The following is a 54,797-nucleotide window of genomic DNA, read 5'->3' as shown; positions in this document are numbered from 1 at the left end:
GCCGTCATGAAATGGGGCACAGCACTGGCGGTAGTCCAGGCCGGAGTCGCAGGGGCAGGGGGTAACAAGTGGGGTGCGCGGTTTTTTTGACATGGCGGAAATGATGCTGCCGCCCCGAAGGGCGGCAGCATGGCAGACAGAACAGGGCGGCAGCTTACTTGATCTTGGCCACGGCGGCGTACATCTGGCCCGGCGACTGGCTGGGCGCGACGCTGGCGGAAGCACCCTGCTGGCCGAGGGAAACCTTGCTGGCCTCCTGGGTGGGGGCCTGTTTTTCCTGAGCCCGCTGGCGGCGCTTCTCCTCTTCGGCCTGACGGACGTCGGGGGCCTTCTGGGAAGACTGAACGTTGCTGCTCTGGCTGGATGCGTTACCGGAAACGGCATTGACCATAAGAACCTCCTCTCAGAACGATATCTTCATGTTAGCCCTTTTTTGGCCATCGGCCAGGTGTGATGGCCCGGCAGGCGGTGGTGCTTATGGCGCTGTCCCGGGCTGCACTTTGGTAGGCTCCGCTTCTAGCAGGGCCAGGGCCGACAAGGGCGCCAGGATGCGCAGGTCGCCCAGGCTGCCCCGGCGCCTGGCCATCTTCAGCACCAGCTTGTCCTTGGAAAGCAGCCAATCGGCCTGAGCGGTCACGGCCAGTTCGATGAACTTCTGGTCGTCCCGGTCCCGGCACTGGGGCAGGGGCGGTGCTTCCAGGCCATCGGCCTGACGTTCCACCAGGGCGGCGTAACGGGCGTGGATAACCGCCTGGCGCGCCTCATCCACCTTGAACTGGGGATAGGCCAGCACCCGGGCCAGTTCGTCCAGGGTGGCGCTGTTGGCCAGGGCCACGGCCCGGCCCTCGGCCAGCACCCGGGCCAGGGGCTGCAGGCTGGGCTCCTCGAACATGTAGAGGTCGAGGACCACATTGGTATCGAGTACCCAGCGGGGGCGGGAGGCAGGGCTAGGCGATGCGGGGGACATGGCGGCGTGTGAGTGTTTTCCGGAGCCGCGCATTGTACTCGGGCGCCCGGCGGGCGGGCTAAAGCCTGGCAGACTTAATCCCGCTGGGTTTTCGATGCTGGCATGGGCAGTACGGGAGGCGGAAAATCGCCGACCTCGCCTTCCAGATGGTCGAGCTGAGGTTGCCGGGGTTGGGTCTTGCGTGCGGCGCCCCATTCGATCAGTTCCATGCGGCCGTCCAGGTGTTCGATGATGGCTGTGCAGGAATCCACCCAGTCGCCGCAGTTGATGTAGGCGATGCCGTCCCGCTCCCGCAGGGCGGCCCAGTGGATGTGGCCGCAGATGACGCCGTCCAGGCCCCGTTCGCGCACGGCGCGGATCACCGAATCCTCAAAATCGAAAATGAAGTTGATGGCGGTTTTTACCTTGCGCTTGGCATAGCCAGCAAGGGACCAGTAGCCGCGCATGCCCAGGCGGCGGCGTACCCAGGAGAGGCTGGTATTGATGCGCACCAGGCCGTTGTAGGCCATGTCGCCGAGGATGGCCACCCAGCGGTGGTAGCGGGTCACCTGATCGAATTCGTCGCCGTGGATGAGCAGGTAGCGCCGGCCGTCGGCGGCGGTGTGCACGTGCTCGTTGCGCACCTGGATGCCGCCGAAGTCGGTGCCGTCATGTTCCCGCAGGGCTTCGTCATGGTTGCCGGGAATCAGCACCACCTTGTCGCCGTGGCGGGCCCGGCGCAGGATCTTCTGCACCACCGTGTTCTGGGTGGAGGTCCAGAACACGCCGCGGCTCATGGACCAGAAGTCCACGATGTCGCCGACCATGTAGAGATACTCGGAGGGATACTCCCGCAGCAGATCGAGGAGCTGATCCGCCTGGCAGGCCCGGGTGCCCAGATGGACATCGGAGATGAAGAGGGAACGTACTTGCGGCATGGTTGGCCGCCAGCTTAATCAGGGGATGTGACGCTGCCGTGACAGGGGGTCAGACGGCGGCCAGGCAGGCGGATTCTCGAGTCCGTTCTGCCAGCCAGCCCAGGCCCAGGGCGGGCAGGCTATGGCGCAACTGCTCGGGCCGGGCCGTGGCCTGGAGCAGCAGCCGGCCCTGGCCACCGGCGGCCCGGCCGGCCAGGCGCTGGGCCTGGCGGGCCACTGGGGCGGCCACATCCACCAGTTCGGCGCGGCCTTGCAGCAGCGGTGTCAGCAGGTGGGAGAGAAAACTGTAATGGGTGCAGCCAAGCACCAAACGGTCGGCTCCGGCGGCCAGCAGGCGTTCCACCTTTTCCGCCATTTCCTGGCGGAAGGCGGGGCTGTCGAAATCCCGGGTTTCCACCCGGGTGGCCCAGCCAGGGCAGGGCTCCACCAGTACCTGGACGCCTTCGGCATGGGTACGGATGAGGCGGGCAAGGCGTTCGGAGCGGGCGGTGGATTCGGTGGCCAGCACGGCGATGCGCCGGGTGCGGCTGCTCTGGGCGGCCGGTTTGACGCCGGGTTCCACCCCCACCACGGGAATCTGGGGCAGCTCGGCCCGCAGGGCCTGCACAGCGGCGGCGGTGGCCGTGTTGCAGGCAACGACGATAAGGCCGCAGCCCTGGGCGGCCAGGTGATGGCCGATGGCCAGTACCCGGCCCTGGATGAAGGCATCGCTGCGGGGGCCGTAGGGCACGTGGGCAGTATCCGCCAGGTAGGTGAGGTCTGCGCCGGGGAGGGTGCGGGCAATGGCGGCGAGCACCGAGAGGCCGCCGATACCGCTGTCGAAAACGCCGATCATGACGCTATTTTACCGGGCCGCCGTCACCACCAGTTCCACCTTGTAGCCCGGCTTGGCCAGACGGGCCTGGATACAGGCCCGGGAAGGGGCGCAGCCGGGAGGCAGCCAGGCATCCCAGACCTCGTTCATGGCGTCGTAATCCGCCATGTCGGCCAGGTAGATGGTGACCTGCAGCAGGCGGTCCTTGCCGCTGCCGGCGCGGGCCAGCAACTGCTCGATGCTGGCGAGGATTTCCCGGGTCTGGGTGGCCGCATCGGCCTCCAGGGTAGCGGCGACTTCCACCAGGTAAACGGTGTTGTCATGAACCACCACGTCGGAGTAACGGGGCGTGGTGCCAAAGCGTTCGATGGTCATGGACGAGACGATGAGAAGTGTTGAAGGAAGGGGGTTGCTACAGCCGCGAATAGGGGTGGCGGATCAGCGCCGCCAGCCGATTTCCCGGGCAGTGGTGAGGCCCACCAGGGTCTGCTCGAGGTCATCGGGAATCTCGGCCCGGCTGGCACTGACGGGAATGCGGCCCCCCATCAGCTCTGCCGCAGTCTGGGGCAACAGGGGTTCCAGATACGGGTCGGCGTAGCCGTCCGGATGGCGGGGCAGGCCGGTGGCGGGGTCGTACTTGTCGCTGGCGCCCAGGGTGTGGAGCAGCTCATGGGCTGCCACCACGTGGTTCTGGGTGGTCTGGCGGGTATCGGCGAAGAGATGGACGACGCCCAGCATGCCCTTCTCCAGACCGCTGGAATGGGGCAGGAGCGAGCGCAGGGCCGGGTCGTGGTAGAGCAGATAGAGGCGCACCTGGGGCTGGGGACGCATTTCCGGGGTGTTTTGCCAGGCCCAGTAACGCAGTTGCAGGCTCCACAGCATGGCGGCGGGCAGGGAGGCCTGCTGGGGGCGGGACGGTGGCAGACGGCCGATTTCCTGGCCCAGGGTGACAGAAATGGGGCGAGGTACGCCGACGCCGTGGCGGGCTGCCTCGGCGTTGAGATGATCGGCGATGGGGGTGAAACTGCTGTCGTTCAGCCGCTGGATATAACGGCGGGTGGCAGGGCTGTCATCCGCCGCGAGGGGGAAGACAGCCACCTGCAAGGTGCCTTTCCAGGCCGTGGCATTGGCTTTGCCATGCCAGGCCGAGAAAGCCACCGACGCCAGGATGAGCAGCAGGGCGAGGACGCGGATGCGGCGCCACATGGCGATCGGTGGTCTAACGCGAGGTGCTTAGGCCTTGACCGGAATCTTGCCGATCTTGATCTGCCATTCCTTCGGGCCGGTGTTGTGCACGCTGGTGCCGGAGGAATCCACCGCCACGGTGACGGGCATGTTCTGCACGTCGAACTCGTAGATGGCTTCCATACCCAGGTCGGCAAAGCCCACCACCTTGGCGCTCTTGATGGCCTTGGCCACTAGGTAGGCAGCTCCACCCACGGCCATCAGGTAAGCGGACTTGTTGTCCTTGATGGCTTCGATGGCGACAGGGCCGCGCTCGGACTTGCCGATCATGGAGATGAGACCGGTCTTCTCCAGCATCATGCGGGTGAACTTGTCCATGCGGGTGGCGGTGGTGGGGCCGGCAGGGCCGACCACTTCGTCACGCACCGGATCCACGGGGCCCACGTAGTAGATGACGCGGTTGGTGAAGTCCACCGGCAGCTTTTCGCCCTTTTCCAGCATGTCGGCAATGCGCTTGTGGGCGGCATCGCGGCCGGTCAGCATCTTGCCGTTGAGCAGCAGCTTCTGGCCCGGCTTCCAGGAGGCGACTTCTTCCTTGGTCAGGGTATCCAGATTGACCTGGGTGGCGGCCTTCAGGTCCGGGGTCCAGGTCACGGCGGGCCAGTCTTCCAGCTTGGGCGGCTCGATCTTGGCGGGGCCGGAACCATCCAGGTGGAAGTGGCAGTGACGGGTGGCGGCGCAGTTGGGCACCAGGGCCACGGGCAGGTTGGCGGCGTGGCAGGGGTAGTCCAGCACCTTCACGTCCAGCACAGTGGTGAGGCCGCCCAGGCCTTGGGCGCCGACGCCCAGGGCGTTCACCTTCTCGTACAGTTCCAGGCGCAGTTCTTCGGCCCGGGTCAGCTTGGCGCCAGTCTTGGCAAACTCGTTGGCCTTGGCCTTCAGCTCATGGATATCCACCGGGGCCATGATGGATTCCTTGGCCAGCAGCATGGCCTTCTCGGGCGTGCCGCCGATGCCGATGCCGATGATGCCGGGAGGACACCAGCCGGCGCCCATCTCGGGGATCTTCTTGAGGACCCAGTCCACCAGGTCGTCAGAGGGATTGAGCATGGCGAACTTGGACTTGGCTTCGGAGCCGCCGCCCTTGGCGGCGCAGATCACTTCCACGTGGTCGCCGGGGACGATCTCGAAGTGCACCACGGCCGGGGTGTTGTCCTTGGTGTTCTTGCGGGCACCGGCCGGGTCGGCCAGCACGGAGGCGCGTAGGGGATTGTCCGGGTTGGCGTAGGCACGGCGTACGCCTTCATTGACCATTTCCTGCAGGCTCATGGTGGCGTCGTCCCAGCGGACGTTCATGCCGACCTTGAGGAAGACCATGCCGATGCCGGTGTCCTGGCAAATGGGGCGGTGGCCTTCGGCGGCCATGCGGGAGTTGGTCAGAATCTGGGCAATGGCGTCCTTGGCGGCGGGGGATTCCTCACGCTCGTAGGCTTCGCCCAGGGCCTTGATGTAGTCCAGGGGGTGGTAGTAGCTGATGTACTGGAATGCGTCGGCGATGGACTGAATCAAGTCTTCCTGGCGGATGGCGCTCATGCTGGGTTCCTCAGTGCTTGGATTGGAGGTGGAGGGTCTGGTTCATGACTTTATCGGTGATGGCCATCATGAACGCGGAGAAAACGAAGACGATGTGGATGCCGACCTGCCAGGTGAGGACCCGGTCCTCCAGCTGGGCGGCATTGATGAAGCTCTTCAGCAGATGGATGGAGGAAATGCCGATCAGGGCCGTGGCCAGCTTGACCTTGAGCACCCCGGCATTGACGTGGGAAAGCCATTCCGGCTGGTCCGGGTGGCCTTCGATGTCGAGGCGGGAGACGAAGGTCTCGTAGCCGCCGATGATGACCATGATGAGCAGGTTGGCGATCATCACCACGTCGATCAGGCCAAGGACGATGAGCATGGTCTTGGCTTCGTCCAGGTGAGCGATATCGGCCACCAGGTGGGACAGTTCCATCATGAACTGCACCACGTAGATGCCCTGGGCAACGATCAGGCCGAGATAGAGCGGCGCCTGCAGCCAGCGGCTGGAGAAGATCAGGCGTTCCATATTGTTTTGAAATTTGGAATTCATCTTTGTGCGTTGCAAGGTTGTTGGAACCGTTGGGAGCGCGGATTTTAGCATGTCTAGGTGGCTGATTTTTGTGCTCTTTTATGTTGCGGCGCAGCGAAGGTGTGTAAGGGGTTTGTAAGAAAGGAGGGGTTTAATCGCGGCCATTCACGGGGCTTTCCGGGCGATCAACTTCCCGGGGCCGCGGAAAAACGGCGAGTCGCAAAATTACCTAATAAATGTGCGACTTTCGTCCGCCGACAAGGCCGACGTTTAGCTCTCGACGCATCAATTTTTGCAATTGCAGACAATGCAGAGGAGATGAGTATGTCCCAGATCGAATCCGTTCTCGTTGAAAACCGTGTCTTCCCCCCTTCCGAAGCTGTGGTGAAGCAGGCGACGATTTCCGGCATGGCCGCCTATGAGGCCCTGTGCAAGGAAGCGGAAACCGACTACACCGGTTACTGGGGCCGTCTGGCCAAGGAACACGTGGTGTGGCAGCAGCCCTTCACCACCGTGCTGGATGAATCCAATGCTCCTTTCTACAAGTGGTTCCCGGACGGCAAGCTGAACGTCTCCTACAACTGCCTCGACAAGAACGTCGAAGCCGGCTTGGGCGACAAGGTCGCCATCATCTTCGAAGCCGACGGCGGTGCCGTCTCCAAGGTGACCTACAAGGAACTGCTCTCCCGCGTGGCCAAGTTCGCCAACGCGCTGAAGGCCAAGGGCATCAAGAAGGGTGATCGCGTCATTATCTATCTGCCGATGTCCATCGAAGGCATCGTTGCCATGCAGGCCTGCGCCCGTATCGGCGCCATCCACTCCGTGGTCTTCGGCGGCTTCTCCGCCAAGTCCCTGGAAGAACGCATCCTGGATGCCGGCGCCGTCGCCGTCATCACCGCCGACGAGCAGACCCGTGGCGGCAAGAACATCCCCCTGAAGCCCGCCGTCGATGAAGCCCTGAACCTGCTCGGCGCCAATAGCCCGATCAAGACCGTCATCGTCGCCAAGCGCACCGGCGGTGCCTGCAACATGGTGGCTGGCCGCGACACCTGGTGGTCCGATGCCGAAGCCGGCCAGACCGACATCTGCGAACCCGAGTGGGTCGAAGCCGAACATCCCCTGTTCCTGCTCTACACCTCCGGTTCCACCGGCAAGCCCAAGGGCGTCCAGCATTCTTCCGGCGGCTACCTGCTGCATGCTGCCCTGACCATGAAGTGGACCTTCGACATCAAGCCTGACGATGTCTTCTGGTGCACCGCCGACATCGGCTGGGTCACCGGCCACACCTACATTACCTACGGCCCCCTGGCCTGTGGCGCCACTGAAATCGTCTTCGAAGGCGTGCCCACCTTCCCGGATGCCGGCCGTTTCTGGAAGATGATTCAGGACCACAAGGTCTCCATCTTCTACACCGCCCCCACCGCCATTCGTTCCCTGATCAAGGCCGGCGGCGACCTGCCGAAGAAGTACGACCTCACCTCCCTGCGCCTGCTGGGTTCCGTCGGCGAGCCGATCAACCCCGAAGCCTGGATGTGGTACTACAACGAAATCGGCGGCGGCCGTTGCCCCATCGTTGATACCTTCTGGCAGACCGAAACCGGCGGCCACATGATCACCCCGCTGCCCGGCGTCACCCCCCTGGTGCCCGGTTCCTGCACCCTGCCGTTCCCCGGCATCCAGGCCGCCATCGTCGATGAGACCGGCCACGAGCTGGAGTGGGGCAAGGGCGGTTTCCTGGTGGTGAAGAAGCCCTGGCCTTCCATGATCCGCACCATCTGGGGCGATCCGGAGCGCTTCAAGAAGTCCTACTACCCCGATGACCTGGGCGGCCGCCTGTACCTGGCTGGCGACGGTGCCGTGCGCAACGCCAAGACCGGCAACTTCACCATCACCGGCCGTATTGACGACGTGCTGAACGTGTCCGGTCACCGCATGGGCACCATGGAAATCGAATCCGCCCTGGTGGCCAACCCCCTGGTGGCCGAAGCCGCTGTGGTGGGCCGTCCCGACGACCTGACCGGCGAAGCCATCTGCGCCTTCGTGGTGCTGAAGGGCGCCCGTCCCAACGGCGACGATGCCAAGCGCGTCATCAAGGAACTGCAGGACTGGGTGGGCAAGGAAATCGGCCCCATCGCCAAGCCCAAGGACATCCGCTTCGGCGAGAACCTGCCGAAGACCCGTTCCGGCAAGATCATGCGCCGCCTGCTGCGCTCCCTGGCCAAGGGCGAGGAAGTCACCCAGGACGTTTCCACCCTGGAAAACCCCGCCATCCTGGAGCAGCTCAAGCAAGCCGGCGGTTAATGGCGCCGAAGCCGTCGGGGCAACCCGGCGGCATTCAACAAAAACTGAAATGCAGAGGGGCGTGGAGGAGACTAGCCCGTCGTCACACCGGCCTGATCCACTGGTAGATCGACATCTCTGTAAGCCAAGCGGCAAAATATAAAGACCGCTTTCAGGCCGGCGCGAAATTGTTCGCGCCGGCCTCTTCATTTGTTTCGTTGCGCAGGGAGAGAATTCCAAAAATGTCCACAAACGCAACCCAGATGCTGGTCTCCGCCACCATGGAGTTCCTGCGCCGTCATTCCCCCTTCGACCGCATGGAGACGCCGGCCCTGCGCTTTCTCGCCGAGCGCGCCAAGCTGGCCTACTACCACAAGGATGCGGCCATCCTGACGCCCGACATGGGCGTTGCCCGCACCTTCTACATCATGCAGCGGGGCAAGGTGGTGGCACGCCAGGCCGGCGAGGTGAATGTCACCGAATACAACGCCATGACCCTGGGGCCGGGGGAGTGTTTTCCCATCGGCGCCGTCACGGCCCAGCGCGCCTCCACCAATGGCTACACCGCCATTGAGGATGTCTTCTGTTATCAGCTTTCTGCCGACGACTTCTTTGAAGTCATGCGCATGAGCTCGGTCTTCAACCTGTTCTGTACCCAGTACATCGCCAGCCTGCTCAACCAGTCGCGGCAGCAGTTGCAGGTGCAGTTCGCCCAGCGGGCGGCGGAGCAGCAATCCCTCAACACCTCCCTCTCGGCCCTGGTCAAACGGGAGCCTGTCTCCGTGCGGCCCGAGACGCCCCTGCGCCAGGTGCTGGAAGCCATGGGCCAGCAACGCCTGGGCTCCATGATCGTCACCGACGAGGAAAACAAGCCGGTGGGCATCTTCACCCAGAGCGACGTGCTGCACCGGGTGGTGCTGGCCGGTATCGCCCTGGAGGAGCCCATCAGCAAGGTCATGTCGAAGGGCCCCCATACCCTCCATGACACGGTCTATGCCTACGATGCCGCCCTGGCCATGGCCATGCATGGCATCCGCCACGTGCTGGTGGTGGATGCGGAGGGTCGCCTCAAAGGGGTGATTTCCGAGCGGGACCTGTTCACCCTGCAGCGGGTCGGCCTGCGCCAGATCCGCCAGTCCGTGGAAACCGCGCCGGACCTGGAAACCCTCCTGCAGACCAGCCAGGACGTGCGCCAGCTGGCAGTGAACATGCTGGCCCAGGGGGTTGGTGCGGAGCAGGTGACCCAGTTCATCTCCGCCCTCAACGACACCATCACCCGCCGGGTGCTCGAACTGAACCTGGACAAGCACGACCTCTACGGCGTCGAATGGGCCTGGCTTTCCTTCGGTTCGGAAGGGCGGGAGGAGCAGACTTTCAGCACTGACCAGGACAACGGCATCATCTATCTGTGCCCCGACTTCATGGACAAGGAACAGCTGAAGATGCGGCTGCTGGAATTCGCCCAGGACATGAATTCCGACCTGGACAAGTGTGGCTTCCCCCTGTGCACCGGCAACATCATGGCCGGCAACCCGGAGCTGTGCCTGACCCTGGAAGAGTGGGAAGAGAAGTTCACCAACTGGGTGCGCCGGCCCGACCCCACCGCCCTGCTCAACGCCACCATCTTCTTCGACTTCCGCACCCTCTACGGCAACCCCAGCCTGGGGGAGCGCCTGCGCAAGTGGCTACTCAGCCTGACCGTGGCCAATCCCAGCTTCCTTAAGATGATGGCCCTCAACGCCTTGAGCGTGGAGCCGCCCCTGGGCAAGATCCGCGACTTCGTCACCGACCTGGACCCGGAACACCCGGGCACCATCGACCTGAAGAAATACGGCGCCCGCCTCTTCGTGGACGTGGCTCGCATCTACGCCCTGGCCGCCGGGCTGCACAACACCAACACCGTGCAGCGCCTGCGCCACTGCACCAAGCGCCTGGGCATGAGCAACGACGACATGTCCGCCCTCATTGATTCCTTCAACTTCATTCAGCTGCTGCGCCTGCGCCACCAGCACCTGGAATCTGAAGCGGGCCACGCCGGGGACAACCGCATCCACCCGGACAAGCTCAATGAGCTGGACCGTCGCATCCTCAAGGAATCCTTCCGCCAGGTCCGCAAGATCCAGACCCGGCTCAAGCTGGACTATCAGGTATGAGCTGGCTCTCCCGACTTTTCGGCAGCAAGGCCGCTCCCGTCGTTCTCTCCCCGGAGCGGCTGGAGCGCCTGGAACGCTGGCGCCAGCTCCCCGATGCCGACCTGGAACGCAGCCATTTCCAGACCCGCTACGTGGTGGTGGATGTGGAATCCTCCGGCCTCAACATGGTGAAGGACCGCCTCATCTCCATCGGTGCCGTGGCCGTGGTCAATGGCCTCATCGACACCCAGGATGCTTTCGAGGTGATTCTCAAGCAGGACGTGGTAAGCGATACGGAAAACATCCTGCTTCATGGCATCGGCGGGTCCGCCCAACGGGAAGGGATGGAGCCGGAAGATGCGCTGCTGCTCTTCCTCGACTACATCGGCAAGAGCCCCCTGGTGGCGTACCACGCCGTGTTCGACCACTCTATGATTGCCCGAGCCATGGAAAAGTATCTGGGCTACAAGTTCGAGCCCCAGTGGCTCGACCTGGCCTGGATCATGCCCGAGCTGTTCCAGGAGAAGATCGACACCAACGTGGCCCTGGATAGCTGGCTCAACCTCTTCGACATCGAAAACATCCAGCGCCACAATGCCGTTTCCGACTGCTATGCCACCGCCAAGCTGCTGCAGGTGGCCATTGCCCGGGCTGGCGACCGGGGGGCCGAATGCCCGGCCCGGGTGATGGAAATCGAGCGGGTGCGGCGCTGGCTGCGGCGCAGCAACTAGGACGAAATCCGCCATGTCGGCCTACCAGGTCTTCCGCGCCCAGCTCAAGCGCTACTACCTGACCTATACCGTCGGCTTTCTCGTCTTCATCCTGGTGCTGGCCCTGCTTGAGCATCAGGGACTCGGCCCCCGCTGGATCGGCTACGCCTTCCTGCTGTTCACCATCCTGATCTACGCCACCATCGGCATCATGAGCCGTACTTCGGATGTCTCCGAGTACTACGTGGCGGGGCGGCGGGTACCGGCCCTGTTCAACGGCATGGCCACGGGGGCGGACTGGATGTCCGCCGCCTCCTTCATCGGCATGGCCGGTACGCTGTACCTGACGGGCTACCAGGGGTTGGCCTTCATCATGGGCTGGACCGGCGGCTTCGTCCTGGTGGCCCTGTTCCTGGCGCCCTACCTGCGTAAGTTTGGCCAATTCACCATTCCCGACTTCCTCGCCGTGCGCTACGGCGGCAATGCTGCGCGGCTGGTGGGCGGGGCTGCCGCCATCCTTGCCTCCTTCGTCTATGTGGTGGCCCAGATCTACGGCGTCGGGCTGATCACCAGCCGCTTCGTCAATCTGCAATTCGAGATCGGCGTCTTCGTCGGCCTGGCGGGCATCCTGGTGTGTTCCTTCCTCGGTGGCATGCGGGCGGTGACCTGGACCCAGGTGGCCCAGTACGTCATCCTCATCATCGCCTACGTGGTGCCGGTGACCCTGCTTTCCTACCAGCTCACCCGTGTCCCCATTCCCCAGCTGGTCTATGGCGAAATGCTGCAGGAAGTGGGCAAGCTGGAAGACCGGCTGTTCGAGACCCCGGCGGAGCAGCAGGCCCGGGCCCTGTACCGGCAGCGGGCTGATACCTACTACGAGAAGATCGTCCGCCTGCCCCAGTCTCTGGCTGACGAGCGTCAGCGCCTGACGGTGCGCATCAACGAACTGAAGGCCGAGGATGCCCCCATGCGTGACGTGGCAGCCCTGGAAAAGCAGCGCAGGGAGCTGCCGCCCACCCCCGAGGCGGCGCGGGAGCGCTGGGATGCGGCCATGCGTACCGCTGCCGGCAAGGGCTCCGTACCCATCCACCATGCCGAAGCCTTCCCCGGCCGCAACGAAGCGGAATCCTCGGCGGCCCGCCTGAATTTTCTCAGCCTCATGTTCTGTCTCATGGTGGGCACGGCAGCCTTGCCCCACATTCTCATGCGCTACTACACCACGCCGACGGTGAAGGAAGCGCGGCAGTCGGTGACCTGGTCGCTCTTCTTCATCCTGCTGCTCTACCTCACGGCGCCGGCCTACGCGGTGTTTGCCAAGTACGAGGTTTACGCCACCCTCATCAACACCCCCATCGCCCATCTGCCCTCCTGGGTCGCGGCCTGGGGCAAGGTGGGCCTGGTGGCCATCGAAGACATCAACGGCGACGGTCTCCTGCAACTGGCGGAGCTATCCCTCAATCCGGATGTGATCGTGCTGGCGACGCCGGAAATCGCCGGCCTGCCCTATGTGGTGTCCGGTCTGGTGGCGGCTGGTGGGCTGGCGGCCGCCCTGTCTACGGCCGACGGTCTGCTGCTCACCATCACCAGCTCCCTCTCCCACGATTTCTACTACAAGATCGTGCGCCCCCAGGCCTCCACCCAGTGGCGGCTGGTCATCTCCAAATCCCTGCTGCTGGTGGTGGCCGTGCTGGCGGCCACCGTAGCCGCCCAGCGCCCGGCCACCATCCTCTACATGGTGGCCTGGGCCTTCTCCCTGGCGGCGGCGGCCCTGTTCCCGGCCCTGGTGATGGGCATTTTCTGGAAACGGGCCAATAAGGCCGGGGCTGTTTCCGGTATGGTAGTGGGCCTGCTCATCACCCTTTACTACATGGTGCGGGTGCATTTCGATTCCGTGCCCTGGCTCGGTTTGCAAGGCATCGGCATGGAGCCCTGGTTCGGTATCCAGTCCACCGCTGCCGGTATCTGGGGTGTGCCCGCCGGTTTCCTCACCATCGTCGTCGTCAGCCTGCTCACGCCACCACCGGCCCAGCAGGTGCAGGACTTCGTCGAGCAGGTCCGCTACCCGCGCAGCTAGGGCCGGGAGACTGCCGCCATGGATAGCGCCCAACGCCACCGGGAATACTGGAGGAAAAACCTGCGCATGACCGGGCTGCTGCTCCTGCTCTGGTTTGCCGTCAGCTACGGGGTCAGCTTCTACGCCCGGGAGCTCAATGAAATGACCTTCCTCGGCTTTCCCCTGGGCTTTTACATGGGGGCCCAGGGCAGCCTGCTCGTCTATGTCTTCATCGTCTGGTTCTACGCCCGCTACATGAACCGGCTCGACCGGGAGTACGGCATGAGTGATGGCGAGGATGACTGAGGGGGCGGGTTGCCGGGTGGTTTAACGATTGATTTCGGCCCCGGGACGGCGCCTTCGGTAGAATAGGGCCTCCCCTTCGGTAGAATACCGGCCTCCCTTTTTCCCCTGAACGGCACTATGGCAAGACTGGCGCTGGCCCCCATGCAGGGCCTGGCAGACGACGTGATGCGCGAGGTGCTGACCGCCATCGGCGGTTATGACTGGTGTGTCACCGAGTTCATCCGCATCACCGATGCCCTGCTGCCGAACCGGGCCTTCCACCGCATGTCCCCCGAACTGGCCCAAGGTGGCCGCACCGAGGCTGGCACGCCGATTGTCGTGCAGTTGCTGGGCTCCGACCCCGAGTGTCTGGCAGACAATGCCGCCCGGGCTGCCGGCCTGGGGCCCCAGGCGGTGGATCTCAATTTCGGCTGCCCTGCCCCCATGGTCAATCGCCATGGCGGCGGCGCCATCCTGCTCAACGATCCCGAACTACTGCATCGCATCGTCGCCACGGTACGCAGGGCCATGCCGGTGGATGTGCCGTTGACAGCGAAAATGCGTCTGGGAGTGAAGGATACGGCCCTGACCCTGGACTGCGCCCGGGCCCTGGCAGAAGGCGGTGCGGCGGAACTGGTGGTGCATGCCCGCACCAAGGAGGAAGGCTACACGCCGCCCGCCCACTGGCACTGGATCGCCCGCATCGCCGAAAGCGTGGCGGTGCCGGTGGTGGCCAACGGCGAGGTGTGGACCCTGGAAGACTGGCAGGCCATCCGGGAGGTTTCCGGCTGCGCCGACGTGATGCTGGGCCGGGGGGCCGTGGCTGATCCGCTGCTGGCAAGGCGCATCAAGGGCGAAGCCATTGCCGGTACCGACGCCTGGGCGCTGGTGGTGCCGGCGGTGGCCGATTTCTGGCTGCGGGTGCAGGCCAAACTGAATCCTCGCCATCGTTCCGGCCGGCTCAAGCTTTGGCTGGGCTTGCTGCGGCGGACCTGGCCCGAGGCCGAAGCCCTGTTCCAGCAGGTGCGCCCGGCCCGGGATTGTGAAGCGGTGACGGCAGTGCTGGCAGCCACCGGCGTGCTGACGCCGGCCCAGGTGGCCCTGTGGCGCAGCCGGGAAGCGGCCGGGGAAGGCGCTGCGGAAGGTGCAGAGAACCCCTCGGAACAAGGGGCCGGCAAGGCTGGAGCAGCGCTGGGGTAAAGCAGCGGAAGTAAGGGAACTAGGGCAATTCCGGCTAACGCCAGCCCCTGCTGGCGCTGCAGAAAACGAAAGTGTTCCGCCGGGGCGGCGCAAAACAGCGCCGGATGTTAGCCGGCGGAGCGTACCTTGGTGACGCGACGGGGCGCTTCCGTCGCCGCCGGTGCTTCGCCGGGGAGGGCAGTGCAGTGCATCTGGCCGCTCACCGTGGCGCCTTCGGCAATGCTCACCTCGCCATAGCGGATATGGCCGCCGCGCACCCGGGCGGAAGGCCCCAGGGTGAGGCTGGCCCGGGCCTCGATGCCGCCGCTGACGGTGCCGTGCACGATGATGTGGTCGGCAATCAGATGGCCCTTGATCGAGGCGTCGTGATTGATCACCAGCACCGGGTCCTGGCCTTCACGGCCCCGCAGGTCGCCCCGCACATGGCCGTCGACCCACAGGCCGCCGGAGAATTCCAGGTCGCCGTGGAGGGTGGCGCTGGCCGGAATGACGCCCTGCATGGGCGGTAGGCCGCCGCTGCCAAAACGGGATCCCTTGATGTTTTTCATGATGGTCGTCCTATCCGTGTCTGTTTGCTCAGGCGAACCCCTTCGGGTTCCAGGAGATCTACCGTGGCTGCCCGGGGGACAAAGCCAGACGGTAGGGCGATGACCCCTTCGGTCTTGAGGAAACGGCTCACTTCCACTTGCAACTTCGGATCAGGCATCGCCCCGTTGGCGGGGTAACGCCACTGTTCGGCCTTGCCTTCCCGCTCCCCCGTGAAGGTAAAGCGCAGGCTGCCGTTGAATCTGCGGCCGGTATTGGCCAGGGTCAGGCGATAGCGCAGCTGCTCACCGTTGGCCGGGTCCAGGGAGAGCCGGGTACCTTTCAGCTCCAGGCCGTCCCGGTTGGTTTCCTGGGCTGCCGCATCCAGGCCGGGCGTCGTGGCCTGGTCGGCAGAGGGGGCGGTGGGCAGGCTTGGGCCCGGCGCCGTGGCCGGGCTGACGGCATTCGCCGCCACCGGTTTGTTCTGGGGGACTGCGGCTTCGGCGACCGGAGCGGCCGGGGCCGGTTGGGGTGCCTCGGCCGTTGCCGTGAGCGGGTAATGCTGGCCGATGCGGAATGTCGCCGCGCACAGCAGCAGCACACCGCCCACCACGGCAGCCCGGCGCAGCAGGCGCAGCCACAGCGGCTCATGCAGGCGCACCTGGATGGTCGGGGTGCGCAAGTTATCTACCCCGGGCGGCGGGAGTAAGCGACTTGGGGGTGTCGTTCATGACGGCTCCTGTTTTGCGAGTGGTTTGCCTTTGGCGGGGCCACTTCTTCAAGTTGTTTCTCACTATATCGGCACGATATACATGAAATTAAATGATTTTTAAAAAAAATTCACCTGGGGCAACTCCTAGGTTCTTCCTAGGTTTGGGGCTTTGGCGGAAAATGGCGCCCGTACGGTCCGCTTTGGCCGCCGATTCTTGCGCGGCTTGGCCGCTCCCGCCGGCGCATTTTTCTCCCGGGTTTTTTACGATGATTTGCCAGTCCTGTGGCGCCTGCTGCGCCGCCTATCGCGTCGATTTCCACCCTGCCGAACTGGAAGGGGGCGCCTTTGCCTGGGAGGGCGGCATACCGGCGGCCCTGACGGTGCCGGTGACAGCCCAGCTGGTGCGGATGCAGGGGACGGATACCGGCTCACCCCGCTGCATTGCCCTGGCGGGGGAAATCGGCGTGGCAGTGCATTGCACCCGCTACGCCCAGCGGCCCTCGCCCTGCCGGGAATTCAATCCCCTGGCGGAACTGGGCATTGCCGACGGGGCCTGCGCCCGAGCCCGCCAGCGCCATGGCCTGGCCCCCCTGCCACAGACGGAATAGGGCGGGACAAGTTCCCCGGCATCGCCATTCCAGCAGCCATTCCCACGGTCATTTCAGCAACTATTTCGGTCGCCATTTCGGCAACAACTCCCGGCAGGCTCGCTTGTGGGTGCTCCTGCCCGGCCTTTTGAATTTCCGCTAAAAATGGATTGCCCGCAGAGGCAATAGGGACGCCATTCTTCCTCCCCCATGCCGGGAGATGCAGCAGGGGCGCGGAGTTTCAGTGATGCCCGCGCCCAGCCTGCCTCTCCGGCCGATTGTGGCAGTGCTTGTCTCGGCTTCAGTCCAGGGTACGGCGGAAAGTCTTCAGGCCCAGGGCCAGCACCGCCGCCATGAAGGCCAGGATGGGCCAGACCTGGGGCCACAGCATGTCCAGGCCGTTACCCTTGAGCAGGATGCCCCGCACCAGGATGAGGAAGTGGGTGAGGGGCAGCACATTGCCCACCACCTGGGCCCATTCCGGCATGCCGCGGAAGGGGAACATGAAGCCCGAGAGCAGCATGGAGGGCAGGAAGAAAAAGAAGGTCATCTGCATGGCCTGCAGCTGATTGCGGGCGATGGAGCTGAAGGTGATGCCGAGGGTGAGGTTGGCGCAGATGAAGAGCAGCACCACGGCGTAAAGCAGGATCAGGCTGCCGTGCATGGGCACGTCGAAAATGAAGCGGGCTGCCAGCAGGATCAGGGTTACCTGGATCAGGCCGATGAGGATGTAGGGCACGATCTTGCCCGTCATCACCTCCAGGGGCGTGGCCGGAGTGGCCAGCAGGTTCTCGAAGGTGCCCCGCTCCCGCTCCCGGGTCATGGCCAGGCCGGTCATCAGCACCATGGTCATGGTCAGGATGACGCCTAGGAGGCCCGGCACCACGTTGTAGGAGGTGAGCCCCTCGGCGTTGTAGCGGCGGTGCACCCGCAGCTCCACCGGCGGCGCAACGGGCTTTTCCAGCCCCGGCAGGTCGGGGGCGAAGACTTCCATGCCCAGCTTGTTGAGCACCGAAATGGCGCCGCCGGCGGCCATGGGGTCGGTGGCGTCCGCCTCCACCAGCAGTGTCGGTGCCTTGCCCCGCACCAGGTCGCGGTGGAAGCCTGGCGGGAAGGTGACGACGAATTGCACCTGGCTGCGATCCAGCAGGTCGCTGGCCTCTTTTTCGTCCACGCTGCCGACGATGCGGAAGTAATCGCTGTTCTGCATCGCCGCCACGTAGGCTCGGGCGAAGGGGCCTGGGTCGGCCATGACCACGGCGGTGGGCAGGTGCTTGGGGTCGGAGTTGATGGCGAAGCCGAAGAGCAGCAGCTGGATGATGGGGATGCCGACGATCATGCCGAAGGTCAGCCGGTCCCGCTTCAGCTGAATGAATTCCTTGATGAGAATGCCGAGCCAGCGGGAGAGGGAGAAGGTCTTGGGGAAAAACGGGCGGGCCATGGTCTAGTTCCCCAAAGGGTCGTCGCTGTGCTGCATGAGGTGGATGAAGGCATCTTCCAGGGAGGCAGGCACGGCGGTGATCTTCACCTTGTTATCCCGGAGTTTGGCTTCCAGACTGGCTTGCAGCAGGGGGCCATCGCGCCCGCTGACGTGCAGGGCGGCACCGAAACTGGCCACCAGATCCACTCCGGGCAACTGGCGCAGGCGCTCGGCCAGGGGACCCAGATGATTGTGGCCGTCGCCGCTGATTTCCCAGGTGTGCAGGCCCTGGCCGGCCACTACTTCATCCGCCGTGCCCGAGGCCAGCAGGTTGCCGTAGGCGATGTAGGCCAGGCGGTGGCAGCGCTCGGCTTCGTCCATGTAGTGGGTGGAGACCAGCACCGTGATGCCGGCGGCGGAGAGGTGGTGGATTTCTTCCCAGAAATCGCGCCGGGCCTTGGGGTCCACCCCGGCGGTAGGCTCGTCCAGGAGCAATAGCCGGGGCCGGTGCAGCAGGCAGGAGGCCAGGGCCAGGCGCTGCTTCCAGCCGCCGGATAGGGTGCCGGCCAGCTGGTGGCGGCGTCCGGTCAGGCCCAGCTCCTCTAGCGCCTGATCCACTGCGGCGCGGCGATTGTCCATGCCGAACATGCGGGCGACGAAATCCAGGTTTTCAGCGATGGTGAGGTCGTCCCACAGGGAAAACTTCTGGGTCATGTAGCCCACCTGGCGCTTGATGGCGGCGCTCTCGGTCAGCACGTCCAGGCCCAGGCAGGTGCCCTGGCCGCTGTCCGGCGTCAGCAGGCCGCACAGCATGCGGATGGAAGTGGTCTTGCCGCTGCCGTTGGGGCCGAGGAAACCGAAAATTTCCCCCTGTCGCACCTGTAACGCCAGGTCCTTCACCACATGCTTGTCGCCGAAGTGCTTGTTGATGCCGGTGACGTCGATGACCAGAGGGGCGGCCTCCATCTCAGTGCTCCGCCAGACGCACGTCTACCGGCAGACCGGGGCGCAGGCGGGCGGCCTGTTCCGGGACCGGGGCGGCTTCGACGCGGAAGACCAGCTTTTCCCGGCTGCCCCGGCTGTAGATCACCGGCGGCGTGTATTCGGCCTGGGGGGCGATGAAGTCGATGGTGGCGCGGATGGGCGTGGTGCAGCCGTCACAGCCAGCCTCCACCTCCTGCCCGGGCTGCAGGCCGGCCAGAGCCGTCTCCGGCACATAGAAGCGCAGCCGGCGCCGGTTGTCGGGCAGCAGGCTGGCCACTGGCGCACCGGCGGGCACCCATTCGCCGGGGCGGTAGTAGGTGTCAGCCACTTCGCCGGCGGCGGGGGCAGTGACGGCCTTTCTTTCCACTACCCAGCGCTTCTGCGCGGCCAGGGCGGCGGCGGCCTGCAAGTCGGCCTCGGCGCCCTTCACTTCGGCCTGGCGGCCCAGGGTACTGCGGTAGCTGAGCAGTTGCTGGCGGGCCGCTTCCTCCTGGGCCACAGCCTGGTCGTAGGCGCTCTGGGCTTCGTCCAGGCGGGCCTGGGCGACAAAGTTCTGCCGGGCGAGGGCCTGCTGCTGTTGCAGGCGGGTGTGGGCCAGGCGGCGATTGGCCTGGGCGGCTTGCAGATTGGCTTGCAGGGCGGCGACCTCCGGTGCCCGGCGCGGTTCCTTGAGGTTCTCTGCCTTTTCCTTGGCTGAATCCGCCCGGGCTTCCGCCTCGGCCAGGGCCTGGGCATCGGGATCGGCGGCCACGGCGAAGATGGCCTGGCCCGCCGTTACCCGGCGGCCCCGGGGGGCATCCAGGCTTTTCAGGTAGCCGGCCTGGGGGGCGGCGAGGTAGACGAATTCCCCTTCCACGTAGCCGGCGTAGGTGGCTGGGGTGCCCTGGCCGCAAGCGCTCAGCAGCAAGGCGGCGAGGAGGCCGGAGAGCAGGGCGGGGAAGGTGTGGGAAGCAGGGGGGAAAGTGGGGTGGGGCGTGGTGGTTTTCATGGGGTGTTTCTCCCGTCGGGGTGGGGCAGCAGGGCCAGCAGCTGTTGCAGGCCCTTTTCCAGTTCGGCTTCGGAGACGGCGCTCTGGCGCCCCAGGTGCATCACCGCCAGGCCCACCACGGCGGCGTGGAAGACCAGCACCTGGGTCTGGTCCAGGCGGTAGTTCAGGTGGGTAAGCAGCAGGGCGATGGATTGGCGCACGTGATCCACCAGCCGGCCCACCGCTTCCCGCAGGGCCGGCTCCTGGTCTGCGGCGGAGATGAGGCCCAGCAGCATGCGCACCCGGGGCAGAAAGCGCATGGCGCCGGCCAGGGCCTGCACCGGGTCGCCGCCCGCAGCGCCGAGCTGGCGGCTGAGGGCCTGGTCCACGGAGTGCTCGGCGATGGCCAGCAACAGTTCATCCCGGGTGGGGAAGTAGTAGGTGAGGTGGCTCTGGCTGACGCCGGCGGCTTTGGCGATGCGGGGCTGGGTGAGGGCGGCCAGGCCCTGCTCGTGCAGCAGGGTGAGGCCGGCATCCAGCAGGCGTTCCTTGACGCTCATGGAGGCGTTCCCATCAGGAGGGAAGAAGTGATTTTGGTAAATCTACCAATATTTTGGTAGTAGTACCAAATTATTTTTTCCCCATGGTCTGGAGGGGCCGGGCCGAGTCTGGGAAAATGGCGTCCTTCGTTTCCGACAGCGGCTTGCGCTGCCGGGCGTCCTATTTTCTGAAGGAATTTCCATGGCCATGGTCTTTGCCGTACGCGGCGACTACATCCAGCTCGATCAACTGCTCAAGGCCGCCAGCCTGGTGTCTTCCGGGGGCGAGGCCCACATCCTGGTGGATCAGGGCCAGGTCAAGGTGGATGGCCAGGTGGAGAGCCGCAAACGGGCGAAGCTGCGGCCGGGCCAGCGGGTCGAGTGCGGTGGCGAAACCATCACCCTGACCGCCGAGGAATGACTCTTCTCGACCACCGGGGCCGGCGTAGGGCCGGGCTGCCAGGCCGGTACGAAGGTATGCCGGGGAAGCGATAAAACAAAAGGGCCGGAAGTTTCCGGCCCTTTTTGCTGGGTGATGGTGACGGTGGTTTAGAGGTCGGCGGTGGAATTGCCCAGGGCTTCTTCGGCCCAGGCCAGGGCCATCAGGCTGGTCGGGGTGAGGCTGGCCGGGTCGATGCCCAGGCTCAGGGCCAGGTCGGCGGCCTGTTCGGCGCGGCCCCGCTCCACCGCCAGGGCCAGTTGCAGGAAGCGGGCGTAGGGGCCTTCGCTGCGCAGCAGGACGGTATTCACGTCTTCCGCCAGGTTGATTAGTTCGAGTACCTTGCTCAGGGGCATGTTGAGCAGTACGTCGAAGAGGGAGAGCAGGCCTACCAGGAACAGCTCGTCGCATTCTTTTTTCTCCAGTACGCCGTCGGCCACCGTCTCCATGAAGCGAGCCCGGGTCATGGCGACTTCCAACAGCGCTTCGTCCCGGTCCCGGGGCGTGCCCACCCGGAACATGGCTACGGTCAGCCAGCGGTAGAGCCGCTGCCGGCCCAGTACCATGATGGCCTGCTCCAGGCTGGCGACGGGGGCGGCCAGGCCGGCGGCCGGGGAGTTGGCCAGGGCCAGCACCTTGAGGGCGATGCCCGGGTCTTTCTTGGCGACGTTGCCCAGGTCCGCCAGATCGGCTTCGGCCCGGATGAGGTTGAGCATTTCCATCAGCACGACGCGGGAATTATCCAGCTGGCCTTCCGGCTCTTCGCTGTCGGCCAGGGTGGAGAAGGGGCCCAGGCAATAATCGAAGTTCCAGGAGCCGCACATGCGGCGCTCCGGCCAGGTGGGTACGTCGTCGGCAGCCAGCAGCAGCTGGGGGGAGGCCTGTTTGAGGGTGCGGGCGAGGCGCTGGAACTGGGGCAGCTCGTAATCGTTGAGACTGAGGATGGCCAAGTCGGCGAGGCCGAGCAGGGCGGCGTGCTCCGGTGCGGCGGTAAGACCCCGCAGGCCGGTGCGGGCACCAGCGGCGCGTATCTTTTCCAGCAGGGGGCGCCACTCGGCGGGTGACAGCTGTTCCTGGTTGAGGTCTACCAGAAAGATGCTGCCAGGAGCGGCCAGGGGCACGTGGGCATTGGCCATCAAGGCGCGGGCGCTGATGGGCACCAGGGCCTGGCGGCGGCGGGCGAAGTCCGCCACGTCCACATCCGCCAGGGCTTGGAGAAAGGCCGCTTCATCGGCACCGGCACTGCGAGTGAAACGGTAGCCGGAGAGGCGGTTGCGGGCGTCGAGCATTTCTTCCCGACGCAACAGGCTCTCGGCAGCCTGGCGCAAGCGTTCGGCGGTGGAGGGCGTGTTCTGGGGCGCGGTGGCGACCAGAGCTTCCAGGGGCAGGGGTTGCAGCGAGGGAGTATTGCCGCCGCGCAGGCGGTTGAATAGTTTGCCGAAGACCATGGGGCTGGGGAGGATCGGGGGATCGGGTTGTTTTTGGAGTTGGGTCAATTTTACGCCGGTCGCTATTTCTCGTCCGTGAGAAAGATTGTGTTTGGGATTAATTGGATTTATCCACCATCAGCGGGGAAAGCTCTGTGGAGAGCCTGGGGATAAGCGTGGCAAGCCTTTGCTGGCGCGGGGTTTTTTGCTGTTGCTGAAAAAATGGGCAATCCCTCGTCAGAAGGTTGGCCAGGGGGAGGAAGGCGTGAAGTCATGTGAATAAATGAGGTTTATCCACCATCGACGGGCACAAGTCTGTGGAAAAGCAGTGGGTAAAGCGCCTAACTGACCGGCCCGGCAGGGCTTTTCCGGCTTGCTGAAAAAATGGGCGCCGGCTCAGCAGGAGGCTTGGGCAGCGGTGCTGTCGAGCAGCAGGCGAGCGGCGTTCTGGCCGCTGCGCACAGCGCCTTCCAGGGTGGCGGGATAGTCGCCTGCCGTGTAGTCCCCCGCGAGCCACAGGCCGGGCAGGGCGGTGGCGTTGGCCGGACGATCCAGATGGGGCAGGCAGGCGAAGGTGGCCCGGGCCTCCCGCACCATGCGTTGCCAGCGGGGTGGCGGCAGGGGCTGGCCCAGGGCGGCTTCCAGCTCCCCGTGCAGGGCCTGGGCCAGGGCTTCGGGCGTCAGGGCTTCCCAGGGGCCGTGGGCGCTGAGGACACAGGCCAGAAGGCCCGGGTGGCCATCCAGCGGGCCCCGGTCGAAGACCCATTGGCCCACCGGGCCGGCCAGGCCGAGCAGGGGGAAAGGCAGGGCCACCTCCGGCGGGTAGGCAAGATAGACCGTGGCGATGGGCTCGTAGGCGAAGGCCCCCAACTGTCGTTGTAGGGAGGCCAGGGCCGGCACGTCGGGCAGCAGCGCAGCGGCATGCTGGGGGCCGGTGGCCAGTATTACCTGGTCGAACGTTTCGTGCCGGGGCCCCTCCGGCCCTTCCCAATGCACGTGCCAGCCAGGGCCGGCGGGAAGCAGGGTGCGAATCCGGGTGGACAGGTGAAGTGTCTGCTCCCGGCCAGCCAGCCAGGCGAGCGCGGGCTCGGGGACCAGGTCGCCCAGATGGCAGGTCGGCAGCAGCATGTCGGTGGCGCTGCGGGGGCCGCCCAGGCTGTCCCGCAGCACATTGGCGAAGACCTGGGCAGAGGCGGCGCTGGCCGGGGTGTTGAGGGCCGCCAGGCAGAGGGGTTCCCAGAGCAGGCGAATCAGGCCGGGGCCCTGGCGATGGTGTTGCAGCAGCTGGCTTACCGTGCAGTCCTCGGGAAGCCGGTAGGCACGGGCCTTCAGGGCTTCCATGAAGCGGACGGCGGCCAGCTTTTCCATGAGGCCGATCCCCCGGGCCGTCAGCAGCCCCCAGGCCAGGTGCAGGGGCGCGGGCAGGCGCGGCAGGCGGAGGCTGAAGTGGGGCGGGGTGAGCAGGGAGAGGGGCGCGCGCCGCAGGCGATCCTGGCTGCCGATGCGGGCCATCAGGGCCTGGGTGGCGCTGTAGGCACCGATCAGCAGGTGGGGGCCGTTATCCAGGGTGAGGCCCTGGAGGTCGATGCAGCGGGCCCGGCCGCCGGGCTGGCGGGCGGATTCGAAGAGGCTGACCCGGGCACCGCCGACGGTCAGATCCACTGCGGCGGCCAGGCCGGCCCAGCCGGCGCCGACCACCGCCACCCGGGGCCGGCTCAGCCCTTCAGCCATGCCTTGAGGGCCAGCCAGAGCTTACGTCCCGGGGGTAGGGAAATGCGGTGGGTGAGCACCAGGCCCGGGTCTTCGGCGATTTCCTCGAGCAGGCTGCGGTAGATGGCGGCCATCACCAGACCGGGTTTCTGGGTCTTGCGGTCGGCTGCCGGCAGGGCGGCGAAGGCCTGGTCGTAGAAGTGGCGGGCCCGCTCGATCTGGAACTGCATGAGGGCGGCGAAGGCCTCGCTCGGGCGGCTGTTGAGGATGTCCGCAGCCGGCACGTTGAAACGCTGCAGCTCTTCCATGGGCAGGTAGATGCGGCCCCGGCGGGCGTCTTCGCCCACGTCGCGGATGATGTTGGTGAGCTGGAAGGCCATGCCCAGGTCGTGGGCGTATTTGCGGGTGCTCCGCTCCGTCATGCCGAAAATTTCGGCGGAGAGCAGCCCCACCACGCTGGCCACCCGGTAGCAGTAGAGCTGCAGGGATTTGAAGTCGGCGTAGCGGGCCTGGGTCAGGTCCATCTCCATGCCGTCGATGATTTCCAGCAACAGTTCCTGGTCCAGGGGTATGGTCTTGATTACGTCGGCCAGAGCCTGGGCCACCGGGTGCTGCGGCGTGCCGGTGAAAATCCGCTCCACTTCCTGGCGCCACCAGGCCAGCTTGATGGCGGCTACCTGAGGGTCTTCCACCTCGTCCACAATGTCATCCACTTCCCGGCAGAAGGCGTAGAGCGCCGTCATGGCCCGCTTTTTTGGCGCCGGCAGGAAGGTGAAGCTGATGGTAAAGGAGGAGCCGCTGGCGGCGGCCTTTTGCTGGCAGTAGTCGTGGGGATTCATGGGCTCGGATTCTAGCGGGAGGCCGGGCGGCGGAACAGGGCGGCACGCAGCAGCAGCAGGGGCCAGTCGGGGCCGCCGAGTCGTGGGCGGTGGCGGAAGATGTCGCCCTGGGCCTGGTCGATCTTTTCCAGGATGCGCAAGCCGCCCTGGACGGTGAGGCGGATTTCCCAGCCGAAGCGGCCCGGCAGGTCCAGGGCCAGATCGGCACCGGCCTGCATGAGGGCTCGGGTGCGTTCTACCTGGAAGGCCATCAGGGAGCGCCAGGCGTCGTTGCATTCTGCGCCGGCAATGGTGCTTTCGCTGACACCGAAGCGTTGCAGGTCTTCCTGGGGCAGGTAGACCCGCTGCTTTTCCCAGTCGATGGCCACGTCCTGCCAGAAATTGATCAGCTGCAGGGCAGTGCAGATGGCGTCGGAGCGGGCCAGGTTGGCCGGGCTGGCGACTTCGAAGAGGTGCAGCATGATGCGCCCCACGGGGTTGGCGGAGCGGGCGCAGTAATCCAGCAGGCTGGGGTAGTCGGCGTAGCGCTTTACCGTGACGTCCTGGGCGAAGGCGGAGAGCAGGTCCCGGAAGGGCTGCAAGGGCAGGTCGTGGGCGACGATGAGGGGCGCCAGATCCTGGAAGAGCGGGGTTTCCGGTGTGGTGCCGTCGGCAATGTGATCCAGTTCCTGCTGGTAGGCCGCCAGGCCGGCGAGGCGGGTGGCGTCATTGGCATCGCCTTCGTCGGCGATGTCGTCGGCGCTACGGGCGAAACGGTAGATGACCTCCACCGGCCGGCGCAGATGGGCGGGCAGGAGCAGGGAGGCCACCGGGAAGTTTTCGTAATGATCGACGGGCATGGCAGAGAGCCGGCGAGTCCGGCCTGCTTGTTGTTCTGGGTCGGCAGGGCGGGGCCGACTGGCCGCCGCAGCGAGGCTGACAGTATAGGGGTAAGTCGGTTAGAATTGCGGCCCGCGCGAGAGTGGCGGAATTGGTAGACGCACTGGATTTAGGTTCCAGCGCCGCAAGGCGTGGGGGTTCGAGTCCCTTCTCTCGCACCATTGCCGGCTTGCAGCATGGCGCTGCAAGCAACGGCAAGTGGGTTGGTCAGTTGGACTGCTGGGATTGCTTCAGGAAGGCCGCGATATTCGCCCTTGGGCGTATCGCGGCTTTTCTTTTTCTACGTCCGGAAAATTTTGTCGTTGCCTATTTCGGACGCTGATGGGGAGCCGGCTTGCCGCCGGGTTGTCGGCAGATTGCCGGACTGCTTGCTGGCCCGGTGTTCTTGTCAGGCGTTGAAAAAACGCTGGGCGGCAGCCGGCGGCAGGTCCATGCCAGTGGCCTGGGCCCGTTGCAGCAGCTCCCAGTAGTAGCGATAGGAGGCCCGGTCATGGAGTCGGCCGGCATGCTGGATGGGGCCCCAGTCCTTATCCTGGGCGGCGGTGAGGATATCAGCGGCTTCCTGCACCTCGGAGAAGTCGGGGCGCATGGCCTCGACAATGGGCATGATCTGGTTGGGGTGGATGCTCCACATGCGCAGGTAGCCGAATTCCCGGCGGGCCCGCTGGGCATCGCCGGCGGCCACAGCGGTGTCTTTGATTTCGGTGGTGACGTTGTGGGCGGGTACCACGCCGTTGGCCAGGGCGGCGGCGGCGATGTCGGCCTTGGCCCGGGCCACCAGGGGGTGGTCGAACTGGCCGGGGCTCTTCATGGCGCTACCGGGGATGGCACCGTGGTGGCCGGAGACGAAGTCCATGAGGCCAAAGTCCAGGCTCTCCACCCCGGGCAGGGCGGCGATTTCCCAGGCTTCCTTGAGGGCGCCGTGGGTCTCAATCAGCACGTGGACCGGAATGGGTTTGCTGATGCGGCACTGGGCTTCGATTTCGCGCAGGGCCTCGATCTGGCTGCGGGCATCGTCGGCGGAGCGAACCTTGGGGATGGTCAGGAAGGCCAGGCGCTGGCCGGCGTGATAAACCAGGATTTCCAGATCCTTGCGCCAGTGGGGGTGGGTGATGTCATGGATACGGGCGCCGACCCGGCCAAAGCGGTTTTCCGGACTGTTGATGATGGCTGCGGCCATCTCTGCGTGTTCTGCTTCTGCCCCGGCATGGGCGCCATCTTCGCAGTCGCAGGTGACATCAAAGACCGCCTGACCGTTGTGGGCCAGTTCGTCTTGCAGTTGCAGGGCCTTTTTCATCAGCTTTTCCGAACCGGCATAGTGATCCACCACGGGCAGGACGGGAAAGGGCTTTTCGCCGGCGAAGAGGACGTCGTTGGGATGACGCAGGGTCATGGCAAAGCTCCAAAGAAAAAGGCCGCGGCATTTTACCGCGGCCTTTCCAGCAAGTGGCTTGCTGTTGCTTACAGCATGGAAGCGACGGCAGCGCGCTCTTCTTCCAGTTCGGCCAGGGTGGCGTTCATCTTGCCACGGCTGTACTCGTCGATCTCCAGACCCTGGATGATCTTGTAGCCGCCGTTCTTGCACTCGCAGGGGAAGCCGTACACGACGCCTTCGGGGATGCCGTAGGAACCGTCGGAGGGCACGCCCATGGTGACCCATTCGTCGGAACCCAGGACCCAGTCACGCACGTGGTCGATGGCAGCGTTGGCAGCGGAAGCGGCGGAGGACAGGCCGCGGGCTTCGATGATGGCGGCGCCGCGCTTGCCCACGGTGGGCAGGAATACGTCGTTGTTCCACACAGCGTCGTTCACCAGAGCCTTGACGTTGTCGCCGTTGGAGGTGGCGAAACGGTAGTCGGCGTACATGGTGGGGGAGTGGTTGCCCCACACGACCAGCTGCTTCAGGGAAGACACGGGACGGCCGGTCTTGGCAGCCAGCTGGGACAGGGCGCGGTTGTGGTCCAGACGCAGCATGCCGTGGTAGTTGTTGGGATTGGTGCGGCCAACCTTCTTGGCGGCGGAAGCGGCGATGTAGGCGTTGGTGTTGCAGGGGTTGCCCACCACCAGAACCTTGACGTCTTCCTTGGCGTTTTCAGCGATGGCCTTGCCCTGAACGGTGAAGATGGCACCGTTGGCGGTCAGCAGGTCAGCACGTTCCATACCCTTGGTGCGGGGACGGGCGCCCACCAGCAGGCAGACGTCGGCGTCCTTGAAGGCCACGTTGGGATCGTCGGTGGCCACCATGCCGGCCAGCAGCGGGAAGGCACAGTCTTCCAGTTCCATCATGACGCCCTTGACGGCCTGCTGGGCTTGCGGCAGATCGAGCAGCTGCAGAATGACGGGCTGGTCTTTGCCGAGCATTTCGCCGGAGGCGATGCGGAAGAGCAGGCTGTAGCCGATCTGGCCGGCGGCGCCGGTAACGGCTACGCGCATGGGGGCTTTGGACATGGTGCGACTCCTGTGAGTACAGTCGTTGAACAAAATTCGTGAAAACGTAGCTGGCGCAGGCTCTTCGCGCCAAGCTTCGGAATAGTATGCCCTCGTTTCCAGGGTGTCAATGTTGCAACTTATGTCTTATATAAGATGTAAGTATTAGAATAGACTATTCAATGTTTTTATGCTGAAATAACCAAATCATGACGCGTCAAGCCACGTCCTCATCCCCGACCTTCAGTCCCCTGTATCGCCAGATCAAGGAACTGATGATGCGTAGTCTTGAGGCCTCCGAGTGGGGGCCGGGGGACGCGATTCCCAGTGAATCCGAGTTGGCGTTGCGCTTTGGCGTCAGCCAGGGCACGGTGCGCAAGGCCATCGACGAGATGGCGGCCGAGAATCTGCTGGTGCGCCGCCAGGGCAAGGGGACCTTTGTCGCCACCCATGACGATCCCCGTTCCTTCTATCGTTTCCTCCGTCTCGTGCCCAACGAGGGCGGTCTGCAGCATTCCCATAGCGAACCCATCGAATGCTGGCGCGCCAAGGCCGGGCAGGATGTGGCGCGTACCCTTGGCCTTGAGCCCGGTGCGCCGATTACCATCGTGCGCCGTCTGCTGGGCTTTGATGCTGAGCCGGTCGTGCTGGACGAAATTTATCTGCCCAGCGACCTCTTTCCCGACCTGTCCATGGAAATCCTCAAGGGCAGCGACCAGTCCCTCTACAGCATGTTCGAGTCGCGCTATGGCGTGCGCATGATCCGCGCCGAAGAGCGCATTCGCGCCGTTGCCGCGGACAAGAGTAATGCCGATCTGCTGCGGGTTCCTGAGGGGAGTCCGTTGCTGCTGGTGGAGCGGGTGGCTTTTACCTACGGCAATAAGCCGGTGGAATGGCGACGCGGTTTTTATTCCACCCAGAAACACCACTATCTGAACGAACTTGGTTAATAGAGAAGGGGAGGGGAACGGCGGAAAATCCGAAACAAAGGCAGGTTGAAAACAACTATAATCTATGACTTTTATAAGGGTGCGGTGACTTTTTTGTCGCCGTTTCGCAACAAGCAAGAGGGATGATGTTCATGGCAGAACTCAGCATCAAGAAGAAGCGTCCGAAAAATCTGGACCTCACTACGATTCGACTGCCCCTACCGGGTATTCTTTCCATCCTCCACCGAGTCAGCGGCGCCGGTCTTTTCCTGTGCCTGCCCCTGCTGCTGTGGCTGTTCCAAAGCAGTCTGGCTACGCCCGAGTCGTTTGCCACCTTCAAGGCTGTCGCAGCCCATCCTCTGGTCAAGATTCTCCTGCTGGGTCTGCTGTGGGCTTTCTGTCACCACTTCTGTGCCGGTATCCGTTACCTGTTCCTGGATGTGCACATGGGCGTTGATCTCGAATCCGCTCGTCTGACCAGCAAGATCGTCTTTGCCGTCAGCATTGCGCTGACCGTCATCCTGGGAGTTGCCCTGCTATGGTAAATCGCATCGTTGTCGGCGCCCATTACGGCCTCAAGGACTGGATTGCCCAGCGCGCCACGGCCGTCATCATGGCCGTCTATTCCGTCATTCTGTTGGCAGCTGTTGGTGCCCTCGGTCCCAACACTTTCGAAGCCTGGCGCGGCCTGTTTGCCAACGGCTTCATGAAGTTCATTACCTTCCTGTTTTTCATCTCCCTGTTCTACCACGCCTGGATCGGCGTGCGTGACATCTGGATGGACTACGTCAAGCCCACCGGCATTCGCCTGGTGCTGCATGTCCTGACCATTTTCGTGCTCGTCGGCTACGCCGGCTGGGCCGCTCAGATTCTGTGGAGACTGTAAGTAATGACTATCCCCGTGCATAAATATGATGTGGTGATCGTGGGCGCCGGCGGTGCCGGTCTGCGCGCTGCTCTGCAGGTTGCTGAAGCCGGTCTGAAGACCGCCGTGCTGTCCAAGGTTTTCCCCACCCGTTCCCATACCGTTGCTGCCCAGGGCGGCGTGGCCGCCTCCCTTGGCAACGTCACCGAGGACAACTGGCATTGGCACATGTACGACACCGTCAAGGGTTCCGACTGGCTCGGCGACCAGGACGCCATCGAATTCATGGTCAAGAAGGCCAACGAAGTGGTCGTGGAACTGGAACACTTCGGCATGCCCTTCGATCGTCTGGACAGCGGCAAGATCTACCAGCGCCCCTTCGGCGGCCACTCCCAGAACTACGGCGAGAAGCCGGTGAACCGTTCCTGTGCCGCAGCTGACCGTACCGGTCACGCCATGCTGCACGCCATGTACCAGCGCAACGTCAAGGCCAACACTCAGTTCTTCGTGGAATGGATGGCTCTGGACCTGATCCGTGACGAAGACGGCGACGTACTGGGCGTGACCGCCATGGAAATGGAAACCGGCGAAGTCCACATCTTCCACGCCAAGGCCACCATTTTCGCCACCGGCGGTGCCGGCCGTATTTACTACTCTTCCACCAACGCCTTCATCAACACCGGTGACGGCGTGGGTATGGCTGCTCGTGCCGGCATCCCCCTGGAAGACATGGAGTTCTGGCAATTCCACCCCACCGGCGTGGCCGGTGCCGGCGTGCTGATCACTGAAGGCGTGCGCGGCGAAGGCGGCATTCTGCGTAACGCTTCCGGCGAGCGTTTCATGGAACGTTACGCACCCAACCTGAAGGATCTGGCCTCCCGCGACGTGGTGTCCCGTTCCATGGTGACCGAAATCAACGAAGGTCGCGGTTGCGGTCCCGACAAGGATCACGTGCTGCTGGACATCACCCACCTGTCCCCCGAGACCATCATGAAGCGCCTGCCCGGCATTCGTGAAATCTCGATCCAGTTCGCCGGTGTGGACCCCATCAAGGCCCCGATCCCCGTGGTGCCGACCTGCCACTACCAGATGGGCGGTATTCCGACCAACTACAAGGGTCAGGTCATCGTGCCGAAGGGCGACGAGAAGTCCGTTCCCGTGGGTGGCTTCTACGCCGCCGGCGAATGTGCCTGCGCTTCCGTGCATGGCGCCAACCGCCTGGGCACCAACTCCCTGCTGGATTTGCTGGTCTTCGGCAAGTCCTCCGGCGAGACCGTGGTCGAGGATCTGAAGAATAATCCCCGCGCCCACAAGCCCCTGCCTGCCAACGCCGCCGACGTTTCCCTGGCCCGTATCGCCCGTCTGGACAACCAGAAGGGTGGCGAGAACGTCCATGAAGTCCGTCTGGCCATGCAGCGCACCATGCAGAAGCATGCCGGCGTGTTCCGCTTCAATGACCTGCTCAAGGCTGGCGTCGAAGAGATCAAGAAGGTCGCCGAGCGTGCCAAGACCACCGAGATCAACGACAAGTCCAAGGTCTGGAACACGGCTCGTACCGAAGCCCTGGAACTGGACAACCTGATCGAAGTGGCCAAGGCCACCATGATCTCCGCCGAAGCCCGCAAGGAATCCCGCGGTGCCCACGTGCGCGACGACGCTCTGGATACCGCCGAGACCCCGGCCGGCCGCGACGACAAGAACTGGCTCAAGCACACCCTGTGGTACTCCGAAGGCAACCGCCTGGACTACAAGCCTGTGAATCTGCAGCCCATGTCTGCCGATGTCGAGTCCATCGCCCTCGCCAAGCGGACCTACTAAGGCCAGGAAGGAATTACGCAAATGAGCGCCAATACCAAACGTACCGTTCAATTCAAGATCTATCGCTACGATCCGGATAAGGACAACGCACCGTACATGCAGGACATCTCCGTCGAACTGGAACAGTCCGACAAGAAGCTGCTGGATGCCTTGGTGCGCCTCAAGGTCAAGGATGATTCCCTGGCTTTCCGCCGTTCCTGCCGCGAAGGCGTGTGCGGTTCCGACGCCATGAACGTCAATGGCAAGAACCGTCTGGCCTGCCTGACCGAAGTCGATGAGCTGCCCCAGCCCATCGTGCTGCGTCCGCTGCCCGGCCTGCCCGTGATCCGCGACCTGATCGTGGACATGACCCAGTTCTTCAAGCAGTACCACTCCATCAAGCCGTACCTGATCAACAATGATCCGGCACCCGAGCGCGAGCGCCTCCAGTCTCCTGAAGAGCGCGAAGAGCTGAACGGCTTGTACGAGTGCATCCTCTGCGCCTGCTGCTCCACCTCCTGCCCGTCCTTCTGGTGGAACCCCGACAAGTTCGTCGGCCCCGCAGGCCTGCTGGCTGCTTACCGTTTCATCGCCGATACGCGTGACCAGGCTACCAATGAGCGTCTGGACAACCTGGAAGACCCGTATCGTCTGTTCCGCTGCCATACCATCATGAATTGCGTTGATGTCTGTCCGAAGGGCCTGAATCCCACCAAGGCTATCGGCAAGATCAAGGAAATGATGGTCCGGCGTGCGGTTTAATGGAACGCGCTGAATATGAGCGCCTTCGCTGGCGCTGCATCCGCCGCGGCCTCCTTGAGCTGGACCTGAAGCTGACCCGGTTCCTGGATCAGGAATTCGAGAAGCTGACGGATGAGGAGGTTGAAGCTTTCAAGCGAATGGCGGATATGGACGACCTGGAATGCTGGAAGCTGATTGTCAGCGACCAGGTCCCGTCCGACCCGCACGAGGCTGCTGTACTGGCCAAAGTGCGTAAGTGCTGAGTAAGGAAGGGGCGCCACCATGGCGCCTCGTCCTGCGCTGATAAAAGTAGTGATGACAACCACCACCACAGGGGCTGCAAAATGAGCGAACGCAAGGCTACTCTCAATATCGAAGGCCAAGGGCCGGTCGATTTTCCGATCATGTCTCCCACCCACGGCAACGACTGTATTGACATTCGTACCCTGGGCGGCAAAACCGGGCTCTTCACCTACGATTCCGGCTTCCTGTCCACTGCCAGCTGCAAATCCAAGATCACCTTCATCGATGGCGACAAGGGCGAACTGCTGTACCGCGGCTTCCCCATCGAGCAACTGGCCGAGAACTGCAACTTCCTTGAGGTTGCCTATCTGCTGAAGAACGGCGAACTGCCCAACGCTTCCCAGAAGACCGCTTTCGAAGACACCATCAAGAATCACACCATGGTGCACGAACAGCTGGCCAAGTTCTTTAGCGGCTTCCGCCGCGACGCTCACCCCATGGCCGTGATGGTTGGCGTGGTGGGTGCCCTGTCCGCCTTCTACCATGAAGCCATGGACTTCTCCGATGCGGAGCACCGCAACATCAGCTTCAACCGCATCATCGCCAAGATGCCCACCATCGTTGCCATGGCCTACAAGTACACGACCGGCCAGCCGTTCATGTACCCGCGCAACGACCTCGATTACACCGCCAACTTCATGCACATGATGTTCGGCACCCCCTGCGAGACCTACAAGCCGAACCCCGTGCTGGTCCGCGCCCTGGACATCATCTTCACCCTGCACGCCGACCACGAGCAGAACGCCTCCACCTCCACCGTGCGTCTGGCCGGCTCCTCCGGTGCCAACCCCTTCGCCTGCATCTCCGCCGGTATCGCCTGCCTGTGGGGTCCTGCCCACGGTGGTGCAAATGAAGCCTGCCTGCAGATGCTGGAAGAAATCGGTGACGTCTCCCGCGTTGGCGAATACATCGCCCGTGCCAAGGACAAGAACGATTCCTTCAAGCTGATGGGCTTCGGCCACCGCGTGTACAAGAACTTCGACCCCCGCGCCAAGCTGATGCGCAAGGTGTGCAACGACGTTCTGAAGGAACTGGGCCTGGAAAACGATCGCCTGTTCAAGCTGGCCATGGAACTGGAAAAGATCGCCCTGGAAGATCCGTACTTCGTCGAGAAGAAGCTCTACCCGAACGTGGACTTCTACTCCGGCATCGTGCAGAAGGCCCTGGGTATCCCCACCTCCATGTTCACCTGCATCTTCGCCCTGGCCCGTACCGTGGGCTGGATGACCCAGTGGGAAGAGATGATCACCGATCCCGAGTACAAGATCGGCCGTCCCCGCCAGCTCTACATCGGTGCCGCCAAGCGCGACGTCGTGCCGCTGGCCAATCGGAAGTAAGACGGGAAAAGGGGCGGCTTGGCCGCCCTTTTTTCCATGGTCGACGGCAAGGCGGCGACTAGCGTTAGAGACAAACGTTCCAACAATAAAACCACACCACAGGTGATTGCCATGATGATGCAAAACTTCGGCACCTCCTACCTCTTCGGCGGCAATGCCCCGTTCGTGGAGGAGCTGTACGAAAACTATCTCGATAACCCGGCCTCCGTCCCTGACGAATGGCGCGAATACTTCGACAAGCTGGCCCAGCAGCCCGGTGCTGCCGCCCGTGATGTCCCCCACTTCCCGGTCATCGCCGCCTTTGCCGAACAGGGCAAGCGCGGTCCGGTGCGTACCGTGGTGGCTGCCGGCGACGACAAGAAGCAGGTCGCCGTACTGCAGCTGATCAACGCCTACCGCTTCCTGGGCAACCGCTGGGCCAACCTGGATCCGCTGAAGCGCCAGGAACGTCCGGAAATCCATGAGCTGGAGCCGTCCTTCTACGGTTTCACGCCCGCCGACATGAACGAGCCCTTCAATACCGGCTCTTTCCAAATGGGTTCCGAGCGCGCGCCCCTGGGGCAGATTGTTGAAGCCCTGAAGGAAACCTACTGCGGTTCCATCGGCGTCGAATACATGTACATGAGCGACATCGCTCAGAAGCGCTGGCTGCAGGAACGCCTGGAGCCCACCCGCGGCAACGGCAACTACACCCCCGAGCGCAAGAAGCGCCTGCTGGATCGCCTGACCGTAGCCGAGACCCTGGAACGTTACCTGCACACCCGCTATGTGGGTCAGAAGCGCTTCTCCCTGGAAGGCGGCGAGTCCCTCATCGTTTCCATGGACGAAGTGATTCGCACCGGTGCTGCCACCGGCGTTCAGGAAATCGTCATCGGTATGGCCCACCGCGGCCGTCTGAATGTGCTGGTGAACACCCTGGGCAAGGCGCCCAAGATGCTGTTCGACGAGTTCGAAGGCAAGAAGGCCCAAGACCTGTCCTCCGGCGACGTGAAGTACCACATGGGCTTCTCCTCCGACGTGGCCACCGAAAACGGTCCGGTGCACCTGACCCTGGCTTTCAACCCCTCTCACCTGGAAATCGTGAATCCGGTGGTGGAAGGCTCCGTCTATGCCCGCCAGGCCCGTCGTGGCGGTGATGCTGCCGCCAAGGCCCAGATCCTGCCCGTCCTGATCCACGGCGATGCCGCCGTTGCCGGTCAGGGTGTGAACCAGGAAATGCTGAACTTCTCCCAGACCCGTGGCTACGGTACCGGCGGTACGGTGCACATCGTGGTGAACAACCAGATCGGCTTCACCACCTCCGATCCCCGCGACTACCGTTCTTCCCTGTACTGCTCCGATATCTTCAAGATGGTCGAAGCCCCGATCTTCCACGTCAATGGCGACGATCCCGAAGCCGTGGCCCTGGTGACCCAGCTGGCCCTGGAATTCCGCCAGACCTTCAAGAAGGACGTGGTTATCGACATCATCTGCTTCCGCAAGCTCGGTCACAACGAGCAGGACGAGCCGATGGTGACCCAGCCCCTGATGTACAAGAAGATCCAGGCCCACCCCGGTACCCGCAAGAAGTACGCGGACAAGCTGGTGGCCCAGGGTGTTCTGCCGGCCGAAGGCCCGGATCAGATCATCAAGGACTTCCGTGCCGCCCTGGACCAGGGCAAGCTGCTGTCCGACCCCGTGCTCTCCAACTACAAGCGTCAGCACGCCAACGACTGGGCGCCCTACACCAACAAGAAGTACACCGAGCTCGGCAACACCAAGGTGCCGAAGAAGGAACTGCAGCGTCTGGCCAAGCGCCTGACCGCCATTCCCGAAAACTTCACCATGCACTCCCGCGTCAAGAAGATCATCGAAGACCGGGCCCAGATGGGTGAAGGCAAGCTGCCGGTGGACTGGGGCATGGCCGAGAACCTGGCCTACGCCACCCTGCTGGCTCAGGGCTACGGTGTGCGCCTCTCCGGTGAAGACGTGGGCCGCGGTACCTTCTTCCACCGTCATGGCGTGCTGCACGACCAGAACCGTGAAAAGTGGGATGCGGGTTCCTACATCCCCCTGGCCAACCTGCAGGAAGACCAGGGCAAGTTCCAGAGCTTCGACTCCGTGCTGTCCGAAGAGGCCGTGCTGGCCTTCGAATACGGCTACGCTACCGCCGAGCCCAACGAACTGGTGGTGTGGGAAGGCCAGTTCGGTGACTTCGCCAACGGTGCTCAGGTGGTGATCGACCAGTTCCTCTGCTCCGGCGAAGCCAAGTGGGGCCGTGCCTGCGGTCTGACCATGCTGCTGCCCCATGGCTACGAAGGTCAGGGTCCGGAGCACTCCTCCGCCCGTCTGGAACGCTACATGCAGCTTTCCGCCGAGTTCAACTGGGAAGTCTGCTACCCCTCCAACGCCGCCCAGATCTTCCACCTGTTGCGTCGTCAGATGGTGCGCAAGCAGCGTAAGCCCCTGGTGGTGATGACGCCCAAGTCCCTGCTGCGTAACCCGGCCGCTTCCTGCGCCCTGGAAGACCTGGCCAACGGCACCTTCCAGACCATCATCGGTGAAACCGACAAGCTGGATCCGAAGAAGGTGACCCGCGTCATCGCCTGCGCCGGCAAGGTCTATTACGACCTGATGGCAGGCCGTGCCGAGCGCAAGCTGCAGAACGTTGCCATCCTGCGCGTGGAGCAGCTCTATCCGTTCGATGACAAGCGCTTCGACGAAGAACTGTCCAAGTTCCCCAACGCCAAGGAACTGGTGTGGTGCCAGGAAGAGCCCCTGAATCAGGGTGCCTGGTACGCCAAGGCCCACCGCCTGCAGGAAGCCCTCAAGAAGGGGCAGACCCTGCATGTGGTGGCCCGTCCCGCCGCTGCCGCTCCGGCAGTGGGCTATCTGGCCAAGCACACCGAGCAACAGAAGACCCTGATCGAGCAAGCCCTGGGCAAACTGAACTAAAACCGAGAGACAAAGGAAACGTAGATCATGATCATCGACGTCAAAGTCCCGCAACTGTCCGAATCCGTTGCCGAAGCCACCCTGGTGTCCTGGCACAAAAAGGAAGGCGAAGCTGTCGCCCGTGACGAGAACCTCATCGACATCGAAACCGACAAGGTGGTGCTGGAACTGCCCGCCCCCGATGCCGGCGTGCTGGTGAAGCTGCTCAAGGGCAACGGTGACACCGTGGTCTCCGGCGAAGTCATCGCCCAGATCGATACCGAAGCCAAGGCCGCCGCTGGCGCCGCCGCTCCGGCTGCCGCCGCTGCTCCTGCCGCTGCACCCGCCCCCGTGGCTGCTGCTCCTGTCGCCGCTTCCGCTGCTGCTGCCGGTACCGCCAGCCCTGCCGCCCGCAAGATCCTGGACGAGAAGGGCATCGCTGCTGCCGACGTCTCCGGCACCGGCCGTGGCGGCCGTGTCACCAAGGAAGACGCCGTGGGCGCCCAGGCCAAGGCTGCTGCCGTGGCTGCTCCCGCCGTGTCCATCCCCCTGGGTGACCGTCCGGAACAGCGCGTTCCCATGACCCGCCTGCGCGCCCGCATCGCCGAGCGCCTGCTGCAGTCCAAGAACGAAAACGCCATCCTCACCACCTTCAACGAAGTGAACATGGCTCCGGTCATGTCCCTGCGCAAGCAGTACGGCGACAAGTTCGAGAAGGAACATGGCGTGCGTCTGGGCTTCATGGGCTTCTTCGTCAAGGCTGCCGTGGCTGCCCTGAAGAAGTACCCGATCCTGAACGCCTCCGTGGATGGCAACGACATCGTCTATCACGGCTACATCGACATCGGTATCGCCGTGGGCTCCCCCCGCGGTCTGGTGGTGCCCATCCTGCGTGATGCCGACCAGATGTCCATCGCCGACATCGAGAAGAAGATTGCCGAATACGGCCAGAAGGCCAAGGACGGCAAGATCTCCATCGAAGAACTGACCGGTGGCACCTTCTCCATCTCCAACGGCGGCGTGTTCGGCTCCATGCTCTCCACCCCCATCATCAACCCGCCCCAGTCCGCGATCCTCGGCATCCATGCCACCAAGGACCGTGCCGTGGTCGAGAACGGTCAAGTGGTGGTGCGCCCCATCAACTACCTGGCCATGTCCTACGACCACCGCATCATCGACGGCCGCGAAGCCGTGCTGGGTCTGGTGACCATGAAGGAAGCCCTGGAAGATCCCGCCCGCCTGCTGCTCGGCGTTTAATGCGCATTGACTGACTGATCCAAGGAACGCAGAGCCGCGGGGCCACCAGCCTTCGCCCTCTGCGTTCTTTTTCATGAACGAAAGGTTCTGACCATGTCCAAACAATTCGACGTTCTCGTCATCGGCGGCGGCCCCGGCGGCTATGTGGCTGCCATCCGCGCCGCCCAACTGGGTTTCTCCGTCGCCTGTTGCGAATCCAACCCCTACGCCGATCCCAAGGGCGAGCCCCGCCTCGGCGGCACCTGCCTGAACGTGGGTTGCATTCCCTCCAAGGCCCTGCTGCACACCTCCCACTTGTTCGAAGAAGCTGGCCATACCTTCGCGGCCCAGGGCATCCAGGTGAGCGCACCGAAGATCGACGTGCCCACCATGATCGGCCGCAAGACCACCGTGGTGACCCAGCTCACCTCCGGTATCAAGGGCCTGTTCAAGAAGAACAAGGTCACCCAGCTCAACGGCCACGGCTCCTTCGTTGGCCAGGGCGGCGCCGGCTGGCAGGTCAAGGTCGGCGACGAAGTCGTCGAAGCCAAGCAGGTCATCGTTGCCACCGGCTCCAAGGCCCGCCATCTGCCCGGCGTCGCCGTGGACCAGAAGATCGTCATGGACAACGAAGGCGCCCTGGAACAACAGTCCGTGCCCAAGAAGCTGGCCATCATCGGTGCCGGCGTCATCGGTCTGGAGATGGGCTCCGTGTGGCGTCGCCTGGGTTCCGAAGTGACCATCCTGGAAGGCATGCCCGAGTTCCTCGCCGCCGCCGATCAGGACGTGGCCAAGGAAGCCCTCAAGCTGTTCACCAAACAGGGCCTCAACATCCAGATGGGCGTCAAGCTGGGCGAAACCAAGGTCAGCAAGAAGGGCGTTTCCATCGCCTACACCGACAAGGACGGCAAGGCCCAGAAGCTGGACGCCGACCGCCTGATCGTCTCCATCGGCCGTATCCCCAATACCGACGGCCTCAACGCTGAGAAGGTCGGCCTCAAGCTCAACGAGCGCGGCCAGATCGAAGTGGACGGCCACTGCCGCACCAACCTGCCCGGCGTCTGGGCGGTGGGCGACGTGGTGTCCGGCCCCATGCTGGCCCACAAGGCCATGGAAGAGGCCGTCATGGTGGCCGAACTGATGGCCGGCCAGGCCGGTCACTGCAACTTCGACACCATCCCCTTCGTCATCTACACCAGCCCCGAGATCGCCTGGGTCGGCAAGACCGAGCAGCAGCTCAAGGCCGATGGCGTTGCCTACAAGGCTGGCAAGATCCCCTTCCTGGCCAACGGCCGGGCCCTGGGCATGGGCGACCCCACCGGCTTCGTCAAGATGCTGGCCTGCGCCAAGACCGACCGCATCCTGGGCGTGCATATCATTGGCCCCAACGCTTCCGAACTGATTTCCGAAGCCGTGGTGGCCATGGAGTTCGGCGGTGCCTCCGAAGACCTGGCCCGCATCTGCCACGCCCACCCGACCCTGTCGGAAGCGGTGCACGAAGCGGCTCTGGCCTGCGACAAGCGGCCGCTTCATTTCTGAAGCGGGGCAGCCCCTGCACTCCTGATCAACCCGCTGCAGCCCGGCTTTTGCCGGGTTGAGGTGGGCTCCGAGAAGGAAAAGGCGAGGAAATTCCTCGCCTTTTTTTCGTTCACGATCTCGTTTCTCAATCGCAAATGCGCGTACGTATTGGCGCTTATACGTACGTGTGATAAAACCCCCGGGAAAGCAAAGGCATTCCGGGGACTTCCTGCCGAAGGCAGAAGCGGCCCCGGGTGACAAAGGAGCCGAAATGAAGCGCATCGTTCTGATTGCCGCCTGGTTACTGGCCAGCAGCAGCCTGCTGGCCCAGGAGGCCCGCCCCCTGTCCCGGGGGCAGACCCTCTACCTGCCCATCTACTCCCACATGCTCTACGGCAACGTCAGCAGCAAAGGGGGGGTTCCCCGGGTACTGCTGTCGGCCATGGTCAGCGTGCGCAACACCGATGCACGGCGCCCCATCCGGCTCCTCTCAGCCCGCTATCACGACACGGGGGGCAAGCTGCTGCGGGATTACCTGACGGTGCCGGTGACCATTCCCCCCATGGGCACCTACGAGCTGTTTGTCGAACTGCATGACGAGTCCGGTGGTTCCGGGGCCAATTTCATGATTGCCTGGGATGCTCCCCTGGCGGCCAATCCGCCCATGGTGGAGGCTCTCCATGCCAACCTGGATAGCGGCAAGGCCGTGATCCTCACCACCAACGCTGTGCCGGTCGTACCCGAGTGACGCCCCGCGGCCCCCAGATCAGCTACGTACTGCGACTGCTCTACCTGGCCATCGGCGGCCTGGTGGGGGTCCATGCTTTCGGCACCATTGGCTACCACCTGCTGACCGAAGGCAAGTATTCCTGGTTCGACTGTTTCTACATGACCTTCATCACCGTGGCCACCATCGGCTACGGCGAAATCATCGACATGTCCAACAACCCCGCAGCCCGCGTGCTGACGGTGGTGATCGGCATCCTGGGGGCGGGCACCCTGTCCCTGTTGTTCTCCGTGGTGACGGTGACGCTCCTGGAGACCGACCTGAACGGCACCCTGCGGAGAAAAAGAATGGAAAAAGTCATCAAGAAGCTCAAAGGCCACTACATCCTCTGCGGTTTTGGCCGGGTCGGGCGCAACGTCGCCCATGAGCTGGAATCCACCAACCGGCACTACGTGGCCATCGACGAAGACATCCACAAGCTCGAAGAGTACAAGGAGCGCAATCCCGGCCTGCTCTACCTGCAAGGGGATGCCAGCGATGACGACGTATTGCTGCGGGCCGACCTGGAGGATGCCAAGGGCGTCTTCGCCCTGACGGGGGACGATTCCCGCAACCTGATGATCATCATTACAGCCAAGCAGCTGAAGCCCGATGTGCGGGTGGTGGTGCGCTGCCAGGAAACACGCAACATCGAAAAGATGCGCAAGGCCGGCGCCGATGCCATCGTTTCCCCCAACTTCACCGGCGGCATGCGCATTGCCTCGGCCATGATCCGGCCCCACGTCGTTTCCTTCCTCGATGAAATGCTGAAGTCGGAAAAGCAGCTGCGGGTGGAGGAAGTGCCGGTGCCCAGCGCCTTCATTCCCAAGCCCCTGGGTACCCTGCAGCTGCGGGGGGCGGACTACGTGCTCCTGGCAGTGCGCCAGCGCAGCGGCGAGTGGGAATTCAATCCCCCCAAGGACACCCTCATCAAGCCGGGCTTTTTCCTCATCGCCATGGCCAGCCCCGCCGGACGCCTGGAAATCGAAGCCCTGCTCAACGAAAACCTGGGCTGAGCACCGTCAGGGCATTCCAGTCCATGGCCTTTTCCCCCTCGCTCCCGGCGTAATGGCCGGGCCTTCCCGGGGGCCATCATGTCAGGAGAGGACGGGCCGGAGCCGATGTTTTAAAATACGGCTCTTTTGGCCTCCGGCACCGGGTTGCTCCCGCCGCCGCGACGCTGCCCAACCCCCGCGCGTCTTCCGCGCCCCGACGGAAACTCCATGCCCCACCGCACCCTCAACGTTCCCGAGCGCGGCATGCTCGATGCCTACGAGGCCCTGTTGGCCTCCCGCGGATTTACCGCCGATGCGGCCCAGAAGGCCGCTGCCGAGCGCCTGCAGAAGCTCTACTACGAACTGCTGGCCTTCAAGGCCGCCCGCCGCAACAAGCTCTACAAGATGCTCAATTCCCGCTTGACCACGCCCAAGGGCGTCTATTTCTGGGGCGGGGTAGGGCGGGGCAAGAGCTTCCTCATGGATTGCTTCTACGATTCCGTGCCCTACAAGCGCAAGAAGCGCATCCACTTTCACGCCTTCATGCAGCAGGTGCACAAGGATCTGGAAAGCCTCAAGGGCGAAACCGATCCCCTGGCCATCCTGGCCGAGCGCATCGCTGGGGAAACCCGGGTGCTGTGCTTCGACGAATTCCACGTCTCCGACATCGCCGACGCCATGATCCTCGGCCGCCTGCTGGAAAAGCTCTTCGCCAAGGGCACGGTGCTGGTGATGACCTCCAATTACCCGCCGGAAAATCTCTACCCCAACGGCCTGCAGCGGCAGAATTTCCTGCCCACCATCGACCTGCTCAAGCGCCAGCTGGACGTGGTGCAGGTGGAAGCCGGCATCGACTACCGTCTGCGCACCCTGGAACAGGTGGAGATTTACCACTACCCGGCCGACGCCGCAGCCGAGGCCAAGATGGCCGACTATTTCCGCGAGCTGGCCGGCGGCGAAGGCCAGGCCGGGGGCAGCATCGAAGTGCTGGGCCGGGAGATTCCCGTGCTGCGCCGGGAAAAGGGCGTGCTGTGGATCGACTTCCAGGCCCTGTGCGACGGCCCCCGTTCCCAGAACGACTACCTGGAGCTGGCGCGGAGCTACCACACCGTGCTGGTCTCCCGTATTCCCCGCATGAACTCCACCCAGCGCGACATGGCCCGGCGCTTCACCTGGCTGGTGGATATCTTTTACGACTTCAAGGTCAAATTCATCGCCACCGCCGAATGCGAGCCGGAGGGCTTGTACACCGAAGGCACCCATGCCGGTGAGTTTTTTCGCACCGTCAGCCGCCTGGTGGAAATGCGTTCCCGGGATTACCTGGCCTTGCCCCATCTGGCTTGAGTTTTAGGGCGGTCCAGACGACACTGGCCTCAATGCCCGATTCATTTCCCACACCCGGCCGGAGGTTCTCCGTGAAGCGCCTGCTGCTTGCCCTGACCCTGTTCTGCTGCCTCCTCAGCGGCGCCCGTGCCCAGCAGGAGGTGGAAATCCTGCCCCTGCGCCACCGTACCGTGGATCAGGTCATCCCCGTCCTGCAGCCCATGCTGGAGCCCGGCGGGGCCGTTTCCGGCATGAACGGCCAGCTGGTCGTCAAGGCCAGCCGGCGCAACCGGGAACAGCTGAAGCAGATCCTTGACTCCATCGACACCCCGCCCCGCATGTTGCGTATCCGTATCAGCCAGAACCGGGAGATGGAAAGCAGCGGCCGCGACGTGGGTGTCTCCGGCAGTGTCAGCCTGGGCAACAGCGTGCGCCTCGTCCAGCCCGGCAATCCCGGCCCTGGCGGCACCGTGCAGGTCCAGCGCGGCAGCGACAGCCTTAACGGCCGGGTACTGGATACCCGCACTACCCGCAGCAGCAGCTCCGGGCAGATGGTCCAGGTCATGGAAGGCGGCCGGGCTTTCATCCAGGTGGGCCAATCCATTCCGGTGCCCATGCGCCAGGCCGTGGTCGGCCCCAATGGCGTGGTGGTTACCGACAGCACCGTGTACCGGGATATCGGCCAGGGCTTTTACGCCGAGCCCCGCCTGGCCGGCAACCGGGTCACCCTGGACATCAGCCCCCAGAACGACAGCCCCGGCAGCTATGGCCCGGGCAGCACCAATACCCAGCGGCTGAGCACCACCGTTTCCGGCCGTCTCGGCGAATGGATTCCCCTGGGCGGCACCGGCCAGGAAAGCAGCAGCCGGGACCGCGCCAATGCTGACCTCTCCACCCGGGACGTGCGGGACAACCGCAGCGTCTGGCTGCTGGTGGAAGAGGTCAAGTAGCCGCCCCGCCCTTTATTTCCGGCCCACCCGGCCGGAACGACAAACCAAGAAGAACATGAGCGATTTCACTTCCCACCCCTGCCGCCTGCCGCCGGAGCGGCTGTTCACTCCCTGCCCCCTGGCCCAGCTCGAATTCACCACCACCGACGAGCTGCCGGACCTGGCGGAGGAATTTGCCCATCCCCGGGCGGTGGAAGCCCTGCGCTTCGGCCTGGATGTGCGGCGTTCCGGCTACAACCTGTTTGTCCTCGGCGAGCCCGGCAGCGGCCGCCACGCCCTGGTCCGCCGGCTGCTGGAGACTGAATTCCGCCACCAGGAGCCGGGCGGCCCGGCGATGGACTGGTGCTACATCCACAACTTCCAGGAGGCCACCCGGCCCCGCCTACTCAAGGTGCCGGCCGGTCGCGGCAGCAAGCTGCGGGAGGACATGCAGGCCTTCGTCGCTGGCCTGGCCTCCGCTCTTACGGCCGCCTTCGAGAACGAGGACTACCGGCGCCGTCTCAACGCCCTGGAGGACGAGTCCAAAAAGCGGGAAGACCAGGCCCTGCGTACCCTCGGCCGGGAAGCCATGACCCAGGGCGTGGCCCTGCTGTCCACCGAAGAGGGTTACACCTTCGTTCCCGCCAAGAACGAGAACGAAACCATGAGCGAGGAGGAATACGATGCCTTGCCCAAGGAACGCCAGGACGCCCTGGATAAGATCATCGAAGGTTACGAGCCCCGCCTGCAGGATATCGTCCTGCAGTTCCCGCGCTGGAACCGGGAGTTGCAGGCCAAGATCAAGGACCTCTCCCGGGAGGCCCTGCGCCGGGCCGTGGGCCATGAGATCGAGGAACTCAAGCCGGCCTATGCCGACCTGCCGGAAGTCATCGCCTTCCTCGATGCGGTGCTGCACGACGTGGTGGAAACCGGCGACAACCTGCGGGAATCCCAGAAGAGCGACGGCGAGGTGGAAACCCTGTTGTTCTCCGGCAGCATTTCCCTGCAACGCTATCTGGTCAATCTGCTGGTGGACAACAACGGCACCGTCGGCCGGCCCGTGGTGCGGGAAAGCCTGCCTACCTTCCAGAACCTGCTGGGCCGGGTGGAACACACCGCCCACATGGGCATGTGGGTGTCCAACTTCACCCTGATCCGGGCCGGCGCCCTGCACCGCGCCAACGGTGGGGCCCTGGTGCTCGATGCCGGCAAGCTGCTGACCCAGCCCTACGCTTGGGAGGGCCTCAAGCGGGCCCTGCAGTCTGGCCGCCTGCGCCTGGAATCGCCGGAGGATCTGTTCGGCCTGCAAAGCACCCAGCAGCTCGAGCCGGAGCCCATGCCCCTGGACGTGAAGGTGGTGCTGGTGGGCGACCGCAGTACCTACTACCTGCTCTCCGAGATGGACCCGGAATTCGGTGCTCTTTTCAAGGTGGCCGCCGACCTGGAGAACGACGTTGCCCGGGAACCGGAAAACGCCGCCCTTTACGCCCGCCTGCTGGCCACCCTGGCCCGCCGGGACCGGCTCAAGGCTCTGACCCGCAATGCCGTGGCCTGGGCCATCGAGCAGGCGGCCCGCCTGGCGGAGGATTCCCGCAAGCTCACCACCCGCACCCGGGTGCTGGCCGACCTGCTGCGGGAGGCCGACTGGATGGCCGAGAAGGCCGGGGCCCCCCACATCGAGCGGGAACACCTGGCGGCGGCCCTGGCGGCCCAGATCCGGCGGGCCGACCGGGTTAAGGAAAAGCAGCAGGAGGCTATCCTCAACGACGAACTGATGATTGCCACCGAAGGTTGCGAGATCGGCCAGATCAACGGCCTGGCGGCCATCGACATGGGCCAGCTGAGCTTCGCTCACCCCATGCGTATCACTGCCGCCGTTCGCATGGGCGACGGCGATGTCATGGATATCGAGCGGGAAACGGAACTGGGTGGCCCCCTGCACAGCAAGGGCATGCTCATCCTCTCCGGTTTCCTCTCCAACCGCTTCGGCCGGGTGGTGCCCCTCTCGGTCAATGCCAGCCTGGTCTTTGAGCAATCCTACGGCGAGGTCGACGGCGACAGCGCCTCCCTGGCCGAGTTGTGCGTGCTGCAATCCGCCATCGGCCTGCTGCCCCTGCGCCAGTCCCTGGCCATGACCGGCTCGGTGAACCAGCTCGGCAAGGTGCAGCCCATCGGCGCGGTGAACGAAAAGATCGAAGGCTTTTTCGACGTTTGCCAGGCCCGGGGCCTGAACGGCGAGCAGGGGGTGATCATTCCCCAGGCCAATGCGCCCCATCTCATGCTGCGGGCCGATGTGGTGGAGGCGGTGCGCCAGGGGCGCTTCCACATTTTCGCCGTGACCCATGTGGACCAGGCCATGGAGTTGCTGACTGGCGTTTCCGCCGGCACGCCCGATGCCAAGGGCGAGGTGGCCGAGGATTCGGTGAATGGCCGGATCATGGCCCAGCTGCTGGAACTGGCCCAGCAACGCCACGGCCCGGCAGAAAAGCCCAAGGCCCCCCGCAAGAGCAAGGCCAAGGAAGCCGCACCAGCCCACCCGGCCAAGGAGCCGGTGCAGGATGTCAGCGGCCGGCCCGAAGCCGGGGAGGGCGGCAACGCCGCCTGAGGCCATGCGCGGGCCAGGGGAACAGCAGACGGCGGCGCCCACGGCAAAGGTGGCCATGGGGGCCGCCGCAACGGCAACTGGTGCTGGGGCCAATGGGGCTGCCAGAGGGGCAGGCGATACCGCTGCCGCTCAGGAATCCTCCCCGCCGGCGCCTGGCGACAGGCTGGCTGCCGCCCCTTCCTCGACGGCGCCTCCCGACGCTTCCCGCAACGCTAATGACACTAGCGGCTCCACCGGCCCCAGCGGCCCCACCGGCCCCACCCGTCCCGTTACCCCCGCCGAGCTGTTCGAGGCGGCGGAGGTCACGCTCCACACCTCGGCCCTGGTGCGGGGGCTGCTCATGGTGGTGGGCAGTCTGTGCGTGCTGCTCGGCATCATCGGCCTCTTCCTGCCCTTGATGCCCACCACGCCCTTCATGCTCCTGGCTGCCGCCTGCTATGCCCGGGCCTCCAGCCGGTTCTACGGCTGGCTCATCACCCATCGCCTGTTCGGCCCGCCCATCCTGGAATGGCGCCGTCACCGGGCCATTCCCTACCGGGCCAAGCAGGCCGCGGTGTTGCTCATGGCCATCAGCTTTTCCACCTCCATCCTGCTGGTAGTCCGCAACCCCTGGTGGCAGGCAGGGCTGGCGCTTTTTGCCCTGCTCATGTGCGGCTGGTTGTGGCGTCTGCCCTCCCGGGATGCCCCCGGCCGCTCCCCTCCCGCTTCCTGATTGTTCCCTGCCTCGCTGCGTTCACCGTCCCTGCGACGCGCAGGACCTTGATTGCCTCTGGCTATCTTCGTCATGGGGGTAATTCATTGGACCGCCCTCGTCGCCTTTCCTACCATGGCTAAGTCATCATCGCTTGTAGAGAAAGGAGTTCGCCATGGCCCAACTGCTGAACAACGCCCGCACGGCCCTTGCGGACCTGTGGGCCGATGCGGTGTGGGAGGAATGGGCATCGGCCCTGCCCGGTGCCATCGCGCCCGCCGATCCTGCTCCTCCCGCAATGGACCGGAAACTGTCCTAGTAGTGCCCGGTTCCGGCGGCCTGGGCTACACTGGCCGGCAATATTGCAAGGTCATGTTCATTGCCGCGCCATGCGCCTTCCCGCCATCTATTCTCCCCACCCGGAACTGGCTCCCTGGATTCACCACATCCTGGTCATGTCGCTGGACGGCAGTCTTTCCTGTCTGCCCTCCGCCCTGAGTCCCAACCTGCTGCTGTTTGTCCGCGGCGGCACCGCCTTGCCCCAGGCCGACGGCAGCTATCGGGCAGTGCCCCGGGCCAGTCTCATCGGCCCCTATCTCACGCCGCGGGTATCCCGGGCCCTTCCCGGCTCGGTGTTCCTGACCGTGATGTTCCGCCCGGGCTTCCTGGCCGAGGCGCTGGGGCCCAGCGTGGTCGAACTGCGGGACCGCATCGTGCCTCTGGACGAGGTGTTGCCTCCGGCACTGGTGGGGCAGATGCTGGCGTCGGTGGATGACAGCGAGTCCGCCGATGACTGGGCCGCGGCCGTACAGGGGCTGTTGCGCCAGTGCTTGCGTCCCCGCCGCAACCCGGAGCGGCTGGCCGACCTGCTGGAAGCCTCCACTCATCTTTTTTCGCCGGCCCGTGACATTGCCGCCCATATGGGGATCAGCCTGCGTCACCTGGAGCGCCGGGTTGCCCACGGCTATGGCGCCAACCTGCGGGAGCTGCGGCGGGTGGCCCGCTTCGGCTTTTCTCTGGCGCGTCTCCAGGCCCAGCCTCTCGAGCGGGGGGCGCTGACCCGCATCGCCCAGGACTTCGGCTATTACGATCAGGCCCACATGGACCGGGACTACCGGGAAATGGCCGGCCTGCCGCCGGGGGAGCTGCTGCGGGCCGTTTCCAGCGGGGAGCCGGGTTACTGGTGGTGCCGTTTCGGGCAACGGGATTTCCGCGACCTCTTCCTGCCCGGCGATGTCGACTCCGTACAAGCCAGACTGTTCGCCCCTGCCTAGACTCCCCACCGTTTCCCTTTCCTGGAGAAAACGGTGCAACACGCTCCCACCCTGTACGGCGACGGTTATCTGCTGACCCAGGTCGACACCCTGACCGAAGCGGTACGCAGCAACAGCCTCTGGTATCTCAGTTTCGGCCTGGCCTGCTGCGCCGTGGAAATGATCCACGCCGCCGCCTCCCGCTACGACATGGACCGCTTCGGCATGATGCCCCGGGCCAGCCCGCGCCAGGCGGACCTGATGATCGTTGCCGGTACCGTCACCAACAAGATGGCCCCGGCCCTGCGCAAGCTCTACGATCAGATGGCCGAGCCCCGCTACGTCATCTCCATGGGCTCCTGCGCCAACGGCGGCGGCTTCTACCACTACTCCTATTCGGTGGTGCGGGGCTGCGATCGCATCATCCCGGTGGATATCTACGTCCCCGGTTGCCCACCCACCGCCGAGGCCCTGCTGTACGGCCTGACCCAGTTGCAGAACCTCGTGCAGCGGCGCAAGCGCCTGATCCACCGGGGGCAGCAGGCCCCGCTGGCGGCCGACTAAAGGCGATCCGGCCGCTCAAGGTGTATCGATTGCCGCCGATGATTCCGACCTACAGCGCCACTCCGCACAGGGCCAGCACACTGTGGATACCGGGGCTCAGGTGCTTGTCCCGGTGCAGCACTACCTGGAACGCCCGCTCCAGGTTGAGAAAAGGCGTCGCTACCGGCGCCAGCCAGCCGGCCTCGAAGGCATCCTGCAATTCCAGCCGGGAGAGACAACCCAGGCCCAGGCCGTGGCGCACCGACTGGCGGATGGCCTCCGGCTGCTCCAGTTCCAGGGCCACCCGGGGCGTCAGGGTGGCATTGGCCAAGGCCCGGTCGAAGACCTCCCGAGTGCCCGATCCCCGTTCCCGCAGCACCCAGGCGGCGTCGCCCAGCTCCGCCGGGGTGGCGGTGCCGTGGGCCAATGGATGGCCGGCCGCGGCGAAAACCTGCAGCCGGTCCTGCCGCCAGGCAAAGCGTTGCAGCCGCGGCTCCTGCACCGGACCTTCGACGAAGCCGATATCAATGCGGAAGGCCAGCAGGTCCGCCACCACCTGTTCCGTATTGCGCAGGGAAAGCTGTAGCCGGCCCCGAGGGTGGCGTTCCGCCACTTCGGCCATGAGGGTCGGCAGCAGGTGGTTGCCGATGGTCAGACTGGCCCCCAGGTGCAGATCGAAGGCGCTCTGGCCGCCCTGGGCCGAGGCTTCCAACTCCCGCACCCGATCCAGGATTTCCTGAGCCTGGGGCAGCAGTTGGCGCCCTGCTTCGTTGAGCAGGAGCTGGCGGCCCACCCGGTCGAAAAGCTGCACCGAGAGCTGTCGTTCCAGGTCTGCCAGGGCCATGCTGGCAGCGGACTGGGTCAGGGCCACGGCCTCGGCTGCCCGGGTGACGTGGCCGTGGCTGGCCACCGCGACAAACACTTCCAGCTGGCGCAGGGTGGTTTTCATTTGTTTGGCTGATTGAAGATATAAAAATTATCGGTTTTACGGATTATAGGTCCGGCCGTTAAGGTTCGCCCTGTCGTCTTGAGGCAGGGAACAACCATGGTGAAGATGAGCAATGCAGCCGGATGTGGGGCCACTTCCTGGCCGGGCCTGGCCCTGGCCGCCGGCATTGGTGCCGGTGCGCTGGCGTTGGCCCAGGGCGGTCTGGGGCATTACGGCCTGGGTTCCCTGACCCTGGCCATTCTCATTGGTGCCGTGCTGGGCAATCTGCGGCCGTCCTTCGGGGTGGGGCATTGGCGTCCGGGCCTAATGGTGGCCCAGCGCCATTGCCTGCGGGTCGGGGTGGCCCTCTACGGCTTCAATCTCAGCTTTCAGCAGCTGGTGCAGGTGGGCCTGTCCGGGTTATGGGTGGACGTGGCCCTGGTGCTCAGTACCCTGGCGGTGGGCTGGCTCATCGGCAACCGCCTGCTGGGGCTGGATCGGGAGACGGTGTTGCTTACCTCTGCCGGCAGTGCCATCTGCGGTGCGGCGGCGGTGGTGGCGACGGTGCCGGTATTGCGCCTCGATGCCGAGGACGCAGCGGAAAAGAGCGCCGTGGCGGTGGGCAGCGTGGTGCTCTTCGGTTCCCTGGCCATGGTGGTCTATCCGCTGCTGCACGCCTGGGGCGGCTTGGGGGCTCTGGATTTTGGCGTCTATGTTGGCTCCACCGTGCATGAGGTGGCCCAGGTGGTGGCCATCGGCAGCGGCCTGGGGGAGGCGGTGGCCCATCATGCGGTAGTGGCCAAGATGCTGCGGGTGATGCTCCTGGTGCCCTTTCTTCTGATATTGGGTAGCCGGGTGGCACAACGGCAACGGGGGCGCGCAGCGGCTGGGGCTGGCCGGGACGAGGTGCCGGCGGCGCCCCTGGCAGTGCCCTGGTTCGCCCTGATGTTCATCGTGCTGGCCGGGGTCAATTCCCTTGCGTTGCTGCCCCCATGGCTGGTGTCGGCGCTGCGTTTGCTGGGTGGCCTACTGCTCACCGCCGCCATGGCCGCCCTGGGGGTGGAAACCACCCTGGCACGGATGCGGCGGGCCGGGCTCAAGCCCTTATTGCTGGGAGCCGGCCTCTTTATCCATCTGGTGGTAGGTGGAGCGTTGCTGAACAGGCTCCTGGGCGGCGCCTGAGGGGGCGTCAGGCTGCCGGGGCCGTCCGGCGCCGGTAGATCAATCCGGCCGCCAGGGTCAGCAGGCCGCAGGCCACCAGGGTGGGGCGGATGCCTACCTGATGGGCGATGCTGCCCACCAGCAGGCTGCCCAGGGGCGCCACGCCAAGGAAGGCCATGGAAAAGATGGCCATCACCCGGCCCCGGTAGGCGTTATCCACCCGGGTCTGGATCAGGGTGTTGCTGCCGGCGATGGTGATGATGATGCAAAAGCCGATGCCCATGATGATGGGGAAGGCCACGCCCAGCGCGGGGCTCAGAGCAAAGCAGGCGAGGGCGGCGCCCACCGCCGGGGCGGCCAGGGCCACCTTGGCCTCCAGCCCGTCGGTATCGCGGCGGCTGGCGAGAAAGAAGCTGGCCATCAGGGAGCCAGCCCCGGCACAGCCCATGAGCAGGCCGAACGTCCCCGCGTTACCGTCGAAAATCTCCCGGGCGAAAAGGGGCATCATCACCGCGTAGGGCGTGGCAAAAAAGCTGACGCAGGAAACCAACAGCAGGGAACGGCGAATGTCGCGGTGCTGGCTGATGTAGCGGATGCCGTCCCGCAGGGCATCCAGCGCCGGCGCTGGCCGGCCACGGCCCTGGGCCGGCAGGCGGATGGCCGAGAGGGCCAGCAGCACCGCCAAGTAGGAAAGAGCGTTGAGCAGGAAGCACACCGCCTCCCCCATCAGCACCACCAGATACCCCGCCAGGGCCGGGCCGACGAAGCGGGCCGCGTTCATGAGGAAGGAATTGAGGGCGATGGCGTTGGGCAGATCTTCCTTGTCATCCACCAGCTGCACCGCGATGGCCTGCCGCGCCGGCACATCCAGAGCATTGATGCAGCCCAGGCAGAGGGCCATGAAAATCAGCAACCCCGGCGTGAGCCACTCCATCCAGGCCAGCACCGCCAGCACCAGCGCCTGCACCATGGAAAGGCTCTGGCTCAGCAGAAGCAGGCGCCGCCGGTCCACCCGGTCCGTCCATACCCCGGCGAAGGCGGAAAAAAAGAGGATGGGAATCTGGCTGGCAAAGCCCACGCTGCCCAGCACGAAAGCCGAATTGGAAAGCCGGTAAGCCAGCCAGGCCATGGCGATCTGCTGCATCCACGTCCCCGCCAGGGAAATCAGCTGGCCGACGAAATAGAGCCGGTAATTGCGGGAATTGAGGGCGCGGAGAAAGGCAGGCATGGCGGGGCGTCAGGAGAGCGTGCCCGACATGCTAACGAAAAGGGGCGGGGGAGGTTGTGACGAATGGTAAAGCGGGAGGCTGAGGCAGAACTGGTCAGTTTGGATCAGAGGGGAGCTTGGAATGTAGAGCTAACGTTGAGCTAACCGGCGTCCTACAGCAAGCGAAGCTTGCTGGCGGAGCGTCCCTCCCGAAGCGATTGCTAGGCGTGCAACTCATGATTGAGGCTCCTAGTTGGACGGCGTAAGCGCCGACCAAGACACTCTCGCGTATGTTCCGTCGCCTTTTGATAACCGCTTACGTTCAATGAAGCGGCCCTCGAATTCAAATCCTGCACTGACCTTGATTACCAATAGCCGATTGAAATTTCCAGCTCGCTTGACTTGAACTTGACCACCGTCCTTTTCCGGCGAGATCGTCTTTATTTCAACAAAGTCGTTTCCAAGTCTGCCATCTGAGCCTTTGGTGTGTGGTTTGTGCCGCTTGATACCGTAAGTGACTTCTGCATATAACTCACCAAGCTCGCCCCATATTTGCAAATATCGTCCAGTAAGAGTGTGGTACGACTTTGCACAATTAACTAGGTTTTCGAATATCTCAACAAGTTCCGGGTCTTGGGCGTGCGTTGCAGGCAACTCATTTTCATTTAGTGGTTGCCACTCCCAAGGGTTGTACCCACAAGCGGCGGCATCTGCTATTTGCTCTGAGCTATAGCCTTCATTGTGCATGTCGTGCAGAAAGTCCCAGTCGCTCATATGTTCCCTTTGCCTTGTATGTTCATTCCACCGATTCCATAAAAGAATCGGAGTAATCGCGGGGGTTTATGCCCCGGCGGGTTTTGGGGTGTGGCAGCTCGTTGAAGCCTGGGGTCATGAACCCGTACGTTAGCGTTGAGCGCCACGCCTGCTTGTCTTTTAACCCGAACAGTTGCTGGGGCCATGAGCCCGGATTTGCAATGCAGGGTGGCTGACATGATAAATGAATCATTTGTAGGAATCGATGTATCGAAAGCCTGGCTCGATGTGGGCTTCGTTGCTGCCGGCAGTGCTGAACGGCTGGCGCATGACGAGGTGGGGATAGCGGGCTTGTGCAAACGCCTGTGCGAGCAGCCTCCCACCTTAGTGGTGATGGAAGCGACGGGTGGGCTTGAGACAGCCCTGGCCAGCGCACTGGTGGCGGCCGGTGTGCCAGTAGCCGTGGTCAATCCTCGGCAGGTACGGGACTACGCCAAGGCGTGTGGGCGACTGGCCAAGACCGACCGGATTGATGCCCTGATTCTGGCTGCTTTTGCGCAAGCGATCCGGCAGCAGGTGCGAGTTCTGAAGGATGAAGAGACACAAGCCCTGGCCGCGCTGCTGGCACGGCGGCGCCAGCTCATCGACATGCGTGTGCAGGAAAAGCTGCGGCTGGATCGGGCGGAGGTAGTGCAGCGGACGAGTTTGAAGGAACACATTGCCTGGCTCGATGAACGCATTGCTGCACTGGATATTGATCTGACGCATCGCCTGCGGACGAGCGAGGTCTGGCGAGAGAAAGACGATCTGCTGCAAGCCATTCCAGGGGTAGGCAAAGTGACGCGCATGACTTTGCTGGCGGAATTGCCCGAACTCGGAAAGCTGGACCGTAAGGAAATTGCAGCACTGGCGGGGCTCGCACCGTTCAATCGTGACAGCGGCAAACATCGTGGCGAGCGTGTGATCTGGGGTGGTAGGGCGCAGGTACGTCAGGTGCTCTACATGGCTGCTTTGTCAGCTACGCGCAGCAACCCACCAATCCGGGAGTTTTATCAGCACCTCTGTGCACAAGGCAAACCGAAGAAGGTGGCGCTGACCGCCTGCATGCGCAAACTGCTGACTGTGATGAATGCCGTAGTCAAAAACAACACGCCCTGGTGCGCTTCAGGGCTTGACCTTCAACACAGTTGCTAACGTTTTAGGTAAGGGGCGGCCCGCTTGCGGGACGTCCAGTGACTGAAGGGAACGGCCTTGACCGTAATGTTAGCCGCAAGTGCCAGCATACGATGCCTCGGACTTTAGATATGCGGAAGGGATAAACCCTGTGGATTGAGCAGCCACCAAGTCGTCGAGTGATGCCTCAGGAACTACCTGAAACGTAACTTCAAATGGGATTGCTTCAAAACCCTCCGGTGGTTCGGAGATAACTTGATGAGTTGGTGGTGTGCGCAAAACCCAGACATTTGACGGGGTAACACCTTCAAAAATACAGGCTTCAGATAGTAAGGAGCGGAGGAGGTGAAAATGATAAAACTCCTCGGGTTTTGATTCGGCAAGCCACGCCATCCATTGGCCGAGAGCGTTGAAGCCTTGAGTGTTTGAACAAACAACCACTTCGTCAGGGTGGATGAGTACGCAAACGCGCGTGCCTTCGATATGCAGAGGGTGGCTCATTGCAGGTGGCTAACGTGAAGTAGACGGCAAAACTGCCATATAAGCCGTTGGAACGCCGTATAAGCCGGAAAACGCGGCAGCCTGGGATGCTGGCCGATGGAGGCTTTCGCCAGATCGGAGGCAATATTCAAGGAGATAGATGGCGGGCATACACGGCGCTCGTTCAATGTCGCGTTGATTTTGCCAGTCGTCCAGCCAAATGTCATGCGAGCAATCCTTGCGACT

54 protein-coding genes and 1 tRNA gene (1 of these 55 cut by a window edge) are annotated in these 54,797 nt (G+C 64.1%); 30 read left to right on the top strand and 25 right to left on the bottom strand.

Annotated features, from left to right (window positions below):
• From AZSI13_RS11055 to AZSI13_RS11015, 9 genes are all read right to left on the bottom strand, one after another.
• Nucleotides 1-93, bottom strand: the beginning of a protein-coding gene (locus AZSI13_RS11055; RefSeq protein WP_109041217.1) for a YchJ family protein. It extends 309 nt beyond the left edge of the window; only the first 93 of its 402 coding nucleotides appear in the window; it begins with the start codon at nt 91-93; its stop codon lies off the left edge, out of view.
• A gap of 61 nt (nt 94-154) precedes the next feature.
• Nucleotides 155-391 carry a hypothetical protein gene (locus AZSI13_RS11050; protein ID WP_109041216.1) on the bottom strand — a complete coding sequence of 79 codons (237 nt, stop codon included), beginning with the start codon at nt 389-391 and terminating at the stop codon, nt 155-157.
• A gap of 84 nt (nt 392-475) precedes the next feature.
• The gene (locus AZSI13_RS11045; RefSeq protein WP_109041215.1) at nt 476-967 is read right to left on the bottom strand and encodes a putative toxin-antitoxin system toxin component, PIN family; all 492 of its coding nucleotides are present in this window, start codon (nt 965-967) and stop codon (nt 476-478) included.
• 74 nt (nt 968-1,041) lie between these two features.
• The gene (locus tag AZSI13_RS11040) at nt 1,042-1,884 is read right to left on the bottom strand and encodes a UDP-2,3-diacylglucosamine diphosphatase (RefSeq protein WP_109041214.1); all 843 of its coding nucleotides are present in this window, start codon (nt 1,882-1,884) and stop codon (nt 1,042-1,044) included.
• 49 nt (nt 1,885-1,933) lie between these two features.
• Nucleotides 1,934-2,719: a glutamate racemase gene (murI, locus tag AZSI13_RS11035; protein WP_109041213.1), complete on the bottom strand. Its 786-nt coding sequence runs from the start codon at nt 2,717-2,719 to the stop codon at nt 1,934-1,936.
• A 9-nt stretch (nt 2,720-2,728) separates the two neighbouring features.
• Nucleotides 2,729-3,073, bottom strand: a complete 345-nt coding sequence (locus AZSI13_RS11030; RefSeq protein WP_109041212.1) for a RidA family protein — start codon at nt 3,071-3,073, stop codon at nt 2,729-2,731.
• Nucleotides 3,074-3,136: 63 nt separating this feature from the next.
• Nucleotides 3,137-3,904 (bottom strand): hypothetical protein, encoded by a 768-nt coding sequence (locus AZSI13_RS11025; protein ID WP_109041211.1) that lies wholly within the window; start codon nt 3,902-3,904, stop codon nt 3,137-3,139.
• Nucleotides 3,905-3,931: 27 nt separating this feature from the next.
• Complete coding sequence (locus AZSI13_RS11020) at nt 3,932-5,476, bottom strand: fumarate hydratase (RefSeq protein ID WP_109041210.1); 1,545 nt, start codon at nt 5,474-5,476, stop codon at nt 3,932-3,934.
• 10 nt (nt 5,477-5,486) lie between these two features.
• Nucleotides 5,487-5,987: a TIGR00645 family protein gene (locus AZSI13_RS11015; protein ID WP_235609737.1), complete on the bottom strand. Its 501-nt coding sequence runs from the start codon at nt 5,985-5,987 to the stop codon at nt 5,487-5,489.
• Nucleotides 5,988-6,314: 327 nt separating this feature from the next.
• Here AZSI13_RS11015 and acs point away from each other — a divergent pair, with 327 nt between their 5' ends.
• The 6 genes from acs to AZSI13_RS10985 all read left to right on the top strand — a co-directional run bounded on the left by acs (nt 6,315) and on the right by AZSI13_RS10985 (nt 14,650).
• On the top strand, nt 6,315-8,291 hold the full coding sequence (acs, locus tag AZSI13_RS11010; protein ID WP_109041208.1) for an acetate--CoA ligase: 1,977 nt from the start codon (nt 6,315-6,317) through the stop codon (nt 8,289-8,291).
• Between the two features lie 221 nt (nt 8,292-8,512).
• Nucleotides 8,513-10,423, top strand: coding sequence for a DUF294 nucleotidyltransferase-like domain-containing protein (locus AZSI13_RS11005; RefSeq protein ID WP_109041207.1), 1,911 nt, complete (start codon nt 8,513-8,515; stop codon nt 10,421-10,423).
• A complete protein-coding gene (locus tag AZSI13_RS11000) occupies nt 10,420-11,133 on the top strand; it encodes a PolC-type DNA polymerase III (RefSeq protein ID WP_109041206.1) in 714 nt (237 codons plus the stop codon). The genes AZSI13_RS11005 and AZSI13_RS11000 overlap by 4 nt, the downstream gene beginning before the upstream one ends.
• 13 nt (nt 11,134-11,146) lie before the next feature.
• Nucleotides 11,147-13,186, top strand: coding sequence for a sodium:solute symporter family protein (locus AZSI13_RS10995; protein WP_109041205.1), 2,040 nt, complete (start codon nt 11,147-11,149; stop codon nt 13,184-13,186).
• 18 nt (nt 13,187-13,204) lie between these two features.
• Nucleotides 13,205-13,471: a DUF4212 domain-containing protein gene (locus AZSI13_RS10990; protein ID WP_109041204.1), complete on the top strand. Its 267-nt coding sequence runs from the start codon at nt 13,205-13,207 to the stop codon at nt 13,469-13,471.
• 117 nt (nt 13,472-13,588) lie between these two features.
• Nucleotides 13,589-14,650 (top strand): tRNA-dihydrouridine synthase, encoded by a 1,062-nt coding sequence (locus AZSI13_RS10985; RefSeq protein ID WP_109041203.1) that lies wholly within the window; start codon nt 13,589-13,591, stop codon nt 14,648-14,650.
• Between the two features lie 107 nt (nt 14,651-14,757).
• On the opposite strand, the gene AZSI13_RS10980 is transcribed toward AZSI13_RS10985, so the two are convergent.
• Together AZSI13_RS10980 and AZSI13_RS10975 are read right to left on the bottom strand one after the other, a co-directional pair.
• Nucleotides 14,758-15,198, bottom strand: a complete 441-nt coding sequence (locus AZSI13_RS10980) for a polymer-forming cytoskeletal protein (protein ID WP_109041202.1) — start codon at nt 15,196-15,198, stop codon at nt 14,758-14,760.
• Nucleotides 15,195-15,857 (bottom strand): DUF6776 family protein, encoded by a 663-nt coding sequence (locus AZSI13_RS10975; protein WP_109041201.1) that lies wholly within the window; start codon nt 15,855-15,857, stop codon nt 15,195-15,197. Before AZSI13_RS10975 ends, AZSI13_RS10980 begins: the two co-directional genes overlap by 4 nt.
• 296 nt (nt 15,858-16,153) lie before the next feature.
• On the opposite strand from AZSI13_RS10975, the gene AZSI13_RS10970 reads away from it, so the two are divergent.
• Nucleotides 16,154-16,495, top strand: a complete 342-nt coding sequence (locus AZSI13_RS10970; protein ID WP_109041200.1) for a YkgJ family cysteine cluster protein — start codon at nt 16,154-16,156, stop codon at nt 16,493-16,495.
• 280 nt (nt 16,496-16,775) lie between these two features.
• Here the strand turns inward: AZSI13_RS10970 and AZSI13_RS10965 are convergent, their stop codons facing one another.
• The 4 genes from AZSI13_RS10965 to AZSI13_RS10950 are packed head-to-tail and all read right to left on the bottom strand — an operon-like array spanning nt 16,776 to nt 20,405.
• Nucleotides 16,776-17,915, bottom strand: coding sequence for an ABC transporter permease (locus AZSI13_RS10965; RefSeq protein WP_109041199.1), 1,140 nt, complete (start codon nt 17,913-17,915; stop codon nt 16,776-16,778).
• Between the two features lie 3 nt (nt 17,916-17,918).
• Nucleotides 17,919-18,860 (bottom strand): ABC transporter ATP-binding protein, encoded by a 942-nt coding sequence (locus AZSI13_RS10960; protein ID WP_109041198.1) that lies wholly within the window; start codon nt 18,858-18,860, stop codon nt 17,919-17,921.
• A gap of 1 nt (nt 18,861) precedes the next feature.
• A complete protein-coding gene (locus tag AZSI13_RS10955) occupies nt 18,862-19,866 on the bottom strand; it encodes an HlyD family secretion protein (protein ID WP_109041197.1) in 1,005 nt (334 codons plus the stop codon).
• A complete protein-coding gene (locus AZSI13_RS10950; protein WP_109041196.1) occupies nt 19,863-20,405 on the bottom strand; it encodes a TetR/AcrR family transcriptional regulator in 543 nt (180 codons plus the stop codon). The genes AZSI13_RS10955 and AZSI13_RS10950 overlap by 4 nt, the downstream gene beginning before the upstream one ends.
• 181 nt (nt 20,406-20,586) lie before the next feature.
• Here AZSI13_RS10950 and AZSI13_RS10945 point away from each other — a divergent pair, with 181 nt between their 5' ends.
• Nucleotides 20,587-20,805: an RNA-binding S4 domain-containing protein gene (locus AZSI13_RS10945; RefSeq protein ID WP_109041195.1), complete on the top strand. Its 219-nt coding sequence runs from the start codon at nt 20,587-20,589 to the stop codon at nt 20,803-20,805.
• 128 nt (nt 20,806-20,933) lie between these two features.
• Here the strand turns inward: AZSI13_RS10945 and AZSI13_RS10940 are convergent, their stop codons facing one another.
• From AZSI13_RS10940 to hpnC, 4 genes are all read right to left on the bottom strand, one after another.
• Nucleotides 20,934-22,319, bottom strand: a complete 1,386-nt coding sequence (locus tag AZSI13_RS10940; RefSeq protein ID WP_133247307.1) for an EAL and HDOD domain-containing protein — start codon at nt 22,317-22,319, stop codon at nt 20,934-20,936.
• Between the two features lie 327 nt (nt 22,320-22,646).
• Nucleotides 22,647-23,981, bottom strand: coding sequence for a hydroxysqualene dehydroxylase HpnE (gene hpnE, locus AZSI13_RS10935; protein WP_109041193.1), 1,335 nt, complete (start codon nt 23,979-23,981; stop codon nt 22,647-22,649).
• Nucleotides 23,966-24,799 (bottom strand): presqualene diphosphate synthase HpnD, encoded by an 834-nt coding sequence (hpnD, locus tag AZSI13_RS10930; RefSeq protein WP_109041192.1) that lies wholly within the window; start codon nt 24,797-24,799, stop codon nt 23,966-23,968. Before hpnD ends, hpnE begins: the two co-directional genes overlap by 16 nt.
• Before the next feature lie 11 nt (nt 24,800-24,810).
• On the bottom strand, nt 24,811-25,638 hold the full coding sequence (gene hpnC / locus AZSI13_RS10925; RefSeq protein ID WP_109041191.1) for a squalene synthase HpnC: 828 nt from the start codon (nt 25,636-25,638) through the stop codon (nt 24,811-24,813).
• A gap of 116 nt (nt 25,639-25,754) precedes the next feature.
• On the opposite strand from hpnC, the gene AZSI13_RS10920 reads away from it, so the two are divergent.
• Nucleotides 25,755-25,839 (top strand) — tRNA-Leu (locus AZSI13_RS10920).
• Nucleotides 25,840-26,066: 227 nt separating this feature from the next.
• Here AZSI13_RS10920 and AZSI13_RS10915 read toward each other — a convergent pair.
• Together AZSI13_RS10915 and AZSI13_RS10910 are read right to left on the bottom strand one after the other, a co-directional pair.
• A complete protein-coding gene (locus tag AZSI13_RS10915; RefSeq protein WP_109041190.1) occupies nt 26,067-27,071 on the bottom strand; it encodes a CoA ester lyase in 1,005 nt (334 codons plus the stop codon).
• A 68-nt stretch (nt 27,072-27,139) separates the two neighbouring features.
• Entirely contained in the window at nt 27,140-28,126 is a 987-nt protein-coding gene (locus tag AZSI13_RS10910; RefSeq protein ID WP_109041189.1) for a malate dehydrogenase, read from the bottom strand.
• A gap of 188 nt (nt 28,127-28,314) precedes the next feature.
• Between AZSI13_RS10910 and AZSI13_RS10905 the strand changes: the two genes are divergently transcribed.
• The 19 genes from AZSI13_RS10905 to AZSI13_RS10820 all read left to right on the top strand — a co-directional run bounded on the left by AZSI13_RS10905 (nt 28,315) and on the right by AZSI13_RS10820 (nt 48,870).
• On the top strand, nt 28,315-29,055 hold the full coding sequence (locus AZSI13_RS10905) for a GntR family transcriptional regulator (RefSeq protein WP_109041188.1): 741 nt from the start codon (nt 28,315-28,317) through the stop codon (nt 29,053-29,055).
• Nucleotides 29,056-29,186: 131 nt separating this feature from the next.
• On the top strand, nt 29,187-29,579 hold the full coding sequence (sdhC, locus tag AZSI13_RS10900; RefSeq protein WP_109041486.1) for a succinate dehydrogenase, cytochrome b556 subunit: 393 nt from the start codon (nt 29,187-29,189) through the stop codon (nt 29,577-29,579).
• On the top strand, nt 29,573-29,920 hold the full coding sequence (gene sdhD, locus AZSI13_RS10895; protein WP_109041187.1) for a succinate dehydrogenase, hydrophobic membrane anchor protein: 348 nt from the start codon (nt 29,573-29,575) through the stop codon (nt 29,918-29,920). The genes sdhC and sdhD overlap by 7 nt, the downstream gene beginning before the upstream one ends.
• 3 nt (nt 29,921-29,923) lie before the next feature.
• Nucleotides 29,924-31,717 (top strand): succinate dehydrogenase flavoprotein subunit, encoded by a 1,794-nt coding sequence (gene sdhA, locus AZSI13_RS10890; protein WP_109041186.1) that lies wholly within the window; start codon nt 29,924-29,926, stop codon nt 31,715-31,717.
• Nucleotides 31,718-31,738: 21 nt separating this feature from the next.
• Complete coding sequence (locus AZSI13_RS10885) at nt 31,739-32,458, top strand: succinate dehydrogenase iron-sulfur subunit (protein ID WP_109041185.1); 720 nt, start codon at nt 31,739-31,741, stop codon at nt 32,456-32,458.
• The gene (locus AZSI13_RS10880) at nt 32,458-32,700 is read left to right on the top strand and encodes a succinate dehydrogenase assembly factor 2 (protein ID WP_109041184.1); all 243 of its coding nucleotides are present in this window, start codon (nt 32,458-32,460) and stop codon (nt 32,698-32,700) included. Before AZSI13_RS10885 ends, AZSI13_RS10880 begins: the two co-directional genes overlap by 1 nt.
• A gap of 81 nt (nt 32,701-32,781) precedes the next feature.
• Entirely contained in the window at nt 32,782-34,077 is a 1,296-nt protein-coding gene (gene gltA / locus AZSI13_RS10875; RefSeq protein ID WP_109041183.1) for a citrate synthase, read from the top strand.
• A 111-nt stretch (nt 34,078-34,188) separates the two neighbouring features.
• Nucleotides 34,189-37,011 carry a 2-oxoglutarate dehydrogenase E1 component gene (locus AZSI13_RS10870; RefSeq protein ID WP_109041182.1) on the top strand — a complete coding sequence of 941 codons (2,823 nt, stop codon included), beginning with the start codon at nt 34,189-34,191 and terminating at the stop codon, nt 37,009-37,011.
• Between the two features lie 27 nt (nt 37,012-37,038).
• A complete protein-coding gene (gene odhB / locus AZSI13_RS10865) occupies nt 37,039-38,247 on the top strand; it encodes a 2-oxoglutarate dehydrogenase complex dihydrolipoyllysine-residue succinyltransferase (RefSeq protein WP_109041181.1) in 1,209 nt (402 codons plus the stop codon).
• A 93-nt stretch (nt 38,248-38,340) separates the two neighbouring features.
• On the top strand, nt 38,341-39,765 hold the full coding sequence (gene lpdA / locus AZSI13_RS10860) for a dihydrolipoyl dehydrogenase (RefSeq protein WP_109041180.1): 1,425 nt from the start codon (nt 38,341-38,343) through the stop codon (nt 39,763-39,765).
• A gap of 250 nt (nt 39,766-40,015) precedes the next feature.
• Nucleotides 40,016-40,492 (top strand): DUF3124 domain-containing protein, encoded by a 477-nt coding sequence (locus AZSI13_RS10855; RefSeq protein WP_109041179.1) that lies wholly within the window; start codon nt 40,016-40,018, stop codon nt 40,490-40,492.
• A complete protein-coding gene (locus tag AZSI13_RS10850) occupies nt 40,489-41,526 on the top strand; it encodes a TrkA family potassium uptake protein (RefSeq protein ID WP_109041178.1) in 1,038 nt (345 codons plus the stop codon). Before AZSI13_RS10855 ends, AZSI13_RS10850 begins: the two co-directional genes overlap by 4 nt.
• A 207-nt stretch (nt 41,527-41,733) precedes the next feature.
• Nucleotides 41,734-42,849 carry a cell division protein ZapE gene (zapE, locus tag AZSI13_RS10845; protein WP_109041177.1) on the top strand — a complete coding sequence of 372 codons (1,116 nt, stop codon included), beginning with the start codon at nt 41,734-41,736 and terminating at the stop codon, nt 42,847-42,849.
• A 71-nt stretch (nt 42,850-42,920) separates the two neighbouring features.
• The gene (locus AZSI13_RS10840; protein WP_165833464.1) at nt 42,921-43,778 is read left to right on the top strand and encodes a secretin N-terminal domain-containing protein; all 858 of its coding nucleotides are present in this window, start codon (nt 42,921-42,923) and stop codon (nt 43,776-43,778) included.
• A 55-nt stretch (nt 43,779-43,833) separates the two neighbouring features.
• Entirely contained in the window at nt 43,834-46,362 is a 2,529-nt protein-coding gene (locus AZSI13_RS10835; RefSeq protein ID WP_109041175.1) for a Lon protease family protein, read from the top strand.
• A gap of 55 nt (nt 46,363-46,417) precedes the next feature.
• The gene (locus AZSI13_RS10830) at nt 46,418-47,074 is read left to right on the top strand and encodes a YbaN family protein (protein WP_235609736.1); all 657 of its coding nucleotides are present in this window, start codon (nt 46,418-46,420) and stop codon (nt 47,072-47,074) included.
• 154 nt (nt 47,075-47,228) lie between these two features.
• Nucleotides 47,229-47,372 (top strand): hypothetical protein, encoded by a 144-nt coding sequence (locus AZSI13_RS17580; protein WP_165833462.1) that lies wholly within the window; start codon nt 47,229-47,231, stop codon nt 47,370-47,372.
• 70 nt (nt 47,373-47,442) lie between these two features.
• Nucleotides 47,443-48,327, top strand: coding sequence for a helix-turn-helix domain-containing protein (locus AZSI13_RS10825; protein ID WP_109041174.1), 885 nt, complete (start codon nt 47,443-47,445; stop codon nt 48,325-48,327).
• Between the two features lie 51 nt (nt 48,328-48,378).
• Nucleotides 48,379-48,870, top strand: a complete 492-nt coding sequence (locus tag AZSI13_RS10820; protein ID WP_201262373.1) for an NADH-quinone oxidoreductase subunit B family protein — start codon at nt 48,379-48,381, stop codon at nt 48,868-48,870.
• A 49-nt stretch (nt 48,871-48,919) separates the two neighbouring features.
• On the opposite strand, the gene AZSI13_RS10815 is transcribed toward AZSI13_RS10820, so the two are convergent.
• Nucleotides 48,920-49,798, bottom strand: coding sequence for a LysR family transcriptional regulator (locus tag AZSI13_RS10815; RefSeq protein ID WP_109041172.1), 879 nt, complete (start codon nt 49,796-49,798; stop codon nt 48,920-48,922).
• A 96-nt stretch (nt 49,799-49,894) separates the two neighbouring features.
• Here AZSI13_RS10815 and AZSI13_RS10810 point away from each other — a divergent pair, with 96 nt between their 5' ends.
• Complete coding sequence (locus tag AZSI13_RS10810; protein WP_109041171.1) at nt 49,895-50,959, top strand: YeiH family protein; 1,065 nt, start codon at nt 49,895-49,897, stop codon at nt 50,957-50,959.
• A 7-nt stretch (nt 50,960-50,966) separates the two neighbouring features.
• On the opposite strand, the gene AZSI13_RS10805 is transcribed toward AZSI13_RS10810, so the two are convergent.
• Both AZSI13_RS10805 and AZSI13_RS10800 read right to left on the bottom strand, forming a co-directional pair.
• Nucleotides 50,967-52,166, bottom strand: a complete 1,200-nt coding sequence (locus AZSI13_RS10805) for an MFS transporter (protein WP_109041170.1) — start codon at nt 52,164-52,166, stop codon at nt 50,967-50,969.
• Between the two features lie 228 nt (nt 52,167-52,394).
• Entirely contained in the window at nt 52,395-52,919 is a 525-nt protein-coding gene (locus tag AZSI13_RS10800; protein ID WP_109041169.1) for a hypothetical protein, read from the bottom strand.
• Nucleotides 52,920-53,135: 216 nt separating this feature from the next.
• On the opposite strand from AZSI13_RS10800, the gene AZSI13_RS10795 reads away from it, so the two are divergent.
• Entirely contained in the window at nt 53,136-54,092 is a 957-nt protein-coding gene (locus AZSI13_RS10795; RefSeq protein ID WP_109041484.1) for an IS110 family transposase, read from the top strand.
• A 69-nt stretch (nt 54,093-54,161) separates the two neighbouring features.
• Here the strand turns inward: AZSI13_RS10795 and AZSI13_RS17300 are convergent, their stop codons facing one another.
• Nucleotides 54,162-54,572, bottom strand: coding sequence for a hypothetical protein (locus AZSI13_RS17300; RefSeq protein ID WP_133247306.1), 411 nt, complete (start codon nt 54,570-54,572; stop codon nt 54,162-54,164).
• Between the last annotated feature and the right edge of the window lie 225 nt (nt 54,573-54,797).

Source organism: Azospira sp. I13 (genome assembly GCF_003112695.1).
Classification (GTDB): domain Bacteria; phylum Pseudomonadota; class Gammaproteobacteria; order Burkholderiales; family Rhodocyclaceae; genus Azospira.
Note: the sequence above shows the minus strand (reverse complement) of the source record. Positions and strands in the feature narration are given on the sequence as shown.

What these genes read in the sequence shown, in the direction of transcription:
- AZSI13_RS11050 (WP_109041216.1), bottom strand. Translation starts at nt 391, where the DNA reads ATGGTCAATGCCGTTTCCGGTAACGCATCCAGCCAGAGCAGCAACGTT.
- AZSI13_RS11045 (WP_109041215.1), bottom strand. Translation starts at nt 967, where the DNA reads ATGTCCCCCGCATCGCCTAGCCCTGCCTCCCGCCCCCGCTGGGTACTC.
- AZSI13_RS11040 (WP_109041214.1), bottom strand. Translation starts at nt 1,884, where the DNA reads ATGCCGCAAGTACGTTCCCTCTTCATCTCCGATGTCCATCTGGGCACC.
- murI (WP_109041213.1), bottom strand. Translation starts at nt 2,719, where the DNA reads ATGATCGGCGTTTTCGACAGCGGTATCGGCGGCCTCTCGGTGCTCGCC.
- AZSI13_RS11030 (WP_109041212.1), bottom strand. Translation starts at nt 3,073, where the DNA reads ATGACCATCGAACGCTTTGGCACCACGCCCCGTTACTCCGACGTGGTG.
- AZSI13_RS11025 (WP_109041211.1), bottom strand. Translation starts at nt 3,904, where the DNA reads ATGTGGCGCCGCATCCGCGTCCTCGCCCTGCTGCTCATCCTGGCGTCG.
- AZSI13_RS11020 (WP_109041210.1), bottom strand. Translation starts at nt 5,476, where the DNA reads ATGAGCGCCATCCGCCAGGAAGACTTGATTCAGTCCATCGCCGACGCA.
- AZSI13_RS11015 (WP_235609737.1), bottom strand. Translation starts at nt 5,987, where the DNA reads ATGGAACGCCTGATCTTCTCCAGCCGCTGGCTGCAGGCGCCGCTCTAT.
- acs (WP_109041208.1), top strand. Translation starts at nt 6,315, where the DNA reads ATGTCCCAGATCGAATCCGTTCTCGTTGAAAACCGTGTCTTCCCCCCT.
- AZSI13_RS11005 (WP_109041207.1), top strand. Translation starts at nt 8,513, where the DNA reads ATGTCCACAAACGCAACCCAGATGCTGGTCTCCGCCACCATGGAGTTC.
- AZSI13_RS11000 (WP_109041206.1), top strand. Translation starts at nt 10,420, where the DNA reads ATGAGCTGGCTCTCCCGACTTTTCGGCAGCAAGGCCGCTCCCGTCGTT.
- AZSI13_RS10995 (WP_109041205.1), top strand. Translation starts at nt 11,147, where the DNA reads ATGTCGGCCTACCAGGTCTTCCGCGCCCAGCTCAAGCGCTACTACCTG.
- AZSI13_RS10990 (WP_109041204.1), top strand. Translation starts at nt 13,205, where the DNA reads ATGGATAGCGCCCAACGCCACCGGGAATACTGGAGGAAAAACCTGCGC.
- AZSI13_RS10985 (WP_109041203.1), top strand. Translation starts at nt 13,589, where the DNA reads ATGGCAAGACTGGCGCTGGCCCCCATGCAGGGCCTGGCAGACGACGTG.
- AZSI13_RS10980 (WP_109041202.1), bottom strand. Translation starts at nt 15,198, where the DNA reads ATGAAAAACATCAAGGGATCCCGTTTTGGCAGCGGCGGCCTACCGCCC.
- AZSI13_RS10970 (WP_109041200.1), top strand. Translation starts at nt 16,154, where the DNA reads ATGATTTGCCAGTCCTGTGGCGCCTGCTGCGCCGCCTATCGCGTCGAT.
- AZSI13_RS10965 (WP_109041199.1), bottom strand. Translation starts at nt 17,915, where the DNA reads ATGGCCCGCCCGTTTTTCCCCAAGACCTTCTCCCTCTCCCGCTGGCTC.
- AZSI13_RS10960 (WP_109041198.1), bottom strand. Translation starts at nt 18,860, where the DNA reads ATGGAGGCCGCCCCTCTGGTCATCGACGTCACCGGCATCAACAAGCAC.
- AZSI13_RS10955 (WP_109041197.1), bottom strand. Translation starts at nt 19,866, where the DNA reads ATGAAAACCACCACGCCCCACCCCACTTTCCCCCCTGCTTCCCACACC.
- AZSI13_RS10950 (WP_109041196.1), bottom strand. Translation starts at nt 20,405, where the DNA reads ATGAGCGTCAAGGAACGCCTGCTGGATGCCGGCCTCACCCTGCTGCAC.
- AZSI13_RS10945 (WP_109041195.1), top strand. Translation starts at nt 20,587, where the DNA reads ATGGCCATGGTCTTTGCCGTACGCGGCGACTACATCCAGCTCGATCAA.
- hpnE (WP_109041193.1), bottom strand. Translation starts at nt 23,981, where the DNA reads ATGGCTGAAGGGCTGAGCCGGCCCCGGGTGGCGGTGGTCGGCGCCGGC.
- hpnD (WP_109041192.1), bottom strand. Translation starts at nt 24,799, where the DNA reads ATGAATCCCCACGACTACTGCCAGCAAAAGGCCGCCGCCAGCGGCTCC.
- hpnC (WP_109041191.1), bottom strand. Translation starts at nt 25,638, where the DNA reads ATGCCCGTCGATCATTACGAAAACTTCCCGGTGGCCTCCCTGCTCCTG.
- AZSI13_RS10915 (WP_109041190.1), bottom strand. Translation starts at nt 27,071, where the DNA reads ATGACCCTGCGTCATCCCAACGACGTCCTCTTCGCCGGCGAAAAGCCC.
- AZSI13_RS10910 (WP_109041189.1), bottom strand. Translation starts at nt 28,126, where the DNA reads ATGTCCAAAGCCCCCATGCGCGTAGCCGTTACCGGCGCCGCCGGCCAG.
- AZSI13_RS10905 (WP_109041188.1), top strand. Translation starts at nt 28,315, where the DNA reads ATGACGCGTCAAGCCACGTCCTCATCCCCGACCTTCAGTCCCCTGTAT.
- sdhC (WP_109041486.1), top strand. Translation starts at nt 29,187, where the DNA reads ATGGCAGAACTCAGCATCAAGAAGAAGCGTCCGAAAAATCTGGACCTC.
- sdhD (WP_109041187.1), top strand. Translation starts at nt 29,573, where the DNA reads ATGGTAAATCGCATCGTTGTCGGCGCCCATTACGGCCTCAAGGACTGG.
- sdhA (WP_109041186.1), top strand. Translation starts at nt 29,924, where the DNA reads ATGACTATCCCCGTGCATAAATATGATGTGGTGATCGTGGGCGCCGGC.
- AZSI13_RS10885 (WP_109041185.1), top strand. Translation starts at nt 31,739, where the DNA reads ATGAGCGCCAATACCAAACGTACCGTTCAATTCAAGATCTATCGCTAC.
- AZSI13_RS10880 (WP_109041184.1), top strand. Translation starts at nt 32,458, where the DNA reads ATGGAACGCGCTGAATATGAGCGCCTTCGCTGGCGCTGCATCCGCCGC.
- gltA (WP_109041183.1), top strand. Translation starts at nt 32,782, where the DNA reads ATGAGCGAACGCAAGGCTACTCTCAATATCGAAGGCCAAGGGCCGGTC.
- AZSI13_RS10870 (WP_109041182.1), top strand. Translation starts at nt 34,189, where the DNA reads ATGATGATGCAAAACTTCGGCACCTCCTACCTCTTCGGCGGCAATGCC.
- odhB (WP_109041181.1), top strand. Translation starts at nt 37,039, where the DNA reads ATGATCATCGACGTCAAAGTCCCGCAACTGTCCGAATCCGTTGCCGAA.
- lpdA (WP_109041180.1), top strand. Translation starts at nt 38,341, where the DNA reads ATGTCCAAACAATTCGACGTTCTCGTCATCGGCGGCGGCCCCGGCGGC.
- AZSI13_RS10855 (WP_109041179.1), top strand. Translation starts at nt 40,016, where the DNA reads ATGAAGCGCATCGTTCTGATTGCCGCCTGGTTACTGGCCAGCAGCAGC.
- zapE (WP_109041177.1), top strand. Translation starts at nt 41,734, where the DNA reads ATGCCCCACCGCACCCTCAACGTTCCCGAGCGCGGCATGCTCGATGCC.
- AZSI13_RS10835 (WP_109041175.1), top strand. Translation starts at nt 43,834, where the DNA reads ATGAGCGATTTCACTTCCCACCCCTGCCGCCTGCCGCCGGAGCGGCTG.
- AZSI13_RS10830 (WP_235609736.1), top strand. Translation starts at nt 46,418, where the DNA reads ATGGGGGCCGCCGCAACGGCAACTGGTGCTGGGGCCAATGGGGCTGCC.
- AZSI13_RS17580 (WP_165833462.1), top strand. Translation starts at nt 47,229, where the DNA reads ATGGCCCAACTGCTGAACAACGCCCGCACGGCCCTTGCGGACCTGTGG.
- AZSI13_RS10825 (WP_109041174.1), top strand. Translation starts at nt 47,443, where the DNA reads ATGCGCCTTCCCGCCATCTATTCTCCCCACCCGGAACTGGCTCCCTGG.
- AZSI13_RS10815 (WP_109041172.1), bottom strand. Translation starts at nt 49,798, where the DNA reads ATGAAAACCACCCTGCGCCAGCTGGAAGTGTTTGTCGCGGTGGCCAGC.
- AZSI13_RS10810 (WP_109041171.1), top strand. Translation starts at nt 49,895, where the DNA reads ATGGTGAAGATGAGCAATGCAGCCGGATGTGGGGCCACTTCCTGGCCG.
- AZSI13_RS10805 (WP_109041170.1), bottom strand. Translation starts at nt 52,166, where the DNA reads ATGCCTGCCTTTCTCCGCGCCCTCAATTCCCGCAATTACCGGCTCTAT.
- AZSI13_RS10800 (WP_109041169.1), bottom strand. Translation starts at nt 52,919, where the DNA reads ATGAGCGACTGGGACTTTCTGCACGACATGCACAATGAAGGCTATAGC.
- AZSI13_RS10795 (WP_109041484.1), top strand. Translation starts at nt 53,136, where the DNA reads ATGATAAATGAATCATTTGTAGGAATCGATGTATCGAAAGCCTGGCTC.
- AZSI13_RS17300 (WP_133247306.1), bottom strand. Translation starts at nt 54,572, where the DNA reads ATGAGCCACCCTCTGCATATCGAAGGCACGCGCGTTTGCGTACTCATC.